At 34.3% G+C, this 54,122-nt stretch carries 52 protein-coding genes and 1 pseudogene (1 of these 53 running past the window's edge); 45 read left to right on the top strand and 8 right to left on the bottom strand.

Going from position 1 to position 54,122, the window contains the following annotated elements:
- Window positions 1-133: 133 nt before the first annotated feature.
- The 3 genes from ACU8DI_RS11180 (at window position 134) to ACU8DI_RS11170 (ending at window position 3,842) form a co-directional block, all read left to right on the top strand.
- Window positions 134-1,021 (top strand): carboxypeptidase-like regulatory domain-containing protein, encoded by an 888-nt coding sequence (locus ACU8DI_RS11180; protein ID WP_447112861.1) that lies wholly within the window; start codon window positions 134-136, stop codon window positions 1,019-1,021.
- 180 nt (window positions 1,022-1,201) lie between these two features.
- On the top strand, window positions 1,202-2,074 hold the full coding sequence (locus tag ACU8DI_RS11175; RefSeq protein ID WP_447112860.1) for a cyanophycinase: 873 nt from the start codon (window positions 1,202-1,204) through the stop codon (window positions 2,072-2,074).
- 322 nt (window positions 2,075-2,396) lie between these two features.
- Window positions 2,397-3,842: an alpha/beta fold hydrolase gene (locus ACU8DI_RS11170; RefSeq protein WP_447112859.1), complete on the top strand. Its 1,446-nt coding sequence runs from the start codon at window positions 2,397-2,399 to the stop codon at window positions 3,840-3,842.
- Window positions 3,843-4,159: 317 nt separating this feature from the next.
- Here the strand turns inward: ACU8DI_RS11170 and ACU8DI_RS11165 are convergent, their stop codons facing one another.
- Together ACU8DI_RS11165 and ACU8DI_RS11160 are read right to left on the bottom strand one after the other, a co-directional pair.
- The gene (locus tag ACU8DI_RS11165) at window positions 4,160-4,996 is read right to left on the bottom strand and encodes an RNA polymerase sigma factor (RefSeq protein WP_447112858.1); all 837 of its coding nucleotides are present in this window, start codon (window positions 4,994-4,996) and stop codon (window positions 4,160-4,162) included.
- Window positions 4,997-5,005: 9 nt separating this feature from the next.
- Window positions 5,006-6,004, bottom strand: coding sequence for a quinone oxidoreductase family protein (locus ACU8DI_RS11160; RefSeq protein WP_447112857.1), 999 nt, complete (start codon window positions 6,002-6,004; stop codon window positions 5,006-5,008).
- 484 nt (window positions 6,005-6,488) lie between these two features.
- On the opposite strand from ACU8DI_RS11160, the gene ACU8DI_RS11155 reads away from it, so the two are divergent.
- The 11 genes from ACU8DI_RS11155 (at window position 6,489) to ACU8DI_RS11105 (ending at window position 17,508) form a co-directional block, all read left to right on the top strand.
- Window positions 6,489-7,538: a redoxin family protein gene (locus ACU8DI_RS11155; protein WP_447112856.1), complete on the top strand. Its 1,050-nt coding sequence runs from the start codon at window positions 6,489-6,491 to the stop codon at window positions 7,536-7,538.
- Window positions 7,539-7,691: 153 nt separating this feature from the next.
- Window positions 7,692-8,924, top strand: coding sequence for a S41 family peptidase (locus ACU8DI_RS11150; RefSeq protein WP_447112855.1), 1,233 nt, complete (start codon window positions 7,692-7,694; stop codon window positions 8,922-8,924).
- A 157-nt stretch (window positions 8,925-9,081) separates the two neighbouring features.
- Window positions 9,082-9,606, top strand: coding sequence for a DUF421 domain-containing protein (locus tag ACU8DI_RS11145; protein ID WP_447112854.1), 525 nt, complete (start codon window positions 9,082-9,084; stop codon window positions 9,604-9,606).
- A gap of 207 nt (window positions 9,607-9,813) precedes the next feature.
- Window positions 9,814-10,914: a hypothetical protein gene (locus ACU8DI_RS11140; RefSeq protein ID WP_447112853.1), complete on the top strand. Its 1,101-nt coding sequence runs from the start codon at window positions 9,814-9,816 to the stop codon at window positions 10,912-10,914.
- Window positions 10,915-11,072: 158 nt separating this feature from the next.
- The gene (locus ACU8DI_RS11135; protein ID WP_447112852.1) at window positions 11,073-11,759 is read left to right on the top strand and encodes a hypothetical protein; all 687 of its coding nucleotides are present in this window, start codon (window positions 11,073-11,075) and stop codon (window positions 11,757-11,759) included.
- Between the two features lie 289 nt (window positions 11,760-12,048).
- A complete protein-coding gene (locus ACU8DI_RS11130; RefSeq protein WP_447112851.1) occupies window positions 12,049-12,975 on the top strand; it encodes a DUF6624 domain-containing protein in 927 nt (308 codons plus the stop codon).
- A 278-nt stretch (window positions 12,976-13,253) separates the two neighbouring features.
- Window positions 13,254-14,276 carry an amidohydrolase family protein gene (locus tag ACU8DI_RS11125; RefSeq protein ID WP_447112850.1) on the top strand — a complete coding sequence of 341 codons (1,023 nt, stop codon included), beginning with the start codon at window positions 13,254-13,256 and terminating at the stop codon, window positions 14,274-14,276.
- A 166-nt stretch (window positions 14,277-14,442) separates the two neighbouring features.
- Window positions 14,443-14,910, top strand: coding sequence for a hypothetical protein (locus tag ACU8DI_RS11120; RefSeq protein ID WP_447112849.1), 468 nt, complete (start codon window positions 14,443-14,445; stop codon window positions 14,908-14,910).
- 53 nt (window positions 14,911-14,963) lie between these two features.
- Entirely contained in the window at window positions 14,964-15,344 is a 381-nt protein-coding gene (locus tag ACU8DI_RS11115; RefSeq protein WP_447112848.1) for a hypothetical protein, read from the top strand.
- Window positions 15,345-15,625: 281 nt separating this feature from the next.
- Window positions 15,626-16,528 (top strand): gliding motility protein GldB-related protein, encoded by a 903-nt coding sequence (locus ACU8DI_RS11110; protein ID WP_447112847.1) that lies wholly within the window; start codon window positions 15,626-15,628, stop codon window positions 16,526-16,528.
- Window positions 16,529-16,740: 212 nt separating this feature from the next.
- Window positions 16,741-17,508, top strand: a complete 768-nt coding sequence (locus ACU8DI_RS11105) for a DUF6090 family protein (protein WP_447112846.1) — start codon at window positions 16,741-16,743, stop codon at window positions 17,506-17,508.
- A 693-nt stretch (window positions 17,509-18,201) separates the two neighbouring features.
- On the opposite strand, the gene ACU8DI_RS11100 is transcribed toward ACU8DI_RS11105, so the two are convergent.
- The 3 genes from ACU8DI_RS11100 to ACU8DI_RS11090 all read right to left on the bottom strand — a co-directional run bounded on the left by ACU8DI_RS11100 (window position 18,202) and on the right by ACU8DI_RS11090 (window position 25,162).
- Window positions 18,202-21,228 carry a tail fiber domain-containing protein gene (locus ACU8DI_RS11100; RefSeq protein ID WP_447112845.1) on the bottom strand — a complete coding sequence of 1,009 codons (3,027 nt, stop codon included), beginning with the start codon at window positions 21,226-21,228 and terminating at the stop codon, window positions 18,202-18,204.
- A gap of 198 nt (window positions 21,229-21,426) precedes the next feature.
- Complete coding sequence (locus ACU8DI_RS11095; RefSeq protein WP_447112844.1) at window positions 21,427-22,059, bottom strand: response regulator; 633 nt, start codon at window positions 22,057-22,059, stop codon at window positions 21,427-21,429.
- Window positions 22,060-22,132: 73 nt separating this feature from the next.
- Window positions 22,133-25,162 carry a ligand-binding sensor domain-containing protein gene (locus tag ACU8DI_RS11090; protein WP_447112843.1) on the bottom strand — a complete coding sequence of 1,010 codons (3,030 nt, stop codon included), beginning with the start codon at window positions 25,160-25,162 and terminating at the stop codon, window positions 22,133-22,135.
- A gap of 634 nt (window positions 25,163-25,796) precedes the next feature.
- On the opposite strand from ACU8DI_RS11090, the gene ACU8DI_RS11085 reads away from it, so the two are divergent.
- From ACU8DI_RS11085 to ACU8DI_RS11075, 3 genes are all read left to right on the top strand, one after another.
- Window positions 25,797-26,636 (top strand): hypothetical protein, encoded by an 840-nt coding sequence (locus tag ACU8DI_RS11085; protein ID WP_447112842.1) that lies wholly within the window; start codon window positions 25,797-25,799, stop codon window positions 26,634-26,636.
- A 197-nt stretch (window positions 26,637-26,833) separates the two neighbouring features.
- Window positions 26,834-27,763 carry a hypothetical protein gene (locus ACU8DI_RS11080; RefSeq protein ID WP_447112841.1) on the top strand — a complete coding sequence of 310 codons (930 nt, stop codon included), beginning with the start codon at window positions 26,834-26,836 and terminating at the stop codon, window positions 27,761-27,763.
- Between the two features lie 209 nt (window positions 27,764-27,972).
- Window positions 27,973-28,875: an alpha/beta hydrolase fold domain-containing protein gene (locus ACU8DI_RS11075; RefSeq protein WP_447112840.1), complete on the top strand. Its 903-nt coding sequence runs from the start codon at window positions 27,973-27,975 to the stop codon at window positions 28,873-28,875.
- 52 nt (window positions 28,876-28,927) lie between these two features.
- Here the strand turns inward: ACU8DI_RS11075 and ACU8DI_RS11070 are convergent, their stop codons facing one another.
- Window positions 28,928-29,305: a Fur family transcriptional regulator gene (locus tag ACU8DI_RS11070; protein ID WP_447112839.1), complete on the bottom strand. Its 378-nt coding sequence runs from the start codon at window positions 29,303-29,305 to the stop codon at window positions 28,928-28,930.
- A gap of 88 nt (window positions 29,306-29,393) precedes the next feature.
- Here ACU8DI_RS11070 and ACU8DI_RS11065 point away from each other — a divergent pair.
- From ACU8DI_RS11065 to ACU8DI_RS10980, 18 genes and pseudogenes are all read left to right on the top strand, one after another.
- A pseudogene (locus ACU8DI_RS11065) lies at window positions 29,394-30,401 on the top strand (NAD(P)/FAD-dependent oxidoreductase).
- A 228-nt stretch (window positions 30,402-30,629) separates the two neighbouring features.
- Window positions 30,630-31,175 (top strand): HNH endonuclease, encoded by a 546-nt coding sequence (locus ACU8DI_RS11060; protein WP_447112838.1) that lies wholly within the window; start codon window positions 30,630-30,632, stop codon window positions 31,173-31,175.
- A 118-nt stretch (window positions 31,176-31,293) separates the two neighbouring features.
- Window positions 31,294-31,770: a hypothetical protein gene (locus ACU8DI_RS11055; RefSeq protein WP_447112837.1), complete on the top strand. Its 477-nt coding sequence runs from the start codon at window positions 31,294-31,296 to the stop codon at window positions 31,768-31,770.
- A 5-nt stretch (window positions 31,771-31,775) separates the two neighbouring features.
- Complete coding sequence (locus ACU8DI_RS11050) at window positions 31,776-32,327, top strand: SRPBCC family protein (RefSeq protein WP_447112836.1); 552 nt, start codon at window positions 31,776-31,778, stop codon at window positions 32,325-32,327.
- Window positions 32,328-32,522: 195 nt separating this feature from the next.
- Window positions 32,523-33,737 carry a retropepsin-like aspartic protease gene (locus ACU8DI_RS11045; RefSeq protein WP_447112835.1) on the top strand — a complete coding sequence of 405 codons (1,215 nt, stop codon included), beginning with the start codon at window positions 32,523-32,525 and terminating at the stop codon, window positions 33,735-33,737.
- A gap of 146 nt (window positions 33,738-33,883) precedes the next feature.
- A complete protein-coding gene (locus ACU8DI_RS11040; protein WP_447112834.1) occupies window positions 33,884-34,312 on the top strand; it encodes a hypothetical protein in 429 nt (142 codons plus the stop codon).
- A gap of 194 nt (window positions 34,313-34,506) precedes the next feature.
- Window positions 34,507-35,616 (top strand): Gfo/Idh/MocA family protein, encoded by a 1,110-nt coding sequence (locus ACU8DI_RS11035; protein ID WP_447112833.1) that lies wholly within the window; start codon window positions 34,507-34,509, stop codon window positions 35,614-35,616.
- Between the two features lie 206 nt (window positions 35,617-35,822).
- Window positions 35,823-36,287, top strand: coding sequence for a lipocalin family protein (locus ACU8DI_RS11030; RefSeq protein WP_447112832.1), 465 nt, complete (start codon window positions 35,823-35,825; stop codon window positions 36,285-36,287).
- Window positions 36,288-36,512: 225 nt separating this feature from the next.
- Complete coding sequence (locus ACU8DI_RS11025) at window positions 36,513-36,833, top strand: hypothetical protein (RefSeq protein WP_447112831.1); 321 nt, start codon at window positions 36,513-36,515, stop codon at window positions 36,831-36,833.
- Between the two features lie 214 nt (window positions 36,834-37,047).
- Window positions 37,048-37,470: a hypothetical protein gene (locus ACU8DI_RS11020; protein ID WP_447112830.1), complete on the top strand. Its 423-nt coding sequence runs from the start codon at window positions 37,048-37,050 to the stop codon at window positions 37,468-37,470.
- 99 nt (window positions 37,471-37,569) lie between these two features.
- Window positions 37,570-38,283 (top strand): DUF6090 family protein, encoded by a 714-nt coding sequence (locus tag ACU8DI_RS11015; RefSeq protein WP_447112829.1) that lies wholly within the window; start codon window positions 37,570-37,572, stop codon window positions 38,281-38,283.
- 109 nt (window positions 38,284-38,392) lie between these two features.
- Window positions 38,393-39,187 (top strand): TlpA family protein disulfide reductase, encoded by a 795-nt coding sequence (locus tag ACU8DI_RS11010; protein ID WP_447112828.1) that lies wholly within the window; start codon window positions 38,393-38,395, stop codon window positions 39,185-39,187.
- A gap of 249 nt (window positions 39,188-39,436) precedes the next feature.
- Complete coding sequence (locus tag ACU8DI_RS11005; RefSeq protein WP_447112827.1) at window positions 39,437-40,267, top strand: alpha/beta hydrolase; 831 nt, start codon at window positions 39,437-39,439, stop codon at window positions 40,265-40,267.
- 140 nt (window positions 40,268-40,407) lie between these two features.
- On the top strand, window positions 40,408-41,112 hold the full coding sequence (locus ACU8DI_RS11000; RefSeq protein WP_447112826.1) for a VIT1/CCC1 transporter family protein: 705 nt from the start codon (window positions 40,408-40,410) through the stop codon (window positions 41,110-41,112).
- Between the two features lie 75 nt (window positions 41,113-41,187).
- Complete coding sequence (locus tag ACU8DI_RS10995) at window positions 41,188-42,483, top strand: serine hydrolase domain-containing protein (RefSeq protein WP_447112825.1); 1,296 nt, start codon at window positions 41,188-41,190, stop codon at window positions 42,481-42,483.
- A gap of 285 nt (window positions 42,484-42,768) precedes the next feature.
- Window positions 42,769-43,509, top strand: coding sequence for an SDR family oxidoreductase (locus ACU8DI_RS10990; RefSeq protein WP_447112824.1), 741 nt, complete (start codon window positions 42,769-42,771; stop codon window positions 43,507-43,509).
- A gap of 11 nt (window positions 43,510-43,520) precedes the next feature.
- On the top strand, window positions 43,521-44,900 hold the full coding sequence (locus ACU8DI_RS10985) for an NAD-dependent succinate-semialdehyde dehydrogenase (RefSeq protein ID WP_447112823.1): 1,380 nt from the start codon (window positions 43,521-43,523) through the stop codon (window positions 44,898-44,900).
- A 15-nt stretch (window positions 44,901-44,915) separates the two neighbouring features.
- Window positions 44,916-45,218, top strand: a complete 303-nt coding sequence (locus ACU8DI_RS10980; protein ID WP_447112822.1) for a hypothetical protein — start codon at window positions 44,916-44,918, stop codon at window positions 45,216-45,218.
- Window positions 45,219-45,351: 133 nt separating this feature from the next.
- Here ACU8DI_RS10980 and ACU8DI_RS10975 read toward each other — a convergent pair whose 3' ends face one another.
- A complete protein-coding gene (locus ACU8DI_RS10975) occupies window positions 45,352-45,987 on the bottom strand; it encodes an SDR family oxidoreductase (RefSeq protein ID WP_447112821.1) in 636 nt (211 codons plus the stop codon).
- 190 nt (window positions 45,988-46,177) lie between these two features.
- On the opposite strand from ACU8DI_RS10975, the gene ACU8DI_RS10970 reads away from it, so the two are divergent.
- The 7 genes from ACU8DI_RS10970 (at window position 46,178) to ACU8DI_RS10940 (ending at window position 51,382) form a co-directional block, all read left to right on the top strand.
- A complete protein-coding gene (locus ACU8DI_RS10970; protein ID WP_447112820.1) occupies window positions 46,178-46,510 on the top strand; it encodes an ArsR/SmtB family transcription factor in 333 nt (110 codons plus the stop codon).
- Window positions 46,511-46,557: 47 nt separating this feature from the next.
- Window positions 46,558-47,025, top strand: a complete 468-nt coding sequence (locus tag ACU8DI_RS10965) for a DUF6428 family protein (RefSeq protein ID WP_447112819.1) — start codon at window positions 46,558-46,560, stop codon at window positions 47,023-47,025.
- Window positions 47,026-47,043: 18 nt separating this feature from the next.
- Window positions 47,044-47,676: an arsenate-mycothiol transferase ArsC gene (locus ACU8DI_RS10960; protein ID WP_447112818.1), complete on the top strand. Its 633-nt coding sequence runs from the start codon at window positions 47,044-47,046 to the stop codon at window positions 47,674-47,676.
- A 2-nt stretch (window positions 47,677-47,678) separates the two neighbouring features.
- Window positions 47,679-48,728, top strand: a complete 1,050-nt coding sequence (gene arsB, locus ACU8DI_RS10955; RefSeq protein WP_447112817.1) for an ACR3 family arsenite efflux transporter — start codon at window positions 47,679-47,681, stop codon at window positions 48,726-48,728.
- Between the two features lie 18 nt (window positions 48,729-48,746).
- Window positions 48,747-48,971, top strand: a complete 225-nt coding sequence (locus ACU8DI_RS10950; RefSeq protein ID WP_447112816.1) for a hypothetical protein — start codon at window positions 48,747-48,749, stop codon at window positions 48,969-48,971.
- Window positions 48,972-49,215: 244 nt separating this feature from the next.
- Entirely contained in the window at window positions 49,216-50,235 is a 1,020-nt protein-coding gene (locus tag ACU8DI_RS10945; protein WP_447112815.1) for a serine hydrolase domain-containing protein, read from the top strand.
- Between the two features lie 325 nt (window positions 50,236-50,560).
- Window positions 50,561-51,382 (top strand): hypothetical protein, encoded by an 822-nt coding sequence (locus tag ACU8DI_RS10940; RefSeq protein ID WP_447112814.1) that lies wholly within the window; start codon window positions 50,561-50,563, stop codon window positions 51,380-51,382.
- Between the two features lie 324 nt (window positions 51,383-51,706).
- Here the strand turns inward: ACU8DI_RS10940 and ACU8DI_RS10935 are convergent, their stop codons facing one another.
- A complete protein-coding gene (locus tag ACU8DI_RS10935) occupies window positions 51,707-52,219 on the bottom strand; it encodes a fasciclin domain-containing protein (RefSeq protein ID WP_447112813.1) in 513 nt (170 codons plus the stop codon).
- Between the two features lie 128 nt (window positions 52,220-52,347).
- Between ACU8DI_RS10935 and ACU8DI_RS10930 the strand changes: the two genes are divergently transcribed.
- The 3 genes from ACU8DI_RS10930 to ACU8DI_RS10920 all read left to right on the top strand — a co-directional run.
- Complete coding sequence (locus ACU8DI_RS10930; RefSeq protein ID WP_447112812.1) at window positions 52,348-52,905, top strand: RNA polymerase sigma factor; 558 nt, start codon at window positions 52,348-52,350, stop codon at window positions 52,903-52,905.
- On the top strand, window positions 52,902-53,678 hold the full coding sequence (locus ACU8DI_RS10925; RefSeq protein WP_447112811.1) for an anti-sigma factor domain-containing protein: 777 nt from the start codon (window positions 52,902-52,904) through the stop codon (window positions 53,676-53,678). The genes ACU8DI_RS10930 and ACU8DI_RS10925 overlap by 4 nt, the downstream gene beginning before the upstream one ends.
- Window positions 53,679-53,873: 195 nt before the next feature.
- Window positions 53,874-54,122: the beginning of a DinB family protein gene (locus ACU8DI_RS10920; RefSeq protein ID WP_447112810.1), read on the top strand. The gene runs 294 nt beyond the window's last position; only the first 249 of its 543 coding nucleotides appear in the window; its start codon is at window positions 53,874-53,876; its stop codon lies off the right edge, out of view.

The raw sequence follows: 54,122 nt of genomic DNA, 5'->3' as shown, positions 1-54,122 counted from the left end.
GAATTTTTCTTACATTTATTAAAATATAAATCGGAAAATCAGTTCGCGCAGCGCACGTTTTCCCTCGGAAATCCAGCCGCAGGCGTGCGCTGCATTCCCGCAACAAACCATACACAATTACGTTACCACACATATGAAAAAAATCCTGTTTGTCACATTAATTCTGTTTGTAAATCTAATTTATAGCCAAACGAAAGGGACTGTACTTGACAGTATATCTCAAGAACCAATTCCCTATGTGAATATTTGGGTTGAAAACGAAAATATTGGAACGACTTCGAACGAAATTGGACAATTCGAGATTAACGAATCTTTAAAAGACAAAACTTTGATTTTTTCCGCAATAGGATTTAAAACAAAAAAAGTAAACTTTAAAGCTAACACAGAAAAAGTACATTTAAGTCCTGAAATAACAGAATTAGAAGAAGTTTTAATCTCAAATAAATTAGGAAAAGAATTAATAGTTGGACAATTCAAGGAGTCAGACATTGATTTAAATATGGCTTGTTGGACTAAACCTTGGATACTGGCAAGATACTTTCCCTATGAAGAAAAATTTAACGAAACACGATTTTTAAAATCAATAAAAATTCGAACCACGAGTGACATTAAAGATGCGAAGTTTAACATTAGGATATATGAAAAAGATGAAAACGGAGAACCCAGTGCTTTTCTTTATGATAAAAATATAATCGGAATTGCTAAAAAAGGTAAAAAACTTACGGAAATTGATTTATCTGAATATGATATTTATTTCCCAAAAGACGGACTTTTTATCGCAATCGAATGGTTGATTATAGAAGAAAACAAATATGAATTTAAAGTAAAGTGGGTTGAAACCAAAAAAAAGGAAAAGAAAACATCTTACGAACCTGCATTTGGAGTTATCCCAAGTGAAACAGGAGAAAATAGTATGATTTACATTTCTGGAAAATGGCAGAAAATTTGGAAAAGTAGAAGTCCGAAAAAATATAAAGATAAATATGGATTACTTGCGATGGAACTAACACTAACTGATTAAAAATACGTGTGGTAACAACGTGTATAGCTCATTGCGGCTGAATTCCTAATCGGAATTCATTGCAATTTACTATCTTTCGGTTACGGCGGAAAATCATAGCTGATTTTCCGCAACGAGCCATACACAATTACGTTAGCTACAATGACCTAAAAACTCACGAAGAAAAATAAAGAACTACAAATGTTAAAAATACTATTCCTACTTTTTATCACATTATTCTTACCTATTGAGAATATTGCACAGGAAAATAAAGTATCTACTGGAAATAAAAATGGAACGCTTATAGCGATTGGTGGAGGAGAAATTGGACACACTAGCATTATGAAAGAATTTCGGAAACTAGCTGGTGGAGATTCCGCAAAAATAGTGGTTATACCAACTGCGTTTGTTAAAGACAATGAAATAGACACATTGTTATTAAAAAGAAACTTCAAAGAATATGGTATACCTAATTTTACTATTCTACATTCAAATGATTCTATAGAGGTAAATACAGATGATTTTGTTAAACCAATTAAAGAAGCCACAGGTATTTATTTTACTGGTGGTAGACATTGGAGAATAGCTGACAGTTATTTAAACACCAGAGTACATAAAGAACTACTTAAATTACTGGACAGAGGTGGCGTGATTGCAGGTTCGTCAGCAGGCGCAACTATTCAAGGTTCCTATTTGGCAAGAGGAGATACAAGAAACAATCAAATAATGATGGGAGACCACGAAATCGGATTCGGATTTATTTCAAATATTGCTATTGACCAACATGTGTTAAGCAGAAATAGACAGTTTGATATGTTTACAATTCTTGAGAATAAACCTGAACTTTTGGGTGTCGGAATTGATGAAAGTACAGCTATTGTAGTCAAAGGAGATATTCTCGAGGTCATCGGAGAAAGTTATGTTATTATCTACGACAAATCATTTTGGTCTATTGAGTCTAATCCATTTGATGAGGATACTCGAAAAAAATTGCCGAATAAAAATCAATTATTCTATTTTTTAAAAAGCGGAGATAGATATAATTTAAGAGATAGAAAAGTCATTCGGAATTGAACATTATGCATAGTCACAGTAGCTAACANAGATAGATATAATTTAAGAGATAGAAAAGTCATTCGGAATTGAACATTATGCATAGTCACAGTAGCTAACAACGTGTATAGTTCATTGCTCGCAATGAACAGCTATTAAAATCCTTAAGTAAAATTCACTATATTTAAACAACGGAAAATTGTGCCAAGTACGCACGTTTTCCTCGGAAATCCAGCCGCACACGTGCGCTGCATTTCCGCTACAAACCATACACTGAGACGTTAGCCACAATTTAAAGTAACATTTCGGCTTTAGATTCGTCACAAGAATAAACAATCGAATAATGCTAAAAAAAATCACTTTCAAAGTTTTAATTATAACAATATTGCTGCTAAATCAAAATTCCATTTTTGGGCAAAAACTTAAAATTGAACCTTATGAATTCATAACAGCTTCAAGCGATACAGTTCAGGCAGAAAGGGGAACATTTATGGTAAAGGAAAATAGAGAAAATTCCTCTTCTGATTCTATTCAATTATCCTTTATAAGATTTAAAAGTACAAATCAAAATCCATCAAATCCAATTGTTTATCTATCTGGTGGACCTGGAGGTTCTGGCTCGGAAACCGCCAAATATGAACGATTTGAACTGTTTATGAAATTACGTGAAGTTGCAGATGTAATCGCATTTGACCAAAGAGGAACAGGAATGTCCGATAGATTAATTGATTGTCCGGTAAAACTCAACATTCCAATGTCCAAACCTTTGACAAAAGATGATTATTTAAAAATAACAACTGACAATTTAAAAAAATGCAAAGCTTTTTGGGATTCTGAAAAAGTTGATTTGTCTGCTTACAACACAACAGAAAGTGCAAAAGATTTAGATGCATTGAGAAAAGTACTTAATGTGAGTAAAATATCACTTTGGGGTATTAGCTATGGTTCACATTTGGGATTTGAATACATAAGGCTTTTTGAAGAGAATATTGACAAAATGGTCTTGGCAAGTTTAGAAAGTCCTGATGAAACTTTAAGGTTACCGTCAAAAACAGATGCTTTTTTAAACGAAATATGCGAGCGTGCAAAAGATAATTATGGAATGAGTCCCAAGTATCCTAATTTAAAAAATAAGATAATCGAAGTTCACAAAAGACTCAAAGAAGAACCTGTAGTTGTGGAAATAGAAGATGACAAAGGAAAAAAAATAAAAGTAGGAATATCTGACTTTGAATTACAAATTGCAATCACAGCAATCTATTTAAGAGACCCTTCTATATCAAATAAAATACCCAAATTATATTCAGAATTGCATAATGGTAATTTTTCTGAAATTGCACCAATGATAAAACTAATAAAGCAATCTATTTCAGAACCTGAAAACCCAATGTCCTTTGCAATGGATATGCATAGTGGTGCGTCCGATACAAGAAAAAAAGAAATCAGAAAACAATTGAAAACTTCATTACTTGGAGATGGTATCAATTATTTGATGTTGGATTGGATAGACGAACTTAATTACTTTCATCTTCCCGAAGAATTCAGAAAACTCAAAGAGAACAATGTAAAGGCATTACTATTGAGTGGAAAAATGGATGGTCGGACTTATCTATCATCTGCTGTTCAGATTGCCAAGTCATTTAAAAACGGACAACATATTATAATCGACAATGCTGGACATAATCTATATATGCTATCACCTGTAATCGGAGATTTAGTACTTGAATTTTTTAAAGGAAAAGAATTAAATATTAGCGAAATAAAACTAAAACCAGTTACATTCGAATAAAAAACTGTGGCTAACACCGTATATAATTTATTGCTAGTTCTAGCCTACTTACGAAAATCCTCGCGGATTTTCTATTCGGTTTGTATTTGCTGAATTAGTTGCTTAAATAACGCAACAAATCATACGCAATTACGTTATACACAATATCTAACAAACCGCAATCTGGACAATTAACATATCGGAATTGACACTATTTAAGAATAATTGTGCAATAAAAGTTTTCAGAAAATTTCGGAACAACTTCAAGTAAGAATATAAAATTTTGCCCAACACATCTGCCAATCACAAAATTTTATACACTTCCTAAATCTTAACTTTTATTCAACTTGAATTTCGCCCATAGCCATCTGATTGCACTTCAATAAAATATCCTGTAACTCGAAACCATCTGATTTTAAGGGGTCGATAGCTTTAACCAAAGTAGTTCTCAATTTGAACAACTCTTCTCGATTATACTTTTTGGACTTTTTGACCAATTGCAATTTTAAAACTGCTTCTTGTTGGTCTTGTTTTGGATTGAACCATCCGTTCAGTTCTGAACATTGGTTACAAGCACCATTTTTATTTACCAACGCACAACGATTATCAAAAATGTCGCTCATTGAACCTCTAGCATTTTGTAAAAGGTACTTCACAGTTCCTTCGCTTTTTTCAAGTATCAAACAAATATCGTTTACTGCAAAATCATAAATATCTTTGAGTATCAAGGCAATTTGATTTTCAATTGGCAAATTTTTGGAAATGCAGGTAAAACAGGTGTCGATATGTTCCTTTATTTCATACTTCCCATATTCAGAAGTTTGTGAAACTTTTACAATTCTGCCCGCTAAATCAGCATTACTTTGAACCAAATTTTTTGCTTGTTCGGAAACATCAGGAACCCATCTTTTTCTACGTTTCAAATAGTTATAAGCAATGCTTGTAGCAATTTGAAAAACCCAAGTTTTTAATGATGCTTCGCCTTTAAAAGTTTCTAGTTTGTCGTAAGCCTTTATAAAAGTATCGTGCGTAATATCTTCTGCATCATTTCTATTTGCCAATAAACGATATAGATATGATTTGAGTTGCGGTTGAAATTCCGCAAACAAAGATTGAAATGCGTTGATGTTTCCATTCAACGCATCCATTAACAAATCTTCATTAGAACTTTTCATTTTATAAAATTAAAAATTATCTGTTGTAAGAATCACTTTTCCCATAGTTTTCCTGTTCTCAATATCCCGATGTGCTTGTTGCGCTTTCGCTAAAGAGTACCGTGTAACATTCACTTCTAATTTTTGCTGTACCAAAAGGCCGATAACAGTTTCCAATGCTTGTTGCCATAAGCCCATTTTATGATTGATAAAGTATGCCAAATTGAAACCTGATTGCGTGATGCTCTTATCAACAAAAAATTCTGGATGAATGCTACCCTGGATACCACTTGCACAGCCAAAGACAATTATCTGTCCACCTTGTATTAGGCACTTCAAACTTTCATTGTAAATATCGCCACCGACCATTTCAAAAACAATATCGACACCTTTGCCCTCTGTAAATTTCTTGACTTCATTTGACCATCCAGGCTTTGAATAATTGACTGTAAAATCAGCACCCAACTTTTTAGAGATTTCCTGCTTTGCATCAGTGCTACTTGCACCTATAACAGTTGCACCATTTAATTTTGCTAATTGTACCAAAAGCGAACCAACGCCACCTGCCGATGCGTTAACAAGAACTGTTTTTCCTTTTACATCTTTAGCAACTTGTGAAATCATTAATTGGGCTGTAGTACCTTGAACGAAAATTGCTGTAGCTTTTTGCGCATCCATTTCAGGTGGTAACGGAACACAATATTGGGCGATAACATTAACGTATTCGGAATATCCACTTGCCTGTGGCAAAATAGCTAAAACCGTTGTGCCAACAGCGTAAGGAATAGTTACACCATCGCCTACTTTGACTATTTCGCCAACAGCTTCAGTACCTAAAACGAATGGCAACGGCGTTTCTTGAAAATACGTGTTCTTTCTTCGAAGTATATCGGAATAGTTGACACCAATTGCTTTAACCTTTACCAAAACCTCACCAGCGTTTGGGATTGGGATTTCGGTTTCTACCAACTCTAAAACATCTGGCGAGCCATAATCTTGCAGCTGGACTTGTTTCATTTTTTCTTTCATCTTGAATATAATTTTGTGGTTTATACTCTTTAGACAATCGAACAGACAGAAACGGATGAAAAAACTTCAATAAATTTAGAGACATCAATAAAATCAACACTTTGCTTACAATTGCCATTCCACACACTTTTACGCCAACGCTAAAACCAACACAAAAAAGAGTGTTCCATTACATTCAGAAAGCAACATTTTGCACGATAACTTTTGAGTTACTTTGTGGTTTGTCCTCAAAAGTGCTGGAATATGGAAATTGGAAAAGTGCTTTACAAAAACCAAGCTGAAAACAAATGGAAAGCACCTATTTCATTGACTTGGGAAATAAAAACTGTGTACAACAACGTGTATAGCTAATTGTGAGTTAAAGAACGCTCGCGGAATTCTAGCGAATTCCACTCTACTCCTATTACGTTTTTTTGCTATCTTACTAAACGAATCACACAACTAGCTATACACGAACACGTTACCTGCAAGCTAAAACCAATCTATGAAAAACATTGCCTTAATTTTTGTCATTTTAATTTTTGCAAGTTGCAATGACAAATCAGAAAAAAATACAGAAAAAGAAAAATCATTTAATCTAACTGGAATAATAGATGGAAATTATTCCGATTACATCTATCTTAGTTATGGAGAGATAAATGATAGTACAAAAGTTGAAAACAACAGTTTTCAATTTAACGGAATGGTTGAAAGACCAATTCAAGGAAGTTTAAAATTAGAAGGGTATACTACAATTGCTCAAATTTATATCGAAAATAGCGACATTTCAATTCAAACACATTACGAAAAAATCATTAATAATAAACAACCATTGAATGTTCTAAAAATAAACGATATTAAAGGCTCTTACTCTGCTAAAATTCAAAACGAATACAAAGAATTTTATCAAGCAAACCAGAACAAAGAAAACTTTAAATTTCTACTTTATGAGAAACTTAAATCCTTTATTGAAAAGAATAAAAATCATCCATTAAGCGGAACAATTTTAGGAGAAAATGCGTTAATAGAAATTGTTTTATCAAAAAATGAGCTTCTTGAACTTTATTCGAAAATTGACACATCTAAACAATATAAAGATGATTTGGAAATGTTTAAAATGGGAATTGCTAACCTTGACAATTATGGTATAAATAATCCATTTCTTAAATTTAATTTACCGAATACAAAAAACAAAGATATTAACATCACTTCGTTTTCAGGAAAAATAACATTAGTTGACTTTTGGGCATCTTGGTGTGCACCTTGCAGAATTAAACATCCTAAATTGAGAGAACTTAAAAAGAAATTTGAGAAAGAAAATTTTGATATTGTAAGCGTTTCGATTGATGATAATAAACCGGATTGGCTTAAAGCTGTAGAAAAAGACAACCTGACTTGGACTAATTTAATCGATATAGAAAAAAAAGTAAATAACGAACTTGGAATTCAAGCAATTCCATTCAATTATCTAATAGATGAGAACGGAATTGTTCTAGGTGTAAACTTGTCGATAATAGAAATTGAAAGAATAGTAAGTGAAAAAGCCAGCAAGTAACACTGTGTATAATTCTTTGCTGTAGATGGCTAAGACGACGATCTTTGTGTACTTTTTATTATATTGTAAATGCGGAAAAATAACAGCGTACTTGACCGCAACAAACCATACACAATTACGTTACCACACATTGAAAAAAAACATCGTTATTCAATGAAAAATCTGATTTTTATTTTAATAGCTGTTTTGAATTTCTCTTGTGTTCAGTCGCAAGAAAATCCCATCGACAGGACAAAAATCAAAGAAGATTTGAACGAAATTTTGACTGATATTTCCCAAAACTATGTTTATCTCAATGAGAAAAATGTGGATTTGGATTGTATCCGAGAACATTATGAAAGCCAAATCGAAAATCTTAATACAGAAGAAGAAACAGTACTTTTTTTCGAGTATTTATTAGATGAGTTTTATGATAGTCATTTGATTTTAAATACAAACCGTAACTCATCATTTCGCTTGTTTTCGCCAATCTACATTAAAATTGAGAACGGAAAAGCAGTAATCTCAAATATTTGGCAAACCCAAATCCAAAATATTGACCAAAATTTAATTGGAGCAGAAATTAAAAAAATCAATGGATTAAGTTTCGACAAAGCAATTGAGCAATTTCCAACGCATTGTAATGACAAAAATTCCAAATTAGTTCGAGAATGGATTGCGAATAAAATTTTGGCAGGTCGTTATAATGAACCACGAGTTTTGAGCTTAAAATTAACCGATAATAAAACCATCGAATTTGATTTGGATAAAATAAAAATCAAGAAAGATGACGGACTTTTAAATACAATTACACAAAACGGAATTGGAATTATTAGATTAAACAATTCGTTAGGGAATAACGGATTGATAAGCGAGTTTGATAAATCGCTCGACCAATTGGAAAACACAAAAGGACTGATAATAGATTTGAGAAATACAGTTGATGGCGGAAATTCTTATGTGGCTCGTGGCATTTTAAGTAGATTTATCAAAGAACAAAAACCATATCAAAAACATTGTACAATTGAAGTATATGATGGAAATACGACAGTCGAAAGAATTTGGGTTGAGTACGTAAGTCCGAGAGGAAGCCAATACAAAAAGCCAGTTGTTATTTTAGTTGGTCGTTGGACTGGAAGTATGGGCGAAGGGCTTGCAATCGGATTTGAAGGAATGGAAAGAGCCGAAATCGTAGGTTCGGAAATGGAAAGATTGGCTGGCGAAATGAACGGATTTTCATTTGTGAATCAAAGATTTGGCTATCGATTATCGACAGCAAAACTTTATCATATTAACGGAACGCCAAGAGAAAAATACGTTCCTACAAATTATGTAAAGCAAACAACCACAGAAAATGACGAAACTCTTGCAAAAGGAATTGAACTGATTAATAAGATTGCCGAATAAAAACGTGTTCCAACACTGTGTATAATTCATTGCGGTTTGAGTCCTTACTCGAACCGCTATTTCATTAAATTAAAGTATCTTACAACCTGAAAAGTAGTTGCATAAATTCCGCTACTGCTCACACAAACACGTTAGGTACAAGCAAAAAGAAAAAAATATGGAATGGATATATGACATAGGTGATCCGATTTGGGAAACGCTAGTAGGAAGTCTCTTAATTTTTATTGTTATCATAGTGATAACTAGAATTATCGGACTAAGATCCTTTGCGAAATTTACTGCGTATGACTTTGCTTTTACAGTGGCTATCGGTAGTATTATATCTTCAACTTTGACATCAAGTACAAGTATTGCACAAGGCTCTGTTGCCATAGCTAGCCTTCTTCTTCTAACATATATATTTTCATCTCTTCAGAAATCTTTCAAATCTTTAAGTTCAATAATTTCAAATAAGCCATTGCTTTTAATGGATGGCAGCGAAATATTGGACGACAACCTTAATTATGCCAGGATCGAGAAATCTCAGTTGATTGCAAAACTCAGAGAAGCAAATGTAATTGACTTTAGTCAGATAAGAGCTGTTGTTTTAGAGTCAACAGGAGACATTTCAGTATTACACACTTCTGACCAAAAAGCAGAACTCAATCATGAATTGTTGAAAGGTGTCAGAAGAAATCCTTAAAATGCGAACTTGCCAGTGCCTTACAGTTTATAGTTTATTGCATGCAATGAACAATTATTAAAAATCTTAAGTTTAATTTACTATATTTAAAACACGGAGGACTTGAACCAAAAGCGCAGGTTTTCCCTCGGAAATCCAGCCGCACGCGTGCGCTACATTTCCGCAACAAATTATACACAATTACGTTAGTCACCATAAGATTAAAAAATGAGAATATCAATCATTATATTTATTCTGACAATTCAAGTAAGTTGTAGAAACACTAATGATACGACTATTAAATCTGAAAATTCTGCCATCACTGAATTAACGAAATGTAACTGCAATAATGAAGCAATCACTAAATATCACATCCTCACTAATAAAGCTGAAATAGCAATTTGTGATGGTGATTTCGATGGAGCATCAAAATATTATTCATTGGCATTTAAAAAAATTAAAAAGCCTTTTGGTCCTGATGTTTATAATGCTGCACTTTCAAATCAACTCTCTAATAATTTAGATGAAAGGAATTTAAACCTTCAACTACTCATAAATAATTCTGATGATTTAAGTTTGCTAAGGTCTATTTTCGTCAATACATATATAGATGAAAACCTCTGGAATGCTTTTATAGAGAAAAGAACGACTGAATATGACTCAAGATTAAGAAATGAATTCAAATCAATTTGGGAAAGAGATCAATTGTTCAGACCAATGTACGATACTCATAATGACACGATTCAAGCTAATCGAAAGATAAATATGAACAGGATTCTTGCAATAACAGATTCTCTTGGTTTCCCCTCTCACATGGAGCTCGGTTATAGAAAATCTCTAAGAGGTCAAAATCATGATGTGGTTTTAGTTCATACATCTCAAAGAAGAAGCGGTGACAAAAGCACAATTGATCTTGAACCAATTCTTTGCAAGGCAGTAAATGAGGGGCGATTTGATCCTGAACAGGCAATTTCTTACATGCATTTCCAAAATGATAAAGATAAAGGAAATTTTGAGGTGTACTCAACTTGGCAATATAGACATCACCTGTTGCCAGATTCTCTAAATAACAAAATATGGCTTCCAAATTTGAATAAGGAAAAATATGAGAGTGCCAACAGAATAAGAAAAAAATGGAATGCTGATCAATTAGATGACATTGCAATAAAATCTGATTTTAATTCAAAAAGCAACATACCGTTCATATTTACATCAGTTATGACATTCATTGAAAATATGTCAACAGATCTTACTCTGGAAGAGGCTTTGGAACAATATAAAATGACTACTTCAGATAAAAGACCTTTTGAAATATCAAAAATACGGTGACTAACAAGGTGTATAAGCAATGGCTATAAGTAATTGCTTCTACTCACCCACTTCTGAAAATCCTCGCGGATAATCAGTTTGGTGCGTACATGCAAAGTTAACCGCTAAATCACGCAAACTTATTGCCGAGACTGTTACAACCAATTTACAAAATAACAATGTTTGGAATATTTAAAAAGAAAAAGAAAATTGAATTTTTATACCCTGATTTAAAACCGGGTGACAGAATTAGGAAAATATTGTCCGAATTTGTTCTTCCTGAATTAGAGCCATTCGGATTTAAATTACTCGCATCGGAATTGACTTTCAAACGTGATATTGGAGATTATCAACACATCATATATTTTCAAAAAACAAGAATGAATAGCGGAAATATAGTCTGCAAATTTATGCCTCACTTAAGCATTGAATCAAATGGATTAAAAAATTATTATAAAGAAAATGGTGTTAAATTTTCTGGAAAACTTATAATTCATACGCGATCAGCCCAATATTTAGAATGCTGGAACAAAGAGCTTTTAGACTATGGATGGTATGATTTAGTTAATTATAATAATTTCAAAGTCGTAGAATCATTAAAAAACAATCTACTTAATTGTGGCATAGAATTCTTTAAACACTCTGAATCAGAAACTGGAATTGTAGATTATATTATGAGTCTAAATTCATATTATCCTGTAGCACCAACACTTTTTGACCTTTGTAAAATGTATAACAAAAAAAACAAAGCAAAAGAAGTATTAAGTTGGTTTAAAAATTTTCAAAAGAATACAGATACAACATTTGACAATACAATTTTAGAATCTATAACTAAAAGAGAATATGAATTAAAAAACTGGTTGTAACAACGTGTTTAACTCGTTGCGAACTGATGGCTAAGTAGACGATTTATTCCTAAAATTACTATCTTAGTCTCAACGGAAAAATTTGAGCGCAACAGCTCGCGTTATTCCCGCGGAACATCAACCGCACACACTTGCAGTAAATCCGCAACATTATCATACACCAATACCTTGTGTGTCATATTCCAGTGCAAAATTGTCAAATCCAGCAATAAACCATTTGTCTAACGCATTTAATGATTACAAAACATTGAACTTTATAAATTAGCAGGAGAATATAAAATTAGTGATTATGAAAAAAATATTTATTTGCTGTTTATTCATTGGAATATTTGGAATTAGTTACGGGCAAGATTTTTCTCGACAAGCAGATAGTTTGAAAAATGAAGGATTACTTATGCCTGCTTTACAAAAGCATTACGCAGCCTTAGCACAAAATACGTCAACAGAAACACACTATAAAATGGCTTCAATTTATGCGCTTTTATGGACTGCTCAAGCAAGAGACTCTGCATTCGTTTATTTAAATTATGCACTAAAAAAAGATTCAACTTTAAAAGTTCTTTATGAGCCAACTTTTTTAAGTTTAATTGACGATCAAAGATGGAAAGACATTGAAGAGTCTCAGTTAAGCAAATATGAAATAGCAAATGAACCTATTAGAAATAAACCATTTGCTCGGGAATTATTTAGAATGATTATCAAAGATCAAGGGTTTATGTATGTAGGTAATATTGAAAGAAAAAAGTACATGCAAAATGGAGGCTATTTTAGCACAGCTGCAATCTATCCTATTCTTGCTATGGAAGAAAAAAATCGTAACGAAAATATTGAAAAACTATTGGAGCTTCTAGACAAAAATGGTTGGCCGACGGCTTCTAACGTTACAGAATATGCAGCAGCTGGTGCAGCTCTTATTATTAATCACACTAACTATGAAATTAGATCTAAGTATTTTCCTATGCTAGAGAAAGCTTTTAAAGAAGGTGAAGCACAACCGCTACGATATGCCAAGATGAGAGATCGCCTGCTAGTAGAGGAAGGGAAAGAACAGCTGTTTGGAACACAATGGAAATTCGAAAATTCTAAACGTTTGCCTCACCCGATTAAAGAACCCGAACATGTTGATAAACGAAGAGCTGAAATAGGATTAGGTCCTTTAAGTATTTATTTGAAAGAAAGATTTGATATTGAATGGAATGTTGAACAGAAAAATTAATTTTTTCTAAATTCATCTATAACTGTGAAGTATTAGATATGAAAAATATTTGATTGAATCATAAATGACATTTTAAGAATAAATACGCCATACAACACCATACATAATTCATTGCTGTTTTTGGCTGAGTAGAAGATTATTTCCTACAAATTACTATCTTAGTCTCAACGGAAAAATTTCAGTTCAACAGCTCACGTTTTTCCCACGGAACATCAGCCGCACACGCGAGTTGTAAAACCGCAACGAATTATACATAATTACGATGTAGACAATTAAAAATGATGAGATTACACAAAATAATTGCGATACTTTTAATTTTTTCTTCCTGTCATTCAAATACAGAACGAAAAGAAACTACCGAAAATAACAATTGGTATAAAGGCCCAATAATAGACATGCATATGCATGCAGAGAGCAATAACACATTGCCACCTGAAAAATTAGCATTGTGTTTACCTCTTTCAAATTTAGTTCCACACTTTGACCCAAAGGAAGAATTTGGAAAAGTTTGGGACTCTACGTTGAAAAGCCCAAGATGCAAAACACCAATTTATTCATCAACAACATTTGAAGACTATAGTTCAAGAATACAAGACCAACTAAATAAATTTAATGTAAGACCAGTAGTAAGCGGCTCTCAATCTATTTTGAAAGAGTGGTCTACAAAATTCGGAGATAAAATAATACCGAGTATAGAGTTTAACCTAGAAAGGGATACCATTTCTGTTGAAAGTTTAAAAACGATCATAAATACAAATGAGATAATGGTGTTCGGCGAAATATCTAATCAATATGCTGGAATAGCACCAAATGACCCAAGGATGGATTCTTATTATGCTATGGCAGAGGAATTAAATATTCCCGTTGCAATTCATTTGGGAACGGGAGCCCCTGGAAGCCCATATCTTTTCAGTCCTAAATACGTTGCAGCATATTCAAATCCATTGTTGCTCGAAGAAGTTTTAAAAAAATATCCACGCCTTCGTATTTCTGTTATGCATTATGGTGAACCATTTATTGATGAAATGATAACTATGATGTACCATTATCCACAAATCTATATTGATTTAGGAGGGATTCAATGGGCATATCCAAGTGAATATTTTTACGAATTTCATCTAAAAAAAATTATAAGTGCCGGATTTGGAAAACGAATAATGTTTGGGTCTGACACTTTCATTTGGCCAGAACTACTAGAAAAGTCAATTGAAATAATTAATAACGCTGATTTTTTAACTAAAGAACAAAAGGCAGATATTTTTTATAATAATGCCGCAAGATTCTTGAGATTAAAAAAATAACTATCTACTGCAATGGCTATAAGTAATTGCTTGTTCTCACTTACTTCTGAAAATCCTCCGGAATTTTCAGCTTGGCATTTACTTGCAAATTTAATTACTAACCCATGTAAATAATCATAGCCGAATCGTTGGCTGTAATATAAACTAACCGAACCGCAAGACGAATATGGAAGAAACTATTGCAAAAGAAAACTCATTTGAGGAATTTGAAAACATAAAAACGAGAAGGCGGAAAATGCTTCCGTGGTGGATTAAAATATTCTGTTGGATTTTTATGCTATTCGGAATCTTATCTTTTGTTTGCCTAATTCTTGGATTTACGAATGTAAAACCAGCTCTTGCATTTTACGGATTTGAAACTAATGAACCTTTTTCATTAAATGGCTTAATTGTAATAGCAATTGGAATTTTAAAAGGAATTACTGCATTTGGATTATGGTTTGAGAAAGATTTTGCTGTGAAAATTGGAAAAATAGATGCAATAATTGGAATTGCATTATGTGGAATCTCAATGCTTGTATTGCCTTTTCTTCAAGAAGGATTTAATATCACTATAAGATTAGAATTACTTCTACTAATTCCCTATTTATTCAAATTGAATAAAATTCAAAAAGAATGGGAACTGGCAATTTGAAAAAACGCTATGGCCAAAACTAGTTATATGAAAGCTTTAAAATCCCAATGTAAATGTCATTAAGCGAATTAGTCCAAAAAAGAATGTTTCTTCTGACCTTATTTCTGTTTGTCCTTTTTGGATTTTTTGGAGGAAATCAAAACATTGAAATAAATAAAACTATTGGCTGGGCTTGGGACTTAACAGGTTGGTCATTTTTTCTTAAAGCTTATTTTCTACCAAGTTTTTTAATGGGATATGGAATATTAGCTATTTTGAAATATACAACAAATGAAGCTTTGTCTTTTACTCATCTTTCTATAATCTTACTGATTTTTATTTTTGATCAAACAGCTTCAATTTCAATTGTGATGTTTGACACTCTATATTTAATATCTTGTATAACATTCCTGTATAATTTTATATGGTCGATTAGGAATAGAGAAAAATATTAAAGAAGCCAGCATGTAACAACTTGTATAATTGATTGCTCAATTGGTTAAGACAAGGAAAATTTCCTTCAAATTACTATCTTAGTCTCAACGGAAAAATTTGAGTATAACAGCTTGGGACTTTTTTTTCCAATTGAATTATATTCATGTCATAACTATTTTATATTTTGGTATTCATGAATCCTTTGGATTTCGCCGTGATCAGCTTATCCAAGCGCAAAGCGCTAGGCTGAAATTCCGAAACAAACCATACACATTTATGTTACCTGCAAGCTGAAAAAAAAATGAACAAAATAAACAAAACAACTGTCGCAGTTTTAATATTATTTTTGTGTCTTACTAAATTAACTGCACAAGAAAAAGTTTTTCCAAAAGATCCACAAGATGCTAAATTAGAAACTTCTGACATCGAAAATTTTTGGAAAGCTTTTGATTCTATGGATAGTTCAAATGGAAACCCTTTTGAATTATATATCAAAAACGGAACAGTTGGACTTCAAGGCTTTATTCAATTCAGAATAATTAATGCCGATTCGATGCTAAATATGGTTAAAAGACGAAAGCAAGATTATGAGAAGATCAGAGGAATTGAAGCTAAAATAAAAGAAGTAGAAAAAAGAATCAAACCATATTTCTATGCATTGGAGTATTGGTATCCGTATTCAGTTTATCCACCTGTGTATTTTGTCGTTGGACGGTTTAACAGTGGAGGAACAACATCTGAAAACGGATTGTTAATTGGAGCGGAAAAATTGACATCATTAGATCATCTTCCAGAATTGATAATACATGAATCTATACATTTTCAACAAAAGTGGCCAGAAGGAGGACAAACCAATTTACTTCAACAATCAATCCTAGAAGGAATGGCAGATTTTATCGCAGAATTAGTTACTGGAATAAAAGGAAATCAAGAAGCAAATAAGTATGGGAACGAACACAAAGAGGAACTATGTAGAGAATTTGTTGGAAAAATGCATGGAAATGATATGCAGGATTGGCTTTATCAAACGAGTGGAAAAGATAATAGACCAAATGACTTAGGTTATTGGATCGGATACGAAATTGTAAAAGCTTATTTTGACAAAGCTAATGATAAAAAATTAGCAGTAAACCATATTTTGAATATTGAAGATTACGACAGATTCTTAAAAGAAAGTGGATATTTGAAAAAATATATGGACTAAAGTCAACAGCTAACATCATGCATAATTCATTGCGGCTGGTTAGTTAAGTACACTATTTATTCCTGCCAATTACTGTCGGCGTCTCAACTGAAGAACTTGAGCTTAACAGCTTGCGCTTTTGCGTCGGAAATCCAGCCACAATCGTGCGCCGAATTTTCGTAACGAAACCCGAGCCAAGACCGTTAAGTTTCATTATAACCAATCAATAACCAATGATAAAATTCTTTAGAAAAATAAGACAGAACTTACTTTCAGAAGGAAAGACCGGAAAGTATTTAAAGTACGCCATTGGAGAAATTATTCTTGTGGTTATCGGTATTTTAATTGCATTATCTATTAATAATTGGAATGAGAGAAAAAAGGAAAAAGAAGGATTAAATCAATATTTATCTAGTCTAAAAGAAAACATTAAAGAAGATATTCAGGTGTTAGACTCCCTCATTAAAAGAAGAGAACTTATAGTAAATCGGAGTAAAAAAGAACAACTTAATTTTTTAAATAAGACATTTAATTTTGATGACACGCGTTGGGCCTTATCATCTTATGTAGACTTTTATCTTCAACCCAATACCAGTGCATATGATGCCTTAAAAAATTCACCATATCTAGGAAAAATAAATGGTTCTAGTTTAAACAATTTAATTATCGACTATTATGCTAAAACGTACCAAATACACGAAGCAGAAAAAAGTTATAATGAATTTTTAGAAAATTTAGAAGCCAAACAGGCCTATGATCTTGATAGATCATTAGTGATGGCATATATTTGGATGGACCCTGAACAATTAAAAAGCACTAAAACAACTCAAGAAGAAATTGAAAATGTATTTGAAAAGATGCATCATTCTGTGGCATTCAGAAATATTGTAAGTCAAGCCGTAAATCAAGAAAAGGGCATTATAGCACCCTATAAAGAAGCAAAAATAATTGGTTTGAATATCATTTCCGAAATAGATAACATCGTAGAAATTGAATATTAGCCTTTTTCCATTTCTCAAATACATAACGAAAGTACAACACCGTGTAAAAACAATTACCTGGTTCTTGCCTACTTCTGAAAGTTTGCTGCCGCACAACTCGCAATGTGTGCAGGTGGCTCGCCGATTTTCACTTTGATCTGTACTTGCAAAGTTACGTACTAACCCAGACAATTACCCATACCCGAGTTCGCTTTGTGCCACGCTAAAAACCCGTTAAATTCATATAATTCGTCCAGAATTAAAACTAAATACAGAATCTCTGAAATCGTTAAAAACAGACGTAATTATCCAAACAAAAATCTTGTTGAAATTTAGGAGCCTATTATGGTCAATAGCTTTTAGATCTTGAATTGTGCTAAATTGTAGAAAAGGGATTTGATTGGCCGAGGCACTACTCGTAGCCTTTACGTGGTCATCCGTTTTGTTGCCGTGGTACATTACCCTGAGATAAAAGTATACCGCAGAGTATACCTCTTCAGAAGAAATCCTGCCAAAAAAACCAGATATTCTAGCTTAAACAAAAAAGCCCATTCAAACAAACAAGCTTCTCATCGGTCTATTTTTAAACCACTTCTTTCATGTTTGTTGCTAATTCAACAAGCCTATCCTTGCTTGTTCAAGATTTCATCATAACTGTATGACTTTATTATTGCGTCATTTGTTTCCTAGTCTGGCATAAATAGCATCCAAACATCATTTCTTCGTGTTCAAAATTTTAGTATCATCATCGCTTGATGAACTCGTTTCCAAGGCTAAAATGCGTGCTTCCAATGCCTTGTAGGCCGACAACTCTTCTTTTAATGCTTCAATTTGAGCTTGTTGTTCTTGTACAGCTTTTACCAATACCGGAATAAAATCATTGTAGCGCACGCTCATAAACCCCTTGTCGTCAGTAGACAAGAGTCCTTGATCTTCATAATTTAAGTCTTGCAAGACCTGTTTCAAATCTTGAGCAATAAAACCTATTTCCCTTGTTTGGCTCTCATTATCCTTTCGGATATAATCTACCGGAATCAATTTTTCAATCATATTCAAGCCATAAGACAACGGACGGATATCATTTTTCCAGCGTCTATCAGAGGTAACCGTCCATGCTACTTGAACGCCGGCATAGGTAATATTGGCATTTCCAATTTTTATTTGGTTCGATGCCGTACCGTCTGGCACTTGCGCATTGTAACCAATTGTGATATTATTACTTCCTGTGGTGATTCCAGTTCCTGAGCCATACCCGACACCCACATTTAAGTTCCCCGTGGTATTGCCATTGAGTGCTTCGCCACCAAAAGCCGCATTATTAGCGCCAGTGGTATTTGATTTTAAAACTCTAAAACCGCTGGCTGTATTTAACCCACCAGAGGTATTCGCATTTAAAGCTAAATACCCTGAAGCCGTATTTTGGTAACCGGTGGTATTTGCCCCTAATGCATCAGTACCCATAGTTGTATTTTGATAGCCAATGGTATTGTCATCTAAGGCAAAGGCACCCATAGCCGTATTCTCATAACCGGTAGTATTTGAGAACAAAGCCTTAAATCCACTACCGGTATTATAACTGCCTGTAGTATTACTTAATAAGGAAATATATCCAAAAGCAACATTAAAGTTTCCTCCTGTATTGTTAAGAAGCGTGTTCACTCCGATAGCTGTATTAGAAATACCAGTTATGTTTGCAGAAAGTGCGCCATTACCTATTCCGGTATTATAATAACCCGTAGTATTTGAATTTAATGCGCTATTACCTACTGCGGTATTAAAATCGGCCGTATTATTTTCTAAAGCACCTTGTCCAATGGCAGTGGTGTTATTACCTGTGGTGTTTGAGGCAGATGCCCGATACCCAAAAGCCGTATTGCCGCTGGCCGTGGTATTTAATTTTAAGGCTTCAAACCCTGTGGCGGTGTTTTCTGCACCTGTGGTGTTTGAAGACAAAGAGAGAACTCCTGTCGCGGTGTTAAGCGTCCCTGTGGTATTTGCAAACAAGCTGCGATAGCCAACCCCTGTATTGCTACTGCCTGTATTATTGTAAAGGGACTCCCTCCCAAAGGCACTGTTTTCGATTCCTGTGCTGTTTGAAAACAATGCAGCACCTCCTACGGCGGTATTACCGCTCGCGGTAGTATTATTAAAGGAAGCACCCACCCCTACCGCGGTATTGTAGGAACCCATGTTTGAGGACAAGGCCTGCTCCCCCATAGCGGTATTATAGTTCCCGGTGACATTATCTTTTAGCGCAAGATATCCATTAGCGGTGTTTCCATTACCGGTGGTATTATTCTCTAAGGAAAGAACCCCTGTGGCCGTGTTTAGGGTCCCCGTGGAATTTAAAAATAAGGCTCGAAAACCAAGTGCTGTATTACTACTGCCTGTATTAAACACAAGGGCCTGCCTTCCAAAAGCACTGTTCTCGATTCCCGTAGCGTTTGTATACAAGGCATTATATCCCACGGCGGTATTTCCGGTTGCTGTTGTATTGTTAAACGCAGCACCATGACCAAAGGCTGTGTTTTCTACTCCTGTTGTATTTTGACGTAAAGCACCAAATCCTCCCGCTGTATTGTTACTTCCAGTGGTGTTATAAAATAAGGCGTCCATACCCAATGCTGTATTCCGAATTCCTTCTGTATTTAAGTAGAGTGTATTGATACCCATGCCAGTATTGGAGTGTCCAGTGGTATTGGTAGCTAAAGCATCGGCACCCACTGCTGTATTAAAACCAGCGGTACTTACACTACCAAGTGCATTCCAACCTATGGCCGTACTATAGCTGCCCGTTTCATTGGTAGTTAATGCCTTAAACCCATAAGCCGTATTTCCATTGGCTGTGGTGTTTAACTTTAAGGCCTCGAATCCTGAAGCGGTATTTTCTGCGCCTGACGTATTTGTCTGTAATGTATATGCTCCCAATGCAACATTCCCCTCACCGTAATTATTCGCCAGCGCAAAAGATCCGACTCCAGTAATATCATTTGCCCCATTAAATCGTAAGGCGTAATACCCTAACGCCGTAGTATAAAACCTCCCTCCACTCTCAGAGGCGTTTGATCCCACAGCGGTATTATACTCTCCACCATTGTCAAGCGTATTTATTCCTATGGCCACATTGTTAGAACCTGATAAATTGGAAAACATACTTTCACTTCCGATGGCGACGTTAGCAGATCCTGTCGTGTTAAAAAGTAAAGTGAATTTACCTACCGCGATATTATCACTTCCACTGGTATTATCTTTTAACGCATAAGAACCAAGCGCTGAATTATTAGAACCAACCGAATTGTTTAACATTGAGACTTGGCCAACAGAAGTGTTGTGATTATTTGAACCATCGTCAGCGTTTCCAGAACCATTGCCCAAAAAAACCGAGGTATTATCGGACTTCCCATCCAACAAATCATCTATCGCTTCAACTGTACCTCCACCCCCAAAAGGGACCCAGGTGGTGAGGGCATTGTCCCAATAATAAAATCCTTTAGCTGGGGTTCCGGCACCCGTGGCATAAATCAACATCCCATCTTGCAGGGCTGTGGGATTGATCGCCGGATATTCGTCTACCTTCGGTATTAGAATACCATCGGTGTTTGCTGGCGTCGCTTGGTTGCTCGCTTGTATTTCTAGCTGTGCATTGGGGCTTGTGGTACCAATACCCACTTGTGCCGCAGCAATGAAACAATTAAACAGGGCCAATACCAATACAATAACTTGTAAACTTCTTAATTTCATAATGACATCTTTTAAATGCTGATTTTCTACATGTTATACAGAAAAAAAATCATGTGTATAAAGATATCTATCCACCATTCACGTGTCAACCACATGATGATGTGGTTTTTTAGTTGAAATCTCTCAATTTTAAGCGAATTTCGATAAATTCTAAGCTACTGGTGAAGAATTTTGCATTCGATTTACTAGAAGCAGTACTTAAAGTTCATTATTGAAAGACTTCTTTATTAGCTCTGCCTTACTGTTGATATCTAAGAGGTTGTATATATTCTTGATATGGCTTCTAACAGTATTTAACGATACAAACAACTCGTCTGCTATAGCTTTATAGCTTTTTCCTGCAACGATACCATTTACAATTTCCATTTGACGATTGGTTAACACATTATCTCGTTCGCTTTTGGGCATATAAAAGTTTGCGATTTTTCTAGCGATTGAGGGTGACATATACGAACCTCCTTCATGTACTACAGACACCGCCTCTGAAATTTTTTCAAGGGATACTCTTTTAGATACGTATGAGCACGCGCCATTTGACAAGGCTTTAAAAATAATATCAGTTTCCTCAAACGTAGTGAGCATGATAATGTCTATGGCTGAACATACTTTTTTTATCAGCGGAATTCCTTCGACTCCAGAAATTCCCGGTAAGTTGATGTCTAACAACAGAATAGAAGGAGAAACGGAAAGCTGGTTTAGATCAGTTAAAAACGACTCTACTGAATTGGATACAACCACAATGGTTGTATTGGGTATTTGATCAAAATAGGATCTCAGACTATCTTGTATCAATACGTCATCTTCAATTATGGCCAGATGGATAAGGTTCATTGTTTCATTAGTAAAGAGATGCTAAAGTTAAATACTTCTAAAAGTTAAACAATAACATCTTCATGTGGTTTTTTTATACTATAAATGGCAATTCAATTTTAATTTCATAGCCGTTTTCCTGTTGAAAATCAATGGTCGCACCAATCTCTTTGGCGCGAAGTTTCATATTGGAGGTACCCAATCCTGTCGACTTTTTAGCCATAAAACAACTGCCATCGTCGCGAATAGAGATGAATCCTTTTCCGTTTATATTGGCTACTTTCAACCAAACATTTTTAGCATTTGAATGCCGAATGACGTTAGTGATTGCTTCTTTATAAATGAAGAAAATATGCTGTTTAATAGTAACCGACAGTTTTTTATTCAAATTAAGAGCTTCCTTTTCCATATGAAAACGTATACCCTTTGGAAGTAAAAGTTCTTCGGCTAGTTCTTCCATACGCTCCAGCAAATCTTGGGTGCGATCTCGCCGATTGTCGATGCTCCAAACCAAATCTCTCATACTTGATATGGCATCGCGACTCAATCTAGCAATCATCTGTAATTTACTTTTTTCATCCTTGTTAGCTTTCACCTCTAAAAGTTCAGATTGCATGGCAATACCCGATAACATCGACCCGAGATCATCGTGCAAATCACTCGAAATCTTTAAACGCAATCGTTCTACGGCAAGCAATTGCCTAACTCTAAGTCGATACAACCCATAAATTATGCTGGCCATACTTAGTAAGCACAACAATATAAACCACCATGTCTTGTAAAAAATAGGGCGTACACTGATGGGGATTTGCAAGTTGTTTTCTTGAAATCCGTTGTTCTCCCCTAGGTTTTTAACATTCAACACATAATCGCCAGCAGGTAATTTATTGTAGCGCACATACGGGTTGGTTCCCTGGAAAAACCATGATTTTTCAAATCCTTCTAATTTGGTAACATATTGATTGGCATGGTTTTTAAAATAGCTAGGGATGGTCCAATTCAATTGAAAATATTGATCGTAGGGCGATATGATGATAGGTTCTGGGTTTTTGTAGGTAAAATCGGTCACAAGCACGTCATTTTGCCTAGTATTGTATCGGGTCAATGCTGTAAATCGAAGTGGTTTGACGCTCACCTCTTCCACTAAATCCTTAGGATTGAACTGATTGATACCGTTCATGCCACCCATATAATATCTGCCATTTCTGGCTTTTAGAAATGATGTATAATTAAATTCATTATGCGTAAGCCCGTCTTCTTCAAAGAAATTTTGGAAAGTTTCAAGTTCAGAATTAAAAAGTGAAAGTCCTTGGTAGGTACTAATCACCAAATAGTCACGATCAAAGGGCAAAATACCCACAACATTATTGTTGGCCAAACCTTGTTCTGTATTGTACATCAAAATTCGTTTTTCATCAGGGAACAAATGGGCCAAGCCACCACCAAATGATCCCAACCACAAACTGCTGTCCTCGCTCTCGTGAATGGTCATAATATTATTGTTATTTAGCGGAGGGTTTGAGCCAATGTGGTAATGCTTTTCTACCGTTCCATCTAGATTTACTTTTAATAAACCATCATTGATGGTACCTATCCATATCCTATTAGACTGTTCACTTTCCAAAAAATATCTAAGATGCAGAATATTCTCGTACGAATTTCCTTTGAAAACCAATTCACTTTTACCGGTTACGGGATCAAATAATGTCAACTTCGATAGTGTAAATCCGAATAGTAATCTACCATCTTTCAGTGTAGTGATTGGATTGGGACCTGTGATATTCAACCTTGAAGTAAATTCCGGAAAAATGGTAGTATGCCCATCTTTCAATCGAATCTTTACGAGCGATTCATTTACGGTGTACACATATTCTTCATTCAAATCTGTAGTAAAAAATCGTGCGCCAAATAAAGGGTTTACCGATTTTGGATACGTTCCCCATAACTCAAGAGATTTTAACTGATTCCCTCTTTCATCAAAAACGACAAGAATTTTATCCCGCTCACACATAGCGATAACTCTGCCATCTTGTGTTTCAAAAATACTGCGCATACTATTCCCCCAACCTTTTTCATCCGATCTAAACAATTGCTTGAAAACATTGGGTTGTATATTTATTTTCACCAAGCCATTATCGGTAGCCACCCATAAGAGGCCGTCGTGGTCAATAAAGAATTGTTTGATACTCGTAAAATCGAGCACCTCTTGCATCGTCATACTAACATCGGTTACCTTTCCATTGCGATCCATTTTGTACAAAAAAACATCGCCAGCGAACCATAAATTTCCTTCAAGATCTTCTATGGCGTTGGTTATGTTTTCTGAGGTATCTAAGATTTTAAGTGTTTGTGCTGAGAGTGAATCCCTTTTATAAATTCCACCATTAATTGGAAAGAAGTAGCCTGTATTTTTTCCATCAAAAAACACATTGCCACCATAATTGGTGTCTTCGTTAATGGGCTCCTCCTGTATTTTATCTAATAGCTCATTTGAAGCCGGTAATATTGTAGTTTGGGTAGAGGTGCTTTCCTTCAAACGGTCCCACCATTCCATGTTGTATATCGTTTGTAGGTTACCCTTTTCAGTATAACATCGTGTTCCTCCTTGAATGGTGGTCCACCATAGATTATGATTTCCGTCGGAAACCAGTTTTGTAAATTCTCGCTTGGCTCTTTTAACACTATCAATCATTTGAAAGGTATTCTGTGTGTCTAATTTCTGAAGGTATTGCTGGGTGTTTTCTTTGTCTGACGTCCAATGGTTTTCTGAAACAATCCAAACCTGTTTTTTTTGATCGATGTGCAATTCGATAACACCGCCTTTGATACCTTGTTTTTCGTCAAATTTTTGGATGACATCATTCTCAATATTGAGTCTAAACAAGGTGTTGTTCGCAACATACCATATAAAATTAGGATGGTGATACAGTGTATTATGTCGTGTTAGTATTTCTTTACTAATAAAGTTGGGATTATTGGGATTACTATTGTACTGCTTGTAAGAATAGCCATCATACTTTATCAAGCCTTGAGACGTTCCAAACCACATAAATCCGAGGCTATCCTGAGCTACAGAAGTTACATCTCTAAATGGCAAACCTTCATTGATGGATAATGGCTCCATTTGAGATAACGTTTGAGCACTGAGCTGCACAAAAGAGATGCACAAACAAAGAGCAAACAATTTTAATATCCGTAACCTATATTGGTAAGTCCCCAAATTGCTATTTAAAAGTTCGATATTGCTTTAATATAGTTAAATTATACTTCAGTTATCTTGTTTTTCTGTAACAAAACGCTCCAATGAGTTACCCGGTATTTGATGGTACAATCTAGTCAAAAATTAAGCCCCTTCCAACATCACGCGAATGATTTCGCTTAAATGGTATAATTCACACTAACATAAATCCCCAAGAGCTGGTGTTTTTAACAAGCCACATACCCATTAGACTTAAACCATGCGAAACGAATATCTTAAATTTAGTAATCGAGGAGATTGGGTAAAAGCAATAGGCTATGTTCAAGGTGAAGTTGACCTTCACGTACATGTTAACATTAGAGACATTGCTTAATTCAATTAAAATAACTGAAGTACAAAATTAGCTGTAATTTAATGTCGTTGAATGGCCTTCGTCCAGTTCGCAATTCGTGATTATTTCCTCATCGAAATTCAACGCATTTTTGTTATCTTTCGACTTCTGCGGGAAGAATCCTGTAGATTTTTCCGCGACGAGCCATAAAAAATCGTTCTCACCAATTTGAACAAAGAAATGAGTAAAAATTTAATAGCACTTATTCTAATTTTTATGACAACTTGTGGAGTTGTAACTGCTCAAGCATCTGAACCTCTTGAACTTGTTCAAAAAGTTTTTACTGACAAAACGTTTGCTAAAAGGACAAATAAATATTCTACTGGAGAATATAAAGGTCATCCTAATGCCACTGACTTATCAAAAGGCACAAAACTATACTTTAGAATTCTGGATGAATCCGAGAGTACTGCTGTGATAAATGTCACAATTTTAGACAGTCTTGGAAATGGTTTTGACGCTTATACTCATCTTAAAAAAGACAAAGACTGGAAAATAGAAGCATTTAGGGCATTAGCAATGACCGGATTAATGGAAAAAGCGTTGTTGGAAATGGAAAAATTGACGGAGGAACAAATAGCTACTTTAATTCAACAAGATAATGAATCATTTAAATCAAAAGAAGACTTCTATCAACAATTAGAGCATATCAAATTAACTTTAGCATTAGACGATACCATAATCAAACACTTTGAAAAAAATCGAGAGAAATTTGAGGAATTGAAAAATGAACTTCAAAACACGAAAGTTGATAAAAATGAGCAGTCATACAGAAAAATAAACTTGGGAAAGCAAATCAAAACAGACTATAAAAAACTTCTAATCAATACTATTTCAACTGCCTATAATTGTGAAGGTTGTTTTGAGTTCTTGATTGGTGGAATGATTGACAATACTGTTGGATATTTGTATATCCCAAATGAACAAAATGTACCAAAAATGAATCCGAGCAGAATTATTATGATTAGAAAAATTGGAAATGGATGGTATTTATTTAAAACAACATAAAAAAAACTGGTACTGTCACCATGTATCACTAATTGCTTGGTCTCGCCTACTTCTGAAAATTTGCGAACGCACAGTTCTCAGTTCGAGCTGGTTTATTACTTATTTTCAGTTTGTTGTGTACGTTCAACATGAAGTACTAATCCACGCAAATACTCATAGCTTAAACCTTGCGTAACTATGAAAAAATCCGTGTTAGAATGAAAAATCTCATAATTTTAATTTCAGTATTAATTGCAAATGTCGCTTTTGGACAACCAAATCCGCAAGAGGGTTACCCAGAAAGAATAAAAGCTATCACAGAGCAATTAAAAACAGATTCATTAAACTATGAACTCATTTGGGAAAGACTAAATATGAAAGTAAATCTTATGGGTGGGTTTGATGGACAAGACGAAATATTTTCTCTAAAAAACGATTCAATAAAAATTGCAAAAAGAAGAGAACTTTATTTTGACGAATTCAATACAGATTTTAATAAAATCTATAAAAACATTATTAAAGAAAAAGTTTATGATACTATTGAGGAAAGCGATTTTTATCTAAACCGAATATGGTTTTATTACCAGATGGGAGAAATTGAAAAATCCATTGAGGATGCAAAATATTTAAGAGATTCAGCTTCTTACTCACGTTATTGGCAGAGAGGCGACTATTACAAGAATTGGGCACTGTACTCGCTATTCAATTTATATGTCATAAATGACCAGTACATAGAAGCTTTAAAGGCAATAGATACTATGCTAAAAGAGAAAAAAAAGAAAAATCCCAAAATATATTTTGCTGGTCATGGTAGTTCTCTAAGTTTTGGACACAAAATTCGTCTATTTGAACACTTCGATGAAAAAGATAAAATTATTCCTTTTCTCAAAGAAAGCTGTTCGGAACAATTTAATTGGTATTTTGAAAACACTGCGAATTCAAAAGATTATTACATTAAAACTGCCAAACATCAAAGCTTCTATTTTTTAAAACAATTGGTTGACTATATGAAAGCATACAATGACAAAGAGTTACCGAAATATGAAAAATTCTATAAACAGTTACGTTATCAATTGAATAAAAATTATGAAACTATAAATCCAAATATTAGCGATAAGGAATTAAAATTAATAGTGTCTCAAATATAAAGGAAACTATCAGCGACACACTACATCGCACAAGTTTAATGCGAGCGTAAGTGTTATATTTAAAAAGATGAACTCCTAACGAGCATATTGGCAAAGTGAGAGTAACACTCAGTCAAAATAGCAAGAGATCATTTGGATGTTGAAATTGAACTAAGTAATACCGACAAATAATTGTTGCCTACAACAATGTTTATGACTAATTAAAAAAAATGAAGCAAAGCTTAACTTACTATATAACCCTATTAGTTATTAAGCTAAAAGGAATCAAAAGAAACCTTAGCAATGATCCAATAGATTTCAAAAAAATCAGAAAAGAAGATGTCCAACAACCAAGCACAAGTTTTTTCAAAAAAAACGTATTACGGACGTTTAAAATTTCGGACTCATTAATTACAGAAATTGGGTTAGACCAGAGCTTTGACAAACTGTTAATTTTCATACCCGGAGGCGCATTTATTTCTGGCCCTGCACAACATCATTGGGATACGGTAAAAGAAATCGCAAAAAAAACGAAACATAAAATTTGGTTATGTAATTATCCAAAAGCTCCAGAAAATCAGATAACGAAAATTTCTGAAAATATAGATAATATCTACGCTTCAGCTATAAAAATTTATCAAGCAAATCACATTTCCTTTCTAGGAGATTCAGTTGGTGCCACTTTAACAACTGCATTAATTCAGCGGTTAATTATAAACAAAATAGAATTGCCAGCTCAACTAATTCTCGTTTCTCCTGTCATGGACGCAAGCATGTCTAATCCAGAAATAGCAACTTTAGAAAAAGTAGATCCAATGCTTTCAAAAACAGGCGTGCTGAGTGCCAAAAAGATGTGTGCTGGTAAAAAGGATTTGAAAGATCCAATAATTTCTCCTTTGTACGGGAGTTTTGAAGGGTTTCCAAATACAATTTTATTTCTCGCTCAAAACGACATTATGTATCCAGATGCAAAACTAGCTGAAATAAAGATGAGGAATAACCATGTCAACATTGAAGTGATTGAAGGAAATAACATGCCCCATATATGGCCTTTTCTACCAATAATGAAAGAAGCCAAAACCGCTTTAAATAGCATAATCAGAATATTAAAAACTAACCACAACAATGTTTAGACTACATTAAAACGCCAGTTTAAACGAGACTGTTCTAAACCATCTAAGCAAGTTAAGAACAGTCGTCACAAATCCCAGTCAAAATACAATTTGCATTTTGAACTTCATAGCCATTGGGAACTGAATACTCAACAGGAATTTGCAGGCATTCAACCGTATCACACGACAAACACCGAAAATGAAAATGATGTGACATACCTTCCTGTGGATGCTCACATTTTTTGCAAATTGCAAAATACTGTTTTCCATCTTCTGCAACTATTTTATGAACTATCTCATCCTCACAAAACCTATTTAATATTCTATAAATTGTCGCTCTATTAATCGCAATATCCAACTGCTTTTCAATAGCGTCTTGACTTAACGCCTTCTTTGAATTTAATAGTAAATGCATGACGGCATCCTTTGTTGGTGTATTTCTTCGACTCATATATTATTGCGAATTAGTTGCAATAATACAAAAAAATAGTATATTTGTCAAACTTTATTGCGACGTTGTCGCGTTATAATAGAAATTAATGACAAGAAGAGAAATAATAAAACTATTTGGAGTGTCAGGTCTGGTTCTTGCGCTACCTAAACCATTAACTCTCTTTGCACAATACCCGAACAATATGGATAAAAAAGAATTTGAAGTAATCATCATAGGCGGAAGTTATGCCGGACTTTCAGCAGCAATGACCTTAGGTCGCTCACTTCGTCAAACCTTGCTAATAGATGCAGGAAGCCCTTGCAATCAACAAACCCCACACTCACATAATTTTCTGACTCAAGACGGAAGTTCCCCAAAAGAAATCTCCAACATTGCCAAAAGTCAAGTATCAAAATACAACAGTATCAAATTCTATAACGGACTTGCAGTTAGCGGGAAACAAACGAATGGTGGATTTGAGATCACTACTGAAAAAGGGGATATTTTCACTTCAAAGAAATTGGTTTTAGCTACTGGAATTAAAGACATAATGCCTCCTATAAAAGGTTTTTCAGAATGTTGGGGCATTTCTATTGTGCATTGCCCCTAATGTCACGGTTACGAAATAAGAAACAAAAAAACCGCTATCATCGCAAATGGCGATAGAGCCTCGCATCTTACGACTTTGGTAAACAACCTAACGAATGATATTACTATAATAACTTCTGGAACCAAAGACTTTGAAGACAAAGATTTAAAAGTATTTAAAGAGAAAAATATTCAAACCATAGAGAAAGAAATTTCATTAATTCATCATCAAAATGGACAAATGGAGGAAATCGAATTCAAAGACGGCACTTCTCAAAGTTTTGATTGTGCTTATGGACCAGTTTCATTTGAACAAAATTCAACAATTATAAATGACTTGGGCTGTGAAACAGATGAAAATAGTTACATAAAAGTCGATTGGATGCAGAAAACCTCCATTGACGGCGTATTTGCCTGCGGAGACAACAGTACATTTATGCGTTCTGTAGCTAACGCTGTAAATTCTGGAAACACAGCCGGAGCTATGATTAATGGCGAACTTAGCAAAGTTGATTTTTACAAATGAAAAAAATGAAAAACACTGCCCATAACAAGGTGTATAATTCATGGCTATAGTTGGCTAAGAAGACGTATTTCTGCTATAATTTATTATCTTAGTGTCAACGGAAAAATTTGAGCTCAACAGCTCGTGTTTTTCACGCGGAATATTAGCCACATACGCTCGCTGTATATCCGCAACAAACCATACACAATTACGAATAGCGTTGCAGTACATTTAATAAAAACCTGAAATATGATACGGAACTATTGGAATGAAGCGTGGAAAGTCATTGAATTTGACGATGGAATTGCAGAAAATGAACATTTTAAAATCTCAAATTACGGACGAATTTTAAACTGTAAAGGCGACACCGAAACTGAAGTTAAAAAATCATACATCAATGGCTATCAAAATCTTCCACTAAAACAAAAAAACGGAAAATCTACCAGCAGATACGTTCACAAACTTGTGGCTGAACATTTTCTCAAACGGAACGATGGCATTTATGTCATCCATCTCAATTATGACAAAACCGATAATCATGTCGACAACTTAAAATGGGCGACCAAAAGAGAAAAGGAACTTCATCAATTCAACAATCCGAATTGGGAAGAAGTTGTGCAAAAAAGAAGTAAAAAAATTGGAAAACTAAACGAAGGAAAAGTAAAAATCATAAAACGCCAGTTGAAAAACGAAAAGAACAGAATCAATATGATTGCTAAACGTTTCGGAGTTTCAGACACGCAAATCCACAGAATAAAAAAAGGCGAAAATTGGAGTTCCGTTACTGAATATTAATCAATACATACACTCCAACAATGGCTTTGGTTCATTTCGGCTGAATGATACTTGTGTACTATTACCCTACGAAGACAAAGCCAAGACCTTTGTAGGTGATTTTGAAATGAACCATCAAGTGAAAGCATTAAGAATAAGTCTCATTGGAATTTTTACGCTAACTGCAATTGGAGCATTCTTATCCTCTGTTTATTTAATTTGGATAACGGCCTTTGGAGTTGGTTGGAGCGGTAAAAAAACCAGTCTGATTGAAATAATTTGGATGTGGAAAGGTGTAATTCTCATAACAATCTACTCCATAATAGCGAGCATTGGTCTGGCCAGAAACAATAAAATTGGAATTATTTTTGGTTATACAATTCCCTTTATATGTTTGCTCTACCCAGTTATTGATTATAGCTTGTTTGGTTCGAGTTCTCAAGATAACATTACAGCATATGATTTGTTAATCACATTGATATATCTAGGACTACCAACATTCGTTATTTTTGGAATTACTAAATTGAAAAAATCAGTTACCCAACTAAAATTGGCTGAATACATTCTAATTCTTGGGCTAATTTTATGTTTATTTTTATCATTCAAATTCATATAGGAAACATGAAAACCTTATTATTCATTTTATTATTCTCATCTATGTCAATGATGACATTTGCACAAGAAAAGAGAGTTATTTCGCAAATTGATTCAACAAAAACTCCCGAACTAGTATTAATTCAAGAATTGACTGTAAAAGCACCTATCGATTCGGTTTGGAAAGCTTATACCACAAAAAAGGGTTGGGAAAACTGGGCTGTACCTCTCGCAGAGGTTGACTTAAAAGTTGGTGGCGTTATCAAAACAAATTACAACGAACAAGGAAAAATTGGAGATAGTACAACAATTGTTACTCATATTATAAATTATGTACCAAATAAACTGCTAACTCTTCAAGCCGAAATAACTGATAATTTTCCTGAATTTATGAAAAAAGACGCCAAGGATTTTTACAATATTATTTATTTCGATGAATTAGAAAATGGCCAAACGACTATTAAATCATTTGGAATCGGTTATAAAAACAGTCCAAAATATCTGGCATTGATGAACTATTTTATTCCTGCAAACGAAAAAACTTTAATGAAGTTAATAGCTTATTTAGAAGGGGATTGAAAATTAAAAACTTCAGACAAGAACCTATATCGTTTATGATGACAAGTGTTTAAGACAAGATATTTTTTTTCTATAAGTTACTATCTTAGTCACAAAATATTTAAGCAAAACAGCTTACGTTTTTCATAGGAACGTCAGTTGAACAAGCAAGCGGCAATTCCGAAGCAAATCATTCATAAAACCCTTACCACACAGATGACGAAAAGCATACTCAAAATAACAATCCTACTCACTTTGATCGTAAGTTGTTCGCCTTTAAAGCGATTAAAAACAGTAACACAAGGAAAGGTTGAACAAAAACACTATTTGGAAGAGATCCCATTTCATTATGACTATAGTTCAATAATTATAGAAGTAATGATTGATGGTCAGGCATATAATTTTATGTTTGATACAGGAAATGATTTAACAAGTATTGATAACGAATTAATATCGAAAATCAACACTAAATCTAATAATGTCAGTAATGAAATCTCTGATGCTAGAAATATTAAAAGCAATAATGAATACATTTCTATTGATAATATTAAAATAGGAAATATTCAATTCAAAAATATTGGAGCACAAATATTTGACCACTCGCCATTTGAACAAGTGTTTAGTTGTGGGAACAAAATTTCAGGAATCATAGGAAGCAACCTCATGAGAAAAGCCATGTGGCAAATCGATTATAAGAATAAAGTTATAAGATTTACGGACAGAATTGAGGTTTTCGACCTATCAAACACCTATAAATTCAAAACGAATTCAGGAAGATATGGCGATGCCAAAATTGCGATTAAACTGAATGGTATTTCTTCCGATTATACATTTGACACAGGTTATTCAGGTTTCATTTCAACAAACTTAAACACTTTCGAAAATTTAAACGCCACCAACACCATTCAGAACACAAAGGCTTTAGTTACTACGTTCACAGCAAATAGCGCAAGTTTAGAAGAAAAAATCTATGGTTATATAAGCAATATTCAATTAGGTGCTATTCACATTCAAAATAAAATCGTCGGATTCGGCAAAAACCAATCTAATTTGATCGGTAATGAGTTTTTAGAAAATTATTTAGTCACTTTGAATTGGAATGACGAAATTTTTTATTTGAAACCTGTAAAGGAAGTACTTAATAATGAACTAAGTAAATATGAATACACATTTGCTCCTAATTATGTCAGTAATAAATTTTCGTTTTTCAATCAATGGGAAGACCATAAGCTTACTAGTCCAATCAAACTAAATTCAGAAATTATATCCATTAATGGTATTGAAGTAAGTAACCTAACCAATGAGCAATTATGTGACATTTGGAAGCATCAGAAGAACGATATCTTAACGGAAACTGTAGAGATTGAAATTTTAGAAAATGAGGTAAAGAAAAAAATCGCATTGACAAAAAAACAACTACTTCCAAAATAAATGCGGTCGTCAACCAGGTGAATCGTTAATTTTAGTCATTCGCTACGTGGAAGAAATTCTATTAAAAATTGCTATCTTCAAAACTTGGAAAGCGTTACTGGTGTAACAACCATCCGTTCACAAACACATTGTCATACTTATAAGAAATGATAAAAATTACATATTCAAAAGACAGGTTAAATAGTAATTATAAAATGGGAATAATATTCATAGCCTTAGGAATGGTTCTCGTGTTCCTATCTTTTAGTATTTCAGAAAGGAACGAACTACCATTGTTTTCTATTGGAATTGGACAAATAGCGGCTGGAATTTTCATGTTTGTGAGGTATTATACTAAACACAGAACACAATATTTGACACTGAAAAATGGCGAATTAACAAAAAACACGCTATTTCCTAAAACTATAAATCTGGCTGAAATCATATCCATAAAAGAGTTTGCCGGAAACTTAAAATTAAGGACTGAAAAAACTGAACTTACTATTGATACTCAAATTATTGAACAGCGTTCTCTAATAGCTTTGAAAACAGAACTAAATAATTACGGTGGGAATAAAAATTGGATTCAAGAGTAACTTACACAGTTCAATGCTTGTAATACACAACTTTAAACATCTTTAGATAAAATTCAATATATTTAAAACACGGAAAAATGGCGTCAGACCACGCCAGATTTCCATCAGAAATCCAGTTACATAGGCATGCTATTCATCGGCAACAAAACAAACAAGAAGACGTTAACAGAGATGGCATATAACTCAAGAAAACGATGAGACATAACATATTGGTTGCAACCTTCATTTTATTAAATACAGTTATTTATAGTCAAAACTCAAAGGAAGCACTGAGAGTGGGTGTCATTGGTTTAACGCACACACATGTTCATTGGATTTTTGGGAGTGAACCACGTGGTGATATAGAAATTGTTGGAATTGTAGAACCTAATACCGAATTAGCCCAACGCTATGCAGAACAGTACAAGTTTTCAATGGAATTAGTATATGATTCCATAGATGAAATGCTTAATAAAGTAAAGCCAGAAGCAGTGACTGCATTTGGTACCATATACGAACATTTAGAGGTGGTGGAAGCAGCCGCACCTAGAGGCATTCATGTGATGGTAGAAAAACCGCTAGCGGTTAGTGTGGAACACGCAAAAAAAATGCAAAGCTTAGCCGAAAAGCATCATATTCAATTATTAACCAATTACGAAACAACTTGGTATCCCACAACACATAAAGCTTACGAATTGGCCAAAAAAGAACAAAAAATAGGTGAACTTAGAAAAATAATGGTGCATGATGGGCATAAAGGTCCGAAAAAGATTGGCGTAAATGAGGAATTCTTAGAGTGGTTAACCGACCCGATACAAAATGGTGGTGGTGCAGAAGTAGACTTTGGATGTTATGGTGTTAATATATTAACTTGGTTTATGGATGGTAAAAGACCAAATTCGGTGACAGCTATTGCTCAACAATTACAGCCAGAAAATAACCCTAAAGTAAATGATGAATCTATCATTCTTTTACAATATGATCACACTGTGGCAATAATTCAAGGGTCTTGGAATTGGCCTATTGGCAGAAAAGATATGGAAATATACGGTGTTGATGGTGTCATCTATGCCGACAATAGAAATGACTTACGTATAAGAATATCAGAAGGTTATGATGGATATGATGAGGAGCGAATAAAGTTAAAAGAAAGAAAAGCACCTTATGATGATCCATTTGCGCTTCTAGCGGCAGTGGTAAGAGGTGACATTGAATTAGAAGATTACGACTTAAATTCACTTGAAAATAACATCCTGGTTGTTGAAATATTAGAAGCCGCTAAAAAAAGTGCTGAGCTCAATAAGACCATTCAGTTCAATGAATAAATGCCTGAAGCACAACTACCAATTCAGCCTCACACATTTTTTGCAACAGAACGACAATCATGTCATTTCTATTTTATATTTTACGCTCATGAATCTTTTAGATTTTGGCGCGAAGGGTTTACGCGAATGCGTAGTATTCCGCCTAAAACTTGAGACAAACTAAATTCAACCAGGTTGTAAACAATTTTAACTAAAGACAAAAACGAATGAAAAAAAAGACATTATTTTGCGGAATTTTAATTGGACTAATGATGTTCTCATCTTGCTCTAGCGATGATGATACTAACTCAAATTCTCCATCAATAGTTGGCAGTTGGAAGCAAATAAATGAAATAGATTTTTGTTCAACAGGCAGTCAAGATGTCTTAATTCTAAATTCTTGTGAACAAACTGGTAGATGGATTTTAAGTGATAATGGAACGTATACGCGTACGTTTTACGAACTTGTAGATAATGATTGTATTCTTGATTTTACCGATAATGGTACTTGGGAAATCAATAATGGAAATTTGACGATTACAAGTAATTTTGAAGGTTCTTTTGAATTTAACACTTTTGAATTAACGCAAAACACTTTAAAGATTGGAGCTGATGAAAATAGTGCTGATCCAGATCCTTGTAATGATGGCTTTCTGACAGGTTTTACTTTTGATTTTGAACGTGTAGATTAACAACTGAGTACAAGAACGTGATTAGTCTATTGCTAAGTTAGTGAGGCTTGAGAATTTCTCCTGTAGATAACTACCTCAGTCTGGAAAGTTAAATAAACCTCGACGTTCTATGTCTTTCACTTGAAACATCAGCCATAGACTCTAGGTAAAAACCCTCAAAGACGTACAAAGGGAACTGGTATTCATAAAACATAAATAAATACGTTTGCCAGAATTTTGGGTCAAATGAACAAATTAGATTACAGTATATCATTAAGAGAAAAAGGGTTTTCAACCAACGAAATAAAAATAAAACTGAAAGAGCAAGGCTTAGAAGACTCTCAAATTCAGTATTATTTGAAAAAATCTGATGACATCTACTTAAATCAATTAATTCATAATAAAAAATCTAAGGCCAATGACAAAACCAAAAAAGGCATGAAGATTTTGGTTCTGATGGTGAGCCTAGTGCTTTTGACTAGTGTGTTTTTTGGTTATGCTCGGATAGGCATATTAGGAATCTTTATATTTTGGAGTTTAATTGGTTATAGTTCTTTTAGAAGATAATAGAAACTTGTTTCATGATAAACAGGTGCTATAAATGCATACCGCTCTTAACCATTTTATGAATATTCGGAAGAATCTCTCTTACAAATCGCTATCTTAGTTTTAACGGAATCATTTCAACTGAGCAGCTCACGTATGCATCGTGGAATGTGAAGCTTAAAATAAAGCTTAATTTCAACAGTCAATATTATATAAATTAGGTTAGGCAAGAGTTATGAATTTAATTGATAATTGGGAAGGCTATTATGAATATGGTGAAGGCTATACCTTACCACAGTTTGGCGAAAGAGTCAATATTTTAGTAAACCTTCAAGGAACCAATAACAGTTTTATCGGCACTGTAACGGAAGAAAAATCGGATTATTATGTACCTGCAGACGCTACTATAAAAGGCTTCTCTGAAAATGAATTTATCTCATTTATAAAAAAATATCCTATTCATCCTAGATTAAAAACCTTAGGTGATTCAGAAATCATTGTTGAAAACGGACAATTAGAAATTGAACATTACGGTTACATCGATACAAAATTTGACGCGATTTATGGAACTTGGTCCATAACGGAAAAAAACGCAAGTAACATTGACGTTGAGCCTGAAACAGTATTTGGAACTTGGTTATTGAGACGTGTTAAATAAAAAAATGGTCTCGCACCAAGTGAGATTCGTTGTTTAGGTGATAATTACGAAGAAATTACCCCACAAAAGACTATCTTAGTCTCAACCTAAACATGACATATGATTAAGTTCTTTAGACGTATAAGACTAAGACTGCTAACCGAAGGAAATACTGGAAAGTATCTCAAATATGCCATAGGTGAAATTGTGTTGGTTATGATCGGTATTTTACTTGCCTTGCAAGTAAGTAATTGGAATCAGGATAGAAAAGACCGTATCAGCGAGCGTAAGCTTTTAGACAATATACACAGGGACTTTATTCAGAATAAAATCGGTTTTGATTCTGTGAAATCAATAAACTATAGAAGTCTTGCAGCCTTGGATAGCATGATTGGTTTATTCCCTCTCAAGAAAGATAGCCTCAAGAATGCCACTTTTTGGAAATACTACGCAAAGATTCAAGACCATACTTATAATCCTTATTCAAGCTCGGTTGACTTGGTCGTTAATTCAAATTCGCTGCAATTAGTACAAGACGAAGAATTACAACAACTCCTAGTCTCTTGGAAGGATGTTTTAATGGACTATCAAGAAGAAGAAAATTTTTACTATAAAATGATGAATGACCATTTTTGGCCATATTGGAGGGAAGTATTAGATTATTCTGGATTTGACAATGAGATAACGCTTACGGGCAGTTCTACCATAAAGTTTCAAAATTATATGATAGACAAAAGAAATTATTTAAGAGCCATTGTTACTGCCATAGATGAGGAACCTATTGAAAATCATATAGATAAAATTATCCGATTAACTAAACCAAACATTGAATGAAAAGGTTTCAAAGTAATTAAAAACTATATCGAGTCATTTGAATTATTTGTGTGACCCTTACCTCTATTTTAATTTACATAGTGACACTTAAAAAAACCTCGCGACGGCCATGACAAAACGTTTGAAAGTTATTTTATTTATTCTTCCAATTTTAATTGTTTCTTGCAAAGAAACAGCGGCTATTAAAATGAGTACAGAACGTGTTGTAGAGCTTCAGCCGAAAGTTGATTTTAAGGAATTAGAAACCGATTTCATGACTTGGTGGACTTATCACACTAAAAATATTTCATTAGCATCAAACTTTATAGCCTTAGACGAACTGTCAGACACGATTGAAAAGAAACAGTTTTTAAAAAAACTAACAACAGGCACCTATATTCCTTTAAAGTTAAAGTCAAAAGAAAGCCTTGAGACATATCAACTATTTAAGCTTGATGCTACAGCTGATAACAATATTAGAAGTCCCATTAAAAATGAATCTCTGACAAATTATAACCATTTAAAAATGGAAGGTTTGCCCTTTCCTGAATTTGAATTTACTGATTTAAAGGGTCATACCTACAATAACGACAATACAAAAGGTAAGACCATCATTCTTAAAACTTGGTTTATTAGCTGTAAAGCTTGTGTCGCTGAATTTCCAGAACTCAATGAATTGGTAGATAAATACCAACATCGCGATGACCTCATTTTTATCAGTTTAGCCTTAGATTCTAAAACTGAATTAGAAGCCTTTTTAAAAGAAAAGCGGTTTAAATACAAGGTCGTTCCAAATCAGAAAGCGTTTATTGCCGACATATTAAAATTACAGATCTATCCAACTCATATCGTCATAGACAAAAACGGCACAATCACAAAAGTCGTCAATAAGGCGTCCGAGATGATATCACTTCTTGAGAAATAAAAGCTTTTGATCAACTGCTTTTTTCCAACTGTACGAATGTCAAAAAAAATGACTACAAAACTGTTACAAATCATTGTTATTCATATAATATCATAATACTGTGTATTCCTATAAATGACTATATTTAACTATTAGGAAAAATAAGAGCAACACAACTCACGTATTTACCACAGAACTTCAACTGGCGAAGTGATTTTTAATCCTGTAACTAAGTACTTTAGCGTTGCAACCAACTTGATTTTAATAATTATGAAACAGAAGGTTTTAAGTTTGACACTAATATTGATAGCAAGCGTTGTATTCGCGCAAACATTGCCGAAAAAGATAAGCGAAACAGATTTTTCAATCGGGAAATCCATTACAATTGAATCCACTATACTAGACCAAACTAGAGACCTAAATATATACTTACCTCTAAACTATTCAGATGATAATTCAAATACATATCCCGTAATTTATTTGCTTGACGGTTCAAAAGATGAGGATTTTATTCACGTTTCTGGTATCGTTCAATTTGGTTCGTTTCCATGGATTAACATGCTTCCCGAGTCAATTGTAGTAGGTATTGGAAATGTGGATAGAAAAAAGGATTTTACGTTTCCTTCTCAAAATAAACTGGATCAAAAAGAATTTCCTACTTCTGGTAATTCCAAAAAATTTATAGCATTTATAGAAAAAGAATTACAACCATTTATAGCATCAAATTATAAAACCAACAAAATAAAAACCATCATAGGGCAATCTTTAGGCGGACTATTAGCCACAGAAATATTATTTAAAAACCCAGAACTTTTTGACAACTATATTATTGTAAGCCCAAGTTTATGGTGGAATGATGAAAAGCTTTTAGATGAAGTAGTTACTAATTTTGATTCAAAAAAAGCCATTTATATTGCAGGAGGAAAAGAAGGAGATGTTATGGAAAGAACTGCCAAAGAATTATTTACTAAACTGAAGAAAAATCAAACACAGAATACACGATTGTTTTACGAATTTTTAGAAGATAAAACACATGGAGACGCTTTACATTGTGCTGTATATAATGCATTTGAAAAAATTTTCATTTCAAATACAAAATAATAATGGACTACCACACTTTGATTAGTTATTAAAGCAGTATTAAAGGAAGATATTCACTTTCCAAAAGTGAGCAACTTAGAAGCAAGAACAAGCTAAAAACAAGAGCGTAAGACGTAACAACTTACTAAATCGATCATACAATGGAAGAATTAGACAACTATTTAGATAATCATTACATACATAGAAGTAATTGGTTAAGAGCAGCTGTTCTTGGAGCTAATGATGGTATTCTTTCAACAGCAAGTATTGCCATTGGAGTTGCGGCTGCTAGTGATATGCGAGAACCTATTATTTTGGCCACATTAGCCGGACTCGTGGCTGGTGCTCTATCGATGGCCGCTGGAGAATATGTTTCGGTTAGCTCGCAAACAGATGTTGAAAAAGCTGATATCGAACGAGAAAAACAAGAACTCATGGAAATGCCTGAAATTGAATTACAAAGGCTGGCAGACATTTATGAAAAAAGAGGTCTGAAAAAAGAAACCGCTTTAATCGTGGCCAAAGAATTAACGGAACATGATGCCCTTGGCGCCCACATAAGAGATGAATTAGGAATTAATGAAATTAGTCAGGCTAAACCTATACAAGCGGCATTTGCTTCTGGTGCCGCATTTACGGTTGGTGGATTACTGCCTTTTTTAGTAACACTCTTTCTTCCTATTGAGAGTATGGAGTATTCACTTTATGGCTTTGGGTTATTTTTTCTGATAATTTTGGGAGCACTAGCAGCCAAAACTGGAGGTTCAAGTATATTAAAAGCTATCATCCGCATTACATTTTGGGGAACCATTGCCATGGGATTGACCGCGTTCGTTGGTTATCTATTCAACGTGAATGTCGCTTAGATACGATATGAGCTTGCTCTAGAAATAAAACTGTCACCACTAGCTGTCATTTTAATTGTAAAAAGAAACGAAGACATGAAAAAAATAGTCTTACTATTAATGATTGGAATTACGTATGTATCATGTAATCAAGGTCAAAAAAACAACAAGAGTTCGTTAAGTGACAGTCAAATAGCAAGAGAGGCTTTAACCTCGGAATTAGAGGCTATTCAAAAAAGTGGAAAAATCATCGGATTTGCAGTCGCTATGGTCAATCAAGATGGCGTTCTCTATGAGAAAGGTTTTGGTTTCAGCAATCGCGAAACGAAAGAAAAGTATACATCGCATACCATTCAGCATGTGGCTTCAGTTTCTAAAACACTCATTGGTATTGCTTTAATGAAAGTAAAAGAACTAGGGCAACTAAATCTAGATGACCCAATTCAAGATTACTTACCATTTAAAGTAATCAATCCAAATTTCCCGGACGAAACCATGACCATCAGACAATTAGCAACACATACTTCGAGTATCAATGATACAGATCAGTATATGAATAACGCTTGGATTCTTGTTAAAGACCAAGACCTCAGCAATATCAGTACGGCTTATCATGATCAACAATTTAATCTACCTGAAAAAGATATGCCTATGGAGGACTTTCTTAAAAGCTATTTACAAAAAGATGGCCCTTATTATATAGAAGAGAACTTCAGTAACTTTAAGCCAGGAACACGCTATAATTATTCAAATGTAGGAGCCACATTGTGTGCTTTGATTATAGAAAAAGCCACAGGACAATCTTATGATTCCTTTACCAATCAATATATCTTAAAGCCATTAAATATGACGGAATCAGGTTGGTCATTAGCAGATGTAGATATCACTAAGCACGCTAAACTGTATAGAAATGATGATTCACTTCTACCTTTCTACAAAGCAATAACCTATCCTGATGGAATGTTGATTTCATCAAGTAGCGATATGGCGAAATATTTGGTTGAATTAATTAAAGGGTATAATGGCGAAGGAACATTACTGAATAAAGAAAGCTATAAAGAATTGTTTTCAGAACAGCTGAAAGCAGAGAACTTTGACTCACGCAATGCAGAAAATCCTTATGATGAAGACTACAATCCGGCCATTTTTATAGGTCATAGTGCCTTGGGATACGTCGGTCATTCAGGAGGCGATGCAGGAGTGGCGACATGGATGTTTTTTGACAAAGAGAAAAAAACAGGAAGATACATCGTTATTAATGTAGATATGGGTAATGACGAACGCGCGAGAGAATTAGAATATTATACCATTTGGGATAAAATGAATGACTATTTTGACAAGCTCGACATAGAAACCCCTGCAGATAACGTATTACATAAAAAAAAGCAATAGCTGCTTTTTACATTAAGGATACTTGTTCCTGAAAATTATCTTAGAATACCACGAAACGTTAGACGCAAATTGCTTAACACCCTTTCTTGAGATTATTCATGAATGACATGCCTCGTCATGCTTTGCGCTTCATATACGCTAAATTTCAGCTAAAGTGGTTCTCTATGGCAATCTAACCTGCTTTCTTATCATATTCTTATGGAAAAGGCTAATCTATCATTTGATTGCATCAACAATTCCTATAATTAATGGCGATATTATCATGAATCTAAAAATTATATACATATGAAATTGAAGAATAAAGTCGTCATAATAACTGGTGCATCTAGTGGTATCGGAGAAGCTACCGCATTAAAATTATCAAAAAACGGAGCAAAGGTTGTATTAACTGCTAGACGGGAAGAGAAGCTTAAAGCCTTAAGAGATAAAATTAAATCTAACGGAGGCGATGCTTTAGTTATAACAGGCGATGTTACTAAGCCAGACGATTTTAAAAATGTCGTTGACCAATCTATTCATACTTACGGTACAGTGGACGCCCTTGTAAACAATGCAGGTCTTATGCCTTTATCTTATGTAGCTAAACTAAAAACAGACGAGTGGAACACTATGGTTGATGTCAACATCAAAGGAGTTCTGAATGGTGTTGCTGCGGTACTTCCTACGTTAATTAAAAATAAGGGTGGTCATATCATCAATATTTCGTCTACGGCAGCTTACAAATATTTTCCAGGAGGTGCTGTCTATTGCGCGACAAAAGCTGCTGTTAAAATGTTTTCCGAAGGTCTAAGACAGGAGTTGGCACCAGAACATAATATCAATATCACCTCTATTGAACCAGGTGCTGTGGATACAGAGTTACTCCATACAATCACTGATGAAGATATAAAAGAGCAGCTGTCTGGTATGAAAGAAATGACGAGGCTTGAGGCTGAAGATATTGCTGAAGCTATTTATTATGCTATATCTCAACCCGACCGAGTTAATATAAACGATGTGTATATAATGCCAACAGAACAACAATAAAAACAAAAAACATGAGTCATAAAATAACAACTATTAACCCAAATTCAGGAAAGGAGATAACGTCTTATCATTATCTCTCTAACGAAGCCTTGGAAGACAGAATTCAAAATAGCCAATCGGCATTTTTAGATTGGCGTCACAAGAGTCTAGAACACCGAGCAAAAATAATTAAAGCCATTGGCAAAAGCTTACAAAAGCATAAGGATGAATTAGCCAGCCTCATGACGGACGAGATGGGAAAACTCCTGTCTCAAAGTCACCAAGAAGTAGATTTATGTTCTGCCATTTGCGAATATTCTGCAGATAAAGGGCAGCAAGTTTTGCAAGATGAAGAGCGTGAGCTAATCAAAGGAGGAAAAGGAATCTTAACCTACCAACCCATTGGAATTGTTTACGGTATCCAACCATGGAATTACCCTGCATACCAAGTCGTTCGATATGCCATTGCTAGCCTAATGGCTGGTAACGCTGTAATATTAAAGCACGCTTCTAATGTCACAGGATGCGGGCAACTACTTGAAAAAATCTTTTTAGACGCTGGTTTACCAGAACATTTGTTTCAAGCACTCATTGTAAGTCACGAACAATCAGATACAATTATCGAACATGACTTAATTAGAGGCGTCACCTTAACAGGAAGCTCAGGAGCAGGAAGAAATATAGGTGAAAAAGCCAGTGCTGCCCTTAAAAAAGTAGTCTTAGAGCTAGGAAGTAATGATGCTTACATTGTTTTAGAAGATGCCGACCTTGAACTCGCTGTAGAAAAATCGGTACAAGGCCGTATTTATAACAATGGTGAAACCTGTATTGCCGCCAAAAGATTTATAGTCGTAGAGGCTATATATGACAAATTCAAGGATGCCTTTGTTAAATCAATGAAAGCTTTGAAAATGGGTGATCCCAGAGCGGATGATGTGGATCTCGGACCTATTGCTAGAAAAGATTTGCGAGAAACACTTCATGAGCAAGTAGAAAAGAGCGTTGCGAAAGGTGCTCAAATATTATGTGGTGGAGAACTACATGATGGCGATGGATTTTTCTATCCTGCTACTGTATTGGGAAATGTGACACCTGGACAACCTGCCTACGACGATGAACTTTTCGGTCCTGTAGCATCATTAATCAAAGCAAAAGATGCCGCTGATGCTATGCGAATAGCTAATGATAGTAAGTACGGCTTAGGTGGAGGCATCTTCTCCAAAGATGAATCTAAAGCGACACAACTAGCGCGAGATTATTTTGACACAGGTATGGTATTTATCAATTCCTTTGGACTTGCCGATCCTGCCATGCCTTTCGGAGGTGTAAAAGATTCAGGGTTTGGAAGAGAACACGGTGGACTCGGCATGAAAGAGTTTGTGAATGCCAAATCACTAATATTTAGTAAATAATTAAAATTTAAAATTATGAAAGCAAAAAACAAAACAGAAAATAACACAAAAGATAAAACGCCATATAATTCAGATGTTACGAAAGAAGATTTGGATATCTTGAATGAAAAAACAAAGCATTTAAGAACAGATGGTGGTCAAGATAAGTACTTAAAAAATAGAGAAAAGCCTGTAGATTTTGAAGGTAAAGATTTAGATATTCCTGGAAGAGCACAATCCAAAGCAAAGCCAGATGGGAATCTCAGTGACGAAGAGAACCGTCACCATAGCCTAGGAAGTACAGACAATAGTCATCTCGAGAATAATTTCGAAGAATAAGGTAATTCTTGACAACCGCGTAATTATTATATATGAAGAGTTAAATAAAAATAAAATCTTTCTATTGAGACCAAAAGAAATCGCTAGTATAAGCTAGCGATTTCTTTTGGTCTATTTATTAGTGAATCACACATCAAGACCTAGATGCATTATCAAGGGCTTCTCCGATAAGCGTAGATCCTTCTAAAATTTCAAATGTGGTGTGATGCGGCGCATCATCATGTAACGACTTAACGAGCGTTTGAGCTACGTCATCTCTACTAATAGAACCATTGCGGTTCAACTTCTTTTGGAGCTCAATATGACCAGTCCCTTTATTATTGGTTAAACTACCTGGTCTTACAATGGTATAATTAAGTTCACTCGATTTTAAATATTCATCAGCATTATGCTTGGCTTTAAGGTAATCCTTTAATTCCTCTGCCTCTTCTGGATTATCTGCTCCCATAGAACTCAACATAACAAATTTTGAAATACCATGGATCTTAGAAGCTGCTATTAATTTCTTAGCGCCTTCTTGGTCAACTTTAACGACATTTTTTCCGCCAGAACCAGCAGCAAAAATGACTTTGTCAATTCCTTTAGTAGTGTGAGAAACATCATTTTCTAAATCACCCAAAACGGTATCAATTTCTTCATTTTTAAACTGTTCTATTTGCTCTTTTTTACGAACCATTGCCACCGGATTGAAGTATTGTGAGTTCTTGAGTAATAGTACTATTTTTTTTCCTGTTGTGCCGTTGGCACCTGCTACTAATATGTGTTCCATTTGTCTTTTTTTTACAAGATGCAACCAATCTTCAAATGGTATTGATTCATTAACCATTATTCTTGACTCTTATAACCCTTTTGAAGACTATGCGATAAAGTTGAAACTTGATTTGTGATAAAACAATCATAAAAACTTTTAAAACTAAAACTATTATCGTAATATTGCAATAAACAAATAAAGAGTTAAAATGGGATTAGCAAAAACCGAAATATTTACGGATAAACAAAATGAAATTGCTCTTTTTGCCAAAGTTTTTGGACATCCAGCAAGAGTCGCCATTTTACAACATTTATTTAAAATTAACGCTTGTGTTTGCGGAGATTTAGTCAACGAGATTGGTCTAGCTCAGCCTACAATTTCTCAACATTTAAAAGAACTAAAACATTTAGGGCTTATTAAAGGTAGCGTAGAAGGAACGAGTGTTTGCTATTGTATTCATCATGAAAATTGGACAGCTATGAAAGCGATTATGACAGAATTTCTCAATCAAGATGTATCTAGTAAAAATCAATGCTGTTAAAAAATTTGAACCTATTAATCGTATCATCGCAATAAACATATATAATTATGAGATTATCACAAGTAAAATCAGTTTTAAAAGAATTGGAAACTATCGGTTTTCAACTACCAAATGGAGAATTAGTGCCCAGCCATTTCCACGTGACAGAGGTAGGTAAAATCACAAAGCATTTTATCGACTGCGGTGGAACTGTTAGAAACGAGGAAGTTGTTAATTTCCAACTGTGGAATGCTAATGACTATGATCATAGACTGCATCCAGACAAGCTGTTAAATATCATTGAACTCTCTGAAGACCTTTTAAACTTGGACGATTTAGACATTGAGGTAGAATATCAGGCAGAAACCATTGGTAAGTTCGGGCTTGACTTCAACGGCACCTATTTCTTGCTTACGCAGAAGCAAACGGACTGTTTAGCAAAAGATAAATGCGGCGTTCCAGCAGAAAAAACAAAAGTCGCACTCGCATCTTTAAAAGACGAACCTTGCTGTTCACCTGATGGTAATTGCTGTTAACCAATAGCCTGTAGAAAAATGAACTCAGCAAGAGCAAGGTTATTTTCAGCCATTGAGAAAACCATAAAGGAATTACATCCTCAAGCTATTTCCATTGAGCGCAAAGCCGTTTTGCAACCACTCATAGATTTTATCCAATCAAAGGTTCAGGACAATCAAGAAATCCGTCTTAATTTTATCTGCACTCACAATTCACGTAGAAGCCATCTATGTCAAATTTGGGCACAAACAATGGCCTATTATTTCAATGTTAAGAACGTTAGTTGTTATTCGGGAGGTACAGAAGCTACAGCCTTATTTCCAATGGTTGCGAAAACTTTACAAAAATCAGGTTTTCAAATAAACACCATAGCCAACAACGAGAATCCTATATACAGCATAAAATATGCTGAAAACACCTATCCAATCATTGGATTCTCAAAAACATTTGACGATCATTTTAATCCTAAATTAGGATTTGCTGCGGTAATGACATGTTCCCAAGCCGATGAGGGTTGTCCGTTTATTGCAGGTGCTGAAAAACGTATTCCGATAACATTTGAAGACCCAAAGGCTTTTGACAATACGGAAATTCAGGCAGATAAATATCACGAAAAAAGTCTGCAAATTGCAACAGAATTATTTTACGTTTTCTCTCATATAAATTCTTAAAAATGGGAATAAAAAAGTTAAGCTTTCTCGACAGACATCTGACATTATGGATATTTGTAGCCATGGCTTTAGGCGTTGGACTTGGCTATTATTTTCCAACCTTTCCAAACTTCATTAATTCTTTCAGTAGTGGAACCACAAATATTCCGATTGCCATCGGTTTGATTTTAATGATGTATCCGCCTCTGGCAAAAGTCAATTATTCACTCTTACCAAAGGTTTTCAAAAACGCCAAAATTCTTTCTATTTCTCTTATTCTGAATTGGCTAATTGGGCCTATTTTAATGTTTATTTTGGCAATTACGTTTTTAAGTGATTATCCAGAATATATGGTAGGACTTATCCTTATAGGTTTAGCTCGCTGTATTGCTATGGTTTTGGTGTGGAATGATCTTGCCGAAGGAAGCAGCGAATATGGTGCAGGTTTGGTGGCACTTAACAGTATTTTTCAAGTATTTGCTTATAGTTTTTATGCGTGGATTTTCATCACCGTTCTTCCTCCCTATTTTGGTTTTGATGGCGCTATTGTAGACATCTCTATAGGGACCATAGCTGAAAGTGTTGCTATTTATTTAGGCATTCCTTTTTTAATGGGCATAATAAGTAGGTTTCTTTTAGTGACATTAAAGGGAGAAGAATGGTACACCAACAAATTTATTCCTATAATTTCACCTCTCACATTAATCGCATTGTTATTTACTATTGTTGTGATGTTCTCACTAAAAGGTGAATTGATTGTAGAAATACCCATGGATGTTCTGATAATTGCTATACCGCTTTTAATCTATTTTACAATCATGTTTATCATTGGCTTTTTCTTTACCAAAGCCATGGGTGCCGAATATGACAAAACAGCCTCGGTTGCTTTTACAGCAGCAGGCAATAATTTTGAATTAGCCATTGCAGTCGCTATAGCTGTTTTCGGACTGAATTCAGGACAGGCATTTGCAGGTGTTATTGGTCCGTTGGTGGAAGTCCCTGCATTGATTTTATTAGTACGTGTTTCTTTTTGGCTACGACAAAAATATTATTTCAAAACTAAAACTGACTAGCCAACAGACTGACAAAACATGTATGCCAGAATCTTGGTTAGATATGGTATTACGAGCTTAATTTCTTACTATCCTCTCGCTCCCACACTTTTTGATATATGCAAAATATATCACAATAAAGAAAAAGCAGAAGAAGTCATTCATTGGTTTAGAGTTTTTCAAATGAACGCAGACAAAGGTTTTGATGATGCCATTTTGCAAGCAGTGGCAGATAAAGAGACTGAATTAAAAAACTGGGTATGATTGTAAATAAACATCAGGTATCATTTTAAAAGTCAATGCTCTGGGCACAAAATGTGAAGGAAGATAGCATAGTTACACAAAAGAAGACCAACTAACTTTTGGATATGTTATTTGGGTAAAGTTGTAAGATCAAAAAAACAACTCATCAATAATAATCCACAATTCAGTCATCTTTAATTTGGATTTTTTCTATTTAAATTGAATTTTGCTAGAGAAATTTCAGTTTTCACCACGCTTCTAAGATATGAAAAAGAAAATACTGAGAATATTACTACTAGTAGGCACCTTAGTTTCCTTGTACTTTGTGCCATGGATTTTAGTGTGGGCTTGGATTTTGCCTTTACCAAATACAGTTCAAGAACAAGTAGATGAAGCCATTGGTCATGGGTTTGATGGCATGATTGTATATGTAGACCAGGCTGGCAAACCACCAGCATTTTATTCAGGTGGCTGGAAAGATCGAGAGAACAAAATACCTGCAGACCCAAAATCTCTATTTAAAATCGCAAGTATTAGTAAGTTATATGTGGCTGTTTCTGTTGCGAAATTGGTCAAAGATAACCAGATATCTTTAGATGATACGCTCGCCGATTATTTCCCAGAACTTGTTGGCCGAATTGAACATGCGGAAAAAATCACTTTAAAATTGATGGTGCAACATCGCAGTGGTATTCCAAATTTTACAGACAATCCTGCCTATTGGGAAAATGAACAAGAAAATGGTAAAAGAGCACTGGATTTTGCCCTCGATTTACCTGCTAGTTTTGAACCAGATAATGGCTATGAATATTCAAACACGAATTATCTATTACTTCGAAAAATTATTGATAAAGTTTTAGGGTACAGTCATGAGCAATATATTACAGAACAAATCTTGAAGCCACTTGAATTAAACAACACCTATTTTTCTCTTAAAAACGTCAATATGAATGACGTGATGAGTGGCTATTATGTTGGTTTAGAACAAGACTTTAAAACCCATGAAAATGGTATGTTGGCCACGGCAGAAGATGTTGGCATATTCTTAAGAGCTCTAAACGATGGTTCTGTATTTCAAAAAGGTGAAAAGGACATCTACAACTCTATTTATGAGTATGAACATGGCGGTTTAGTTCCAGGCTATCAAAGCCTTGCTGAATACCATGAAGATACCGATACTGTGGTTGTACAATTTATTAACACAACAGATTTTAATGGTTATGAATGGAATTTATCAGAGATTATAATAAATCGTATTTTTAAAATAGTCAAGCGAAAAAGATAAAAGACACGCGTTAATTATCCAGTAAAATCATTTATACTTTTGACTCATTTGAAACTACCACTGGAATCTCGTGTCATATGAGTCAACGAAATGATTGATGCTTAAAACTATAAAACTGCTCCTCGTACACATTTAATTTGCATGGATTTTTTATAAAAGGCAAGTCACTACCCATTTATTTTCCTGATATCCTATTTAAGTCAATTTAGCATAAGAAATGGCTTATTTTTTATGCGCACATTTTTTAATGCTACTTGTAAGTTGTACTTTGTAATGTTTCTTGATGTACCAATGAATTATCAACCATCTAACAAAAATTAATTCTATGCACTTAAAATTAACCTTACTATGCCTGTTGGTATATCAGTTTGCTCTAGCTCAACAATACGATTCCTTAGTTATCGAAGAAGAAAATATTGACACTAACAATACCATTTTTAAAACGGGTTCTGTTTTTGTTTATGACTATGAAATAATTTTTAACGATGAAACCTATAAACTCAAAAAAAATAAAGGCATGTTTGGAGGTGTTGAATTTGAACTAGCCACCTTAGACGCTGATAGTATTATTGAAGTGGAGAAAATTCATCTCATTGTAAGACCTGTTTTAGATGCCGAAAGAAGCAATGACAATCAAACGCAAATTTCCTATTTACAAGATCCAATTTATGCTTCACTCTCCTCTACTGGAGCTGTGGAAAACGACGCTAATGTTTGGATACATCCTATCAGAAAAGGGTTTTTCAATTCTTTAGAAACAGCACCATTTCCATTTGTAAAAAAACCACTTGCTGTAGGTTCAGAATGGCATGATCAAATGCTTATTGGACAAGGTTGGGGAAACGATATGTGGGGGAAATGGGATGACCAACTTCTTTTAAACTATCATTACAAAATAACGGCTCTCAAAACTCTGGAAACCGACCTTGGAAAAATCGACTGCTATGTCATCGTGAGCACGGCAAAATCTGATATAGGAACTACAAAACTGACAAGTTATTATTCAGAAAAATATGGATTTGTCCGATTAGAATACGAATTACTAAATGAGCTAAATGTGAATATGTGGTTGATTGATTATAAATCGGACCAAGAGTTCAATGACGTCAGAACTTTTTTTGTAACCAAAGAATATATCAAACAATAAAAAGTTGGCATTCCTTAGGATGTTAAATCGGTTGTACTTTAAACATTGTACCATGACTAAGCAACTTAGGAATCTGCCATGACCTTTGAAAAAGATAGATATAAATCTTACCTTTATTGAAGCAAAAAAAATGAATCTAAACAACATGTTTCTAAAATAGCCTGTGATGAAATGACCACTAAAATTCTTGAAGATGTTTTACCAGATAAGCTATCGAAAATTTTAAAATTTAATGATATCGTACTCGGCTTTGAAAATGTCAACATTAAAAAGCCTCGCTTTTACGCGAGGCTTTTCTCTTTTTCATAACAGTTATTTTCCCTATTATTTAGGCATAACAACCTGATTGATGACGTGAATCACACCGTTACTACCCATAACATCAGTACTCACAATTTCACTGTAATTTCCGTTTTGGTCTTTTAACCATATTTTTCCATCTTTCTGTAAAACAGTCAAAGTTTGGCCGTTTAAGGCCTTTAATTCCACTTTACCTTTTCCTTTCTTCAGTGCTGCAACAACATCAGAAGCCGATAGCTTTCCTGAAACCACATGATACGTGAGGATGTTTGATAAGGCTTCTTTATTTTTTGGTTCTAATAAAGAGTTTAATGTTGCTGAATCAATCTTTGCAAAGGCATCATTCGTTGGTGCGAATACCGTAAAAGGACCATCGCCTTGTAATGCACCTACTAAGTCAGCTGCTTTTAAAGCCGTCACTAATGTTGAAAAATCGTCGTTTCCAACGGCTATATCAACAATTGATTTTTGAGCTGTAGCAAACTGACTAACGGATAATGCTACAATCGTTGTAAAAATAAATACTAACTTTTTCATAATAATTTTTTTATTGGTTAAACTAATTTGACACTTTACTTTTCTTTTGAAGTGCTTTCATTTATATTTACACAGGTTTGTTTGCTATGGATGAGCACACTTCTTTTTTTGGCAAATTTTTAACATTTATGCAGAACGATAAAGCACTGATACTACAACTTCAAAATAAAAATGAAGATGCTTTATCTGAACTCTACGATAATTATTCGCCTGCTATTTACGGTGTTATAATCAGAATATGTAAAGATGAGCAACATGCTCAAAACTTATTACAAGACACCTTTATGACCATTTGGGACAAAGCGGATCAATACGATCCTAATAAAGGTAAATTCTATACTTGGGCACATCGCATCGCAAGAAATAAAACGTTAAACTTTTTAAGATCATCTAAAAACCTCATCCAAACGGAAGATTTGAGTGTATATAGTAACAAAGAAGATGAGATTACTACAGATGCTGAATATTTACAACTCAATGGCTGTATAAAACAACTTGATGCGCATCATCAAAGAGCTCTAGAGCTAGTTTATTTTAAAGGCTTAACACACAGAGAAGCTCATAAAGTCATGGATGTGCCTTTAGGTACATTTAAGTCTTTCGTGAGACAAGCCCTGAAAAAATTGCAATTAAGTTATGGAAAAGCAATGGTGTGGTTATTGCTGTTAATTGAAGTAATTAAATGATGGATAAAGCTTACATATTGGAACACGGTATATTAGAACTGTATCTATTGGGTGAATTAAATGCTACCGAACAACGACAGGTTGAAGATATCCTGAATACGGATTCTGAATTAAAAACCATCTTTGAAAATTTAGAAGCGGATTTTCAAACATTGGCTTTTGAGAATGCCATTAATCCACCAAAAACTGTTAAAGAGAATTTACTCAAATCAGTTAAAAATCCGCAACCAAAAGTTGTCGCAATTCAAAAATCAAAGAATACTAAAACCTATTTAGGCATTGCAGCTAGTGTGGCTGCTCTCCTACTTATTGGAACCATTTGGCTTTTTAAGGAATTAAACAATACGCAAGAGGCCTTAAAAATTGCCCAAGAGGAAAAATCCTTATTACTAAAGGAGATGGAAGGATTAAGTAGTAATTATGAAATCCTTTCAAAATGGGCAGAAGTTATTAATTCGCCAGATGTTCAACAATATATTTTAACTGGAAATGATTTGGCACCAGATGCTAAAATTGTGAGCTACGTAAACCATAAAGCCAAGCAGGTGGTCATCAACGCCAAAAAATTACCTCAACTAGATGATCAGCACGATTACCAAATGTGGGCCGATGTTGAGGGTGAAATGATCAACATGGGTGTTATTCATAAAAACACCACCTTGCTTGCTATGAACTACATAGAAAATGCCGAATCATTTAATATCACGATTGAACCTGCAGGTGGCAACGATCATCCCACAGTGTCTAGGTTAATCAGTAATATTTATTTATAAATGCTGGCAAAAAAGCCGTTGTTAGATTCTTAAACGTTTCAAGCATTATGATGAGAATCAAGGGTTACATGTGAAACTTAAAAATAATATTCGATAATATTCAGTAATTTAGTTTCTCATCCTTAAAGACGCTTATGAGCAAATATCTCATACGATGAATAAGGCTTTATTGCAAGTTTCCATAAAACAGCTAAAATGAAACATTTCAAAATTCTCTGCACAACCCTACTTTTCTTATCATTGACATCGCCAACATTAGCGCAAGAACATGATTTTATTAAGGATTATTTAGAACGCTTAGAACAATCAAAAAAGTATTTAATTTTAGTTGCAGAGTCGATGCCAGAGGATGCTTATCATTTTAAAGCATCTCCAGAATCCATGAGCTTTGCTGAACATTTAATGCATATCTCTTGGGCTATGGATTGGCATTGCCAAACCTTA

The organism is Psychroserpens sp. BH13MA-6, assembly GCF_052983595.1.
The sequence above is the reverse complement of the archived record's forward strand: the minus strand, read 5'-3'. Positions and strand labels throughout refer to the sequence as shown.

Coding starts and splice junctions, on each gene's coding strand:
- ACU8DI_RS11180 (WP_447112861.1), top strand. CDS start 134: ATGAAAAAAATCCTGTTTGTCACATTAATTCTGTTTGTAAATCTAATT.
- ACU8DI_RS11175 (WP_447112860.1), top strand. CDS start 1,202: ATGTTAAAAATACTATTCCTACTTTTTATCACATTATTCTTACCTATT.
- ACU8DI_RS11170 (WP_447112859.1), top strand. CDS start 2,397: ATGCTAAAAAAAATCACTTTCAAAGTTTTAATTATAACAATATTGCTG.
- ACU8DI_RS11165 (WP_447112858.1), bottom strand. CDS start 4,996: ATGAAAAGTTCTAATGAAGATTTGTTAATGGATGCGTTGAATGGAAAC.
- ACU8DI_RS11160 (WP_447112857.1), bottom strand. CDS start 6,004: ATGAAAGAAAAAATGAAACAAGTCCAGCTGCAAGATTATGGCTCGCCA.
- ACU8DI_RS11155 (WP_447112856.1), top strand. CDS start 6,489: ATGAAAAACATTGCCTTAATTTTTGTCATTTTAATTTTTGCAAGTTGC.
- ACU8DI_RS11150 (WP_447112855.1), top strand. CDS start 7,692: ATGAAAAATCTGATTTTTATTTTAATAGCTGTTTTGAATTTCTCTTGT.
- ACU8DI_RS11145 (WP_447112854.1), top strand. CDS start 9,082: ATGGAATGGATATATGACATAGGTGATCCGATTTGGGAAACGCTAGTA.
- ACU8DI_RS11140 (WP_447112853.1), top strand. CDS start 9,814: ATGAGAATATCAATCATTATATTTATTCTGACAATTCAAGTAAGTTGT.
- ACU8DI_RS11135 (WP_447112852.1), top strand. CDS start 11,073: ATGTTTGGAATATTTAAAAAGAAAAAGAAAATTGAATTTTTATACCCT.
- ACU8DI_RS11130 (WP_447112851.1), top strand. CDS start 12,049: ATGAAAAAAATATTTATTTGCTGTTTATTCATTGGAATATTTGGAATT.
- ACU8DI_RS11125 (WP_447112850.1), top strand. CDS start 13,254: ATGATGAGATTACACAAAATAATTGCGATACTTTTAATTTTTTCTTCC.
- ACU8DI_RS11120 (WP_447112849.1), top strand. CDS start 14,443: ATGGAAGAAACTATTGCAAAAGAAAACTCATTTGAGGAATTTGAAAAC.
- ACU8DI_RS11115 (WP_447112848.1), top strand. CDS start 14,964: ATGTCATTAAGCGAATTAGTCCAAAAAAGAATGTTTCTTCTGACCTTA.
- ACU8DI_RS11110 (WP_447112847.1), top strand. CDS start 15,626: ATGAACAAAATAAACAAAACAACTGTCGCAGTTTTAATATTATTTTTG.
- ACU8DI_RS11105 (WP_447112846.1), top strand. CDS start 16,741: ATGATAAAATTCTTTAGAAAAATAAGACAGAACTTACTTTCAGAAGGA.
- ACU8DI_RS11100 (WP_447112845.1), bottom strand. CDS start 21,228: ATGAAATTAAGAAGTTTACAAGTTATTGTATTGGTATTGGCCCTGTTT.
- ACU8DI_RS11095 (WP_447112844.1), bottom strand. CDS start 22,059: ATGAACCTTATCCATCTGGCCATAATTGAAGATGACGTATTGATACAA.
- ACU8DI_RS11090 (WP_447112843.1), bottom strand. CDS start 25,162: ATGGAGCCATTATCCATCAATGAAGGTTTGCCATTTAGAGATGTAACT.
- ACU8DI_RS11080 (WP_447112841.1), top strand. CDS start 26,834: ATGAAAAATCTCATAATTTTAATTTCAGTATTAATTGCAAATGTCGCT.
- ACU8DI_RS11075 (WP_447112840.1), top strand. CDS start 27,973: ATGAAGCAAAGCTTAACTTACTATATAACCCTATTAGTTATTAAGCTA.
- ACU8DI_RS11070 (WP_447112839.1), bottom strand. CDS start 29,305: ATGAGTCGAAGAAATACACCAACAAAGGATGCCGTCATGCATTTACTA.
- ACU8DI_RS11060 (WP_447112838.1), top strand. CDS start 30,630: ATGATACGGAACTATTGGAATGAAGCGTGGAAAGTCATTGAATTTGAC.
- ACU8DI_RS11050 (WP_447112836.1), top strand. CDS start 31,776: ATGAAAACCTTATTATTCATTTTATTATTCTCATCTATGTCAATGATG.
- ACU8DI_RS11045 (WP_447112835.1), top strand. CDS start 32,523: ATGACGAAAAGCATACTCAAAATAACAATCCTACTCACTTTGATCGTA.
- ACU8DI_RS11040 (WP_447112834.1), top strand. CDS start 33,884: ATGATAAAAATTACATATTCAAAAGACAGGTTAAATAGTAATTATAAA.
- ACU8DI_RS11035 (WP_447112833.1), top strand. CDS start 34,507: ATGAGACATAACATATTGGTTGCAACCTTCATTTTATTAAATACAGTT.
- ACU8DI_RS11030 (WP_447112832.1), top strand. CDS start 35,823: ATGAAAAAAAAGACATTATTTTGCGGAATTTTAATTGGACTAATGATG.
- ACU8DI_RS11025 (WP_447112831.1), top strand. CDS start 36,513: ATGAACAAATTAGATTACAGTATATCATTAAGAGAAAAAGGGTTTTCA.
- ACU8DI_RS11020 (WP_447112830.1), top strand. CDS start 37,048: ATGAATTTAATTGATAATTGGGAAGGCTATTATGAATATGGTGAAGGC.
- ACU8DI_RS11015 (WP_447112829.1), top strand. CDS start 37,570: ATGATTAAGTTCTTTAGACGTATAAGACTAAGACTGCTAACCGAAGGA.
- ACU8DI_RS11010 (WP_447112828.1), top strand. CDS start 38,393: ATGACAAAACGTTTGAAAGTTATTTTATTTATTCTTCCAATTTTAATT.
- ACU8DI_RS11005 (WP_447112827.1), top strand. CDS start 39,437: ATGAAACAGAAGGTTTTAAGTTTGACACTAATATTGATAGCAAGCGTT.
- ACU8DI_RS11000 (WP_447112826.1), top strand. CDS start 40,408: ATGGAAGAATTAGACAACTATTTAGATAATCATTACATACATAGAAGT.
- ACU8DI_RS10995 (WP_447112825.1), top strand. CDS start 41,188: ATGAAAAAAATAGTCTTACTATTAATGATTGGAATTACGTATGTATCA.
- ACU8DI_RS10990 (WP_447112824.1), top strand. CDS start 42,769: ATGAAATTGAAGAATAAAGTCGTCATAATAACTGGTGCATCTAGTGGT.
- ACU8DI_RS10985 (WP_447112823.1), top strand. CDS start 43,521: ATGAGTCATAAAATAACAACTATTAACCCAAATTCAGGAAAGGAGATA.
- ACU8DI_RS10980 (WP_447112822.1), top strand. CDS start 44,916: ATGAAAGCAAAAAACAAAACAGAAAATAACACAAAAGATAAAACGCCA.
- ACU8DI_RS10975 (WP_447112821.1), bottom strand. CDS start 45,987: ATGGAACACATATTAGTAGCAGGTGCCAACGGCACAACAGGAAAAAAA.
- ACU8DI_RS10970 (WP_447112820.1), top strand. CDS start 46,178: ATGGGATTAGCAAAAACCGAAATATTTACGGATAAACAAAATGAAATT.
- ACU8DI_RS10965 (WP_447112819.1), top strand. CDS start 46,558: ATGAGATTATCACAAGTAAAATCAGTTTTAAAAGAATTGGAAACTATC.
- ACU8DI_RS10960 (WP_447112818.1), top strand. CDS start 47,044: ATGAACTCAGCAAGAGCAAGGTTATTTTCAGCCATTGAGAAAACCATA.
- arsB (WP_447112817.1), top strand. CDS start 47,679: ATGGGAATAAAAAAGTTAAGCTTTCTCGACAGACATCTGACATTATGG.
- ACU8DI_RS10950 (WP_447112816.1), top strand. CDS start 48,747: ATGTATGCCAGAATCTTGGTTAGATATGGTATTACGAGCTTAATTTCT.
- ACU8DI_RS10945 (WP_447112815.1), top strand. CDS start 49,216: ATGAAAAAGAAAATACTGAGAATATTACTACTAGTAGGCACCTTAGTT.
- ACU8DI_RS10940 (WP_447112814.1), top strand. CDS start 50,561: ATGCACTTAAAATTAACCTTACTATGCCTGTTGGTATATCAGTTTGCT.
- ACU8DI_RS10935 (WP_447112813.1), bottom strand. CDS start 52,219: ATGAAAAAGTTAGTATTTATTTTTACAACGATTGTAGCATTATCCGTT.
- ACU8DI_RS10930 (WP_447112812.1), top strand. CDS start 52,348: ATGCAGAACGATAAAGCACTGATACTACAACTTCAAAATAAAAATGAA.
- ACU8DI_RS10925 (WP_447112811.1), top strand. CDS start 52,902: ATGATGGATAAAGCTTACATATTGGAACACGGTATATTAGAACTGTAT.